The organism is Pseudomonas sp. FW305-3-2-15-C-LB1 (assembly GCF_058787615.1).
In genome coordinates this window covers 1-56,253 of record NZ_JBYSZX010000015.1, presented here as the reverse complement: position 1 = coordinate 56,253, position 56,253 = coordinate 1, and the positions used below count along the sequence as shown (strand labels likewise).

Genomic DNA, 56,253 nt, shown 5'->3' with positions numbered 1-56,253 from the left:
GTTGGCACTCTCCGGCGACCTCGAAGCCCTGTTGCGTTACCAGCCCCATGCGGGCCGCTTGCATGAGCGCGCAGCGTTTGCGCGGCATTTGCTCAGTCGAGGGTTGAGGGTGGACGCCGAGCAGGTGCTGCTGGTCAGCGGCGCCCAGCACGGCCTGGCGGTGACGATGATGGCCTTGCTCAAGCCTGGCGATGTGATCGCCGTGGATGCCTTGACCTATTCGGGGTTCAAGGTGCTGGCCGAGACCCTGCACCTGGAAATCGTCGCGATCCCGGTCACCCCGCTGGGGCCGGACCTGGATGCGCTGCACAAGCTGTGTCGCAAGCGCCCGGTGCGCGCGGTGTACAGCATGCCAACCCTGCACAATCCATTGGGCTGGGTGATGGACATGGCCCGGCGCGAACAGCTGGTGTCGATCGCCCGTCAGCACAATCTGATGATCATCGAAGACGCGGCCTACGCGTTCCTGGCCGAAGACGCGCCGCCGCCGCTGGCGACATTGGCACCCGAGCGCACGGTGTATGTGGGCGGGCTGTCGAAAAGTGTCGCGACCGGGTTACGTGTCGGGTTCGTCGCAGCGCCAATGGAATGGGTAAAACCACTGGAGCGCACCCTCATGGCCACCACCTGGAACGTGCCGGGCGTGATGAGCGCCATTGCGGTGGCCTGGCTCGAAGATGGCACGGTGGCGCAACTGGAAGCACAGAAGCGCCAGGATGCCCAGGCGCGGCAGACCTTGGCGGCGCAGGTGCTGAAGGGGCTGGCCTACGTGAGCCATCCGTCCTCGTATTTCCTATGGTTGCCCCTCGGGGAAGAGGCGCGGGCCGATCAGGTGGCCATGAGCTTGCAGCGCGAGGGCATTTCCGTGTCCACCGCCGAGCCGTTTGCCGTTTCGGCCCATGTGCCCCACGCACTGCGCCTGGCCTTGGGCTCGGTGGCGCTGCCAGCGCTGCGCGAAGCGCTGTTGACGGTGCGCAAGGGGGTGGCGTGGTGAGCCGGTTTCAGCGGCTCACCGCTGGGCATCAGTACTTGTAGGCCTGACGTCCGATCAGCAGCCATTTGCCTTTTTGCTTCTGCCAGACCTGGAAGTTGTCGATATCGGTGGGCACTTCAACGCCACTGTTCACCGCCAGGGCATGGAAGTGGTTGCGCACCAGTGCGGTGTCGCCTTGCAGGGTGATGGTCTGGTTTTGCATTTCCAGGGTCTTGAACGCGCTGGTGTGGGTTTCCAGGTCAGCAATGAATTGGTCTTTGTTCTGCACCTTGCCGCTGGAGTGGCCGTAGGTGAGCTTGTCGGAGGTCAGTGCGTGAAGCTGCTTGAGGTCCAGGTGCAGCATGGCCTGGGTCAGTTGGTCGACCGCTTGGGCCACGTCCTTTTCGGCTGGGGCAGGCGCTGCGGCGACATAGCCGCTGAACAGGCACAGAAAACCGATCAACACTTTGACGTTTTGCATGGATGTTTCCTTATTGTTGTTGGGGGCTGGCACGACGGGTTAGGTCGTCGTACAACCATGCAATATTTCAGATGGGGAAGGAAAGTGAAATTTTGAAATATCCTGAAAAGCTTCGGCTTTATGGCGTTATAAATAGATCTTGTGCTTATGTGATGTCCTAAGACATCAAGCAATGCACGCCTTGCTTCCTGCACGGGTAGCACATCGCTATGCTAGCGCCGAAACCCCACGGCGCCCGGGAGACAACATGGATTTTGACTGGCACAGCGACCCCATCACCCGCACTACCCCCGTCACCCCGCACTACAAGAACACTCAGAACGTTCGCCGCTTCATGCTTGAACACTGCGGCCCAGGGTTCAAGTTCGACCGGCCGTTCATGGCCTGGATTCGCAACGACAGGCCCAAGACCCTGGGCGACGTGGTGGATGAGTGGCAACGTCGCAACGAGGAAGCACGCCCATGACCCGCGACGAAAAATACCAGGCCGCCCAACTGCGCATCGGCTATCAGTTGAATGAGTTCAAGATCGGCGGCAACTACACGCCGCTGGTCCGCGATGGCAACCACCTGTATATCAGCGGCCAGATCCCGCGTGTCGGCGATGCCATCGTGCTGCCGGGCAAGGTCGGTGACAGCCTGACCCTGGCCCAGGCGCAAATCGCCGCTGGCATCAGCGCGTTGCGCTGCCTGGGGTTACTCCAGCAAGCCCTGGGTTCGCTGGACCAGATCAAGGCCATCCCGCGCATCACCGTGTACGTGCGCAGTGCCGAGGATTTTGATCAGCAGAGTGAAGTGGCCAACGGCGCGTCGGACCTGTTGCACGAGATTCTCGGCAGCGCCGGGGTGCATACGCGGACGTCGATCGGCGTGATGCAGCTGCCGAAGTCGGCGGCGGTGGAGATCGACATGATTGCGCTGGCGCACGGCTGAGCGAGCGATGATTACCCACGGCACGGCAATCCTGTTGATTGCCGTGCCCCTGCCTTGAGTTAGAGTGCCGGCGTACGCGGCGGCACCAGGCGCTTGCTGCCGGTCGACTCATACGCCGACGCAAACCGCAGCAACGCCGAGTCATCATAGGCGCGCCCGGCAAACGTCAGCCCCACCGGCATGCCGATATCGGCCATCACGCCCATGGGCACGGTGACGGTCGGCACGCCCAGGTGGCGGATGGCAAGGTTGCCGTTGGCCACCCACACGCCGTTGCTCCAGGCGATGTCGGCAGAGGCTTCGTTCACATCGGCGTCAGCCGGGCCTACGTCGGCCACGGTGGGGAACAGCACGGCGTCGAGGCCAAGCTTGTCCATCCAGTCTTCCAGGTCGATCCGGCGCGTCTGTTCCAGGCCGCGCAGGCCATCGGGGACGGTGCTGATCCGGTCCCACGGGGTGATGCCACGCTGGGCCATGCGCACGTACTCGTCCATGCCGGCGGCCAGGTCGTCTTCGCGGTTGGGCAGGGTGCCTGGGTCGTGGGGGAAGATCTTCGGCCCGTCCACATCCGCCAGGCGGTTGAGCGCTGGGTCGTCGTTGGCGCGCAGGAAGTCATCGAAGGCCCACGCCGAGAGCTCCCACAGTTCATCGTGCAGGAATTCCTTGGACACCAGCCCACGGGTAAACACGGTGGGCGCGCCGGGGCGGTCGCCTTCGCAGTTGGACACCAGCGGGAAATCCACGTCGATCACTTCAGCGCCGGCCGCCACCAAGGCTTGGCGGGCGTCGTTCCACAGGTCGATAACGCTGGCGCGGGTGTTGATCTTCTGCCCGGTGGGGCCGCCGATGCCGGGTTTCTCGCTGGTGCCGGCGTCGGGGTCGGCATTGATGTACATGCGCGGTACGCCAAAGCGCTTGCCTGCGAGGGAGGCCGCGCTCACGGCCAGGTCAGCGTAAGACGCCGGGCGCACCGAGGCGACGCTCGGGATCGGCACCCAGGGCTGCAGGCGCCACAGGTCGCCACGGGTGTCCGGGTCTTCGGCCACCACCACATCGAGCACTTCCAGCAGGTCGGCCATGGTGCGTGCGTAGGGCACCACCACGTCCATGGTGGGTGTGAGCGGCCAGTTGCCGCGCACCGAAATCACCCCCCTGGACGGCGTGTAGGCGCACAGGCCGTTGTTGGACGCCGGACCGCGCCCGCTGGACCAGGTTTCTTCGGCCAGGCCAAAGGCCGAGAAACTGGCTGCCGTCGCCGTGCCGGCACCGTTGGACGAGCCGGAAGCAAACGGTGCCGTCAGGTAGTTGGCGTTGTACGGGCTTTCCGCCCGACCATAGACGCCACGCTGCATGCCGCCATTGGCCATCGGCGGCATATTGGTCTTGCCCAGGCAGATAGCGCCGCCGGCGCGCAGGCGCTCGATGGTGAACGCATCGCGTTGGGCCACCAGGTCGGCAAACGCCGGGCTGCCGGAGGCCGCCGTCAGGCCCTTGACCAGGTAGCTGTCCTTGGCGGTGTAGGGAATGCCATCCAAAGGCCCCAGGGTTTCGCCTTTGGCCCGGCGCGCATCGGACGCCTCGGCTTCTTCGAGCGCCCGTGGGTTGCGCACCACCACGGCGTTCAAGGCAGTGGCGGTCTGCGGACCGTCATAGGCATCGATCCGCGCCTGGTAGGCTTCTACCAGTTCAACGGCCGTGGTCTGGCCGGATTCAAGTGCCGCGCGCAATTGGGCAATGGAAACTTCGGTAACTTGCATCAGGTTTTTTTCGCCGCCTTCAGGTGGGGGTATGGCGGCAGTCTACGTACAGATATTTCACAAAACCAGCGCGGCATAACTCGCATAGGCCGCGCGCATCACCTGCCAAGTGGCGTCGTCGGCAGGAATCAGATGTTCGATGCGCAGGGAGGAAAGAGTGATGTCCTGGGGCATGCCGAAGGTGGTGAAGGTGGAGAGAAAACTCAGTTCGCCCCGGCTTGAGCGGATGCGCGTCAGCACCAGCGGCGGCATGTCGGCGGGCAGCTCGGTGCTGGCCGGCGTCGGTAAACGCGCCAGCAGGGCGGCCAGTTCAGGATTGCCCAGCGCCTCACGGGTGGCGCGTTGCCAGGCGAGAGTGCGGACCTCGTTGGCGTTGATCAGGTGATCGCCCAGGCCGCCCGACTGCAACAGCGTGGTCAGCAGGTTAAAGTCCTCGGCTGAATCGGACGGGATGCCAGCCAGATCAAACAACACGGCGGTGCTGGCGGTCGCTGGCTTCGCTGGTGCCGTATTTTGTGCTGACGGCGGTGTTTGTGTCGGTGGGGCCGTTGCTTTATCTGGTGGTGAATGGGCTTGAACCGTTCAGCGAGAAGACCGTTTGACGCAAACTTCCTCTGTTGAGAGGGCTTGTTGTGGCAAGCCCGCTCGCCACAACAGATTCGTTCGGCTCAAGGGTTGAGGAAGGCCTGGTAGTTGTCCTTGGTGATCTGCTGATAAGGAATGGTCAGCTCAGCCGTGTACGGCTCCTTCTTAACCATTTTCACCGCCAGGTCAATCGAGCCCACGGCCTGGCCCTTGTTGTCCTGATACACCGTCACCAGCAACTGGCCTTTCTTCACTGCATCCAGCCCGGCAGCCCCGCCGTCGCTGCCCGCCACCAGGATGTCCTTGCCCGGCTGCATGCCCGCCTGGCTGATCGCCATGGCCGCGCCGATCGCCATCTCATCCGCGTTTGCCGCCACCGCATCGATTTTGCGCCCGGACACGATCCAGTTGTTCATCAGGTCAATCGCTTTGCTGCGCTGCCATTCCGCGCTCTGTTCCTCGACGATCTTGATGTCGGGATACTCCTTGAGCACGGTCTTCACCCCCAGCGTCCGATTATGCGTGGCGTTGTTGGACAGAAGCCCGAGCATGATCGCCAGGTTGCCCTTGCCACCCATTTTCTCGGCCAGGTAGCGCATCTGGATTTCACCGGCCTTGACCTCGTCCGAGCCCACATACCCCACGCCCGGTGGCAACTGCTGGGCATCCGGGCGGCGGTTGACGTACACCAGCGGCGTCTTGGCTTGCTGGGCGTTGGCGGTCATTTTTTGCGTGGCGGCAGTGTCCACCGGGTTGACGATAATCGCGTCCATGCCCTGGGCGGTGAAGTTCTGCACCTGGTTGAGCTGGCGCACCACGTCGCCCTGGGCGTCTTCGAATTGCAGGGTCACGCCGGGCAGTTGCTTGGCGTGGGCGGCCATGTAGTCACGCATCTGCGCGAGGAAGACGTCGTCGACCTGGGCGATGCTCACGCCGATGCGTATATCGGCCAGCGCCCAGGGGCTTATCGCCAGGGTCAGGAGTGCCGCAAGGAGTTGCTTCTTCATGATGGTGCTCCGTTGTTTTTGTTGTTGTTGAAACAGAGGGTTCACGCCTGGCGCTTGGTCCGCAGTTGCTCCACGGCAGCGGCAAACGCCGGGAATGGCCAGCGTTCGTCGAGGGCTTGCTGCATCAGTTGCTGCCCGGTTTGCGGGGCCAGGCCCTTCAAGGGCGGGTCGGTGTCGAGGTTGGTGGGGAAGGAATAGCCGTCGGCGGTGCAGGCGATCACCGCCGCCACGGCCTGGGCATCCAGTGCGGTGTTGTCCAGCAAGGCCGGGTACACCGCCAGCATCATGCGGTCGCGGTCGAGGGCTTCCATGGGCTTGCCGAACGCCGAGGAAATCTGCAACAGGTTGGCCATGCGTTGGCGGTCGGCTGTGCGGTTGGTGCCGGCGGCATGGAACAGCGCCGGGTTGAAGAACAGCAGGTCGCCCTTGTTCAGCGGCAGTTGCACGGCGTGCTGCTGGAAATAGTCGATAAACTCCGGACGCCGCCACGCCAGGTAACCCAGGGCGTATTGCTGGGAAAACGGCAGCAACTGGGTCGGGCCGGTTTCCAGCGGCATGTCCGAGTGCGCCACCGCGCCTTGCAACGTCAGGTACTGGGACAGCAGGTGCAGGGGCAGGGGAAAGCGCTCCACTACATCATTGGTCTGAAAGCCCAGGTGGTAATCGCGGTGCGGTTGCTGGGCCTGGCCACCGGGATGCACCACGTTGACCTGCGCCGTGACCTGATAGCTCGGCCCCAGCCACGCCTCGGCAATCAACCCCAACAGCGGGTTGGCGTAGTACTCCACAAACGACGCCGGCGACTGCAGCGCGGCTTTCTGCAATGAATTCCAGATGCGCCCGTTGCTGCCGGCCTTGGCGAAGTGATCGGCCGCCACGCCCTGCGCCGCCTCATGGGCAAAGATCGCCTCGAACACCTGGCTGTGGCGGTCGACCACTTCCAGGTCTTCATAGGCCCGGCGCACCACCATCACCCCGGGCCCCTCGCGGAACAGGTGGTGCAGTTCATTCATCACCGCCAGGCGGTCGCTGTTGCGCAGGGTGTGGGCCTGATAGATCGGCACATTGCTCTGCACTTGAGCGCAGAGAGGGTAATCCTCTCGGCTCACGCGTTGCGCACAGATGTCATTGAAATCCGCCAGGCGCACGGCCTGTTCCGTCACGAACGCCGACATCACACACCTCCCAGCGCCTGATTCGGTTGCGGGCTGCCGCCGTCGGTACAGCCGACCACGCCTTGCTCCAGGTCGATCACCGAGCCGGTCATCATTCCCGACTCGCTGGACAGCAGGAAGGCCACGCTGCGCGCCACTTCTTCAGGCTTGAGCAGGCGCCCGAACGGCTGCGCGCGCTCGGCCTTTTCCAACCAGCCATCCTGGGCACCGTGGTACTGGCGCTGGATGTCATCTTCGTGGGGCGTGTCCATCCAGCCGATGTTCAGGCCATTGACTCGGATGCGATTGCGCAGGGCACTGAACGCCACATTTTTGGTGAGGATCGCCAGCGCGCCCTTGGACGCGGCATAGGCACTCAGGAACGATTGCCCGCCGTGCCCGGTGACGCTCTGGATATTCACCACCGCGCCTTCCACGCCGTTGCTGATCATCAGCTTCAGCGCCTCCTGCATCAGGAAAAACGGCGCCCGCACATTCACCGCCATCAGCCGATCAAACAGCTCGGGCGAGGTGTCCAGGATGGTGCCGCGATCCGACATCCCGGCGCAGTTGACCAGCCCATGCAAGGTGCCGAAGTGGGCACGCGCCGCATCGATGATCGCGCGGCAATCCTCGACCTTCTCCAGGTCCGCCTCGACAAAAAACGCCGGGCAATCCAGCTGGGCCAACTGCCGCACCTGCTCTTCACCCTGGGCGCGTCGTCGCCCGCAGATGATCAGCCCGGCGGCGCCACGTTGCGCCAGGGTACGGGCGACCGCCGCGCCCAGGCCCTGGGTGCTGCCGGTGACGACAAAGTATTGGCCGCTGAACGACGTGGCGAAATCGGTGTTAGGCATGCAGTTCTCCAGGAGTTTTTGTTGTTGTGCATCGTCCGGCTCGACGCCGGACAAAACTGAGACTAGCATTGCAAAACCTCAGTAATACCCAAAAAACACCTCAAAAACACCTCATGCGAGGCTCCATGCTCGAACGCGCCAAACACTTCTCCATCAAGCAACTGGCGATGCAGGCCGGCGTCAGCAAAGCTACGGTCGACCGCGTCCTGCATCAGCGTGGCAGCGTGCATGCCCAGACCCGGCGGCGTATCGAGCAGGCGCTGGAGGAGTTGGAGTCCCAGGAAAAAAACGGCCTGGCGGTAGGGCGCACGTTCCACGTCGACGTGATCATGCACACGCCCAAGCGCTTCAGTAGCGCGGTGCAGACGGCGATTACCGCACAACTGGGCAGCCTGGCGCCGTTCCGCATTGCTCCGCGCTTTCACCTGTTCGAGGAGATCGAACCCCAGGCCATGCACGATCAACTGCTGCGCTGCCTGGATACCGGCAGCCAGGGCGTGGTGCTCAAGGCCGCCGATGAGCCGGCGGTGAACCTGGCGGTCAAGCAACTGATCGCTGCGGGGATTCCGGTGGTGACCCTGGTTACGGATTTGCCGCAAAGCGAGCGCATCGGCTATGTCGGCATGGACAACCGCACCGCCGGCCAGACCGCTGCCTACCTGATGTCGCGCTGGCTGCCGACGCAGCCCCAGGACGTGGCGGTGGTGATTGGCAGCGAACTGTTCCGTGGCGAAGAAGAGCGCGAGATGGGCTTTCGTGCCTGGCTGCGTGGGCGTGCCGCGCACCTGCGAGTGCTGGACGTGAGCGGCGGCTTTGGGGTGTACGACCGCACCTTCGAGCGGGTGACCCAGGCGCTGCAACAGCATCCCGAGCTCAAGGCGGTGTACAGCGTCGGCGGCGGCAATCGCGCGATTGTCGACGCGTTCGCGGCCCTGGATCGGCCACTGGAGGTGTTTATCGGTCACGACCTTGACGAAGAAAACCGCCAATTGCTGCGCGAAGAAAAGGTCGCGGCGATCATCGATCACAACCTGCAGATCGATGCCCGCCACGTGTTCCTGCACATCCTGCACTACCACCGGCTATGGAAGGCCGGGCCGATTGCACCGTCCCAGGTGCAGATCGTCACGCCGTTCAACCTGCCGGACTGAATCTCCCTCAATAACAACATCAGGAGTTCGACCATGCTGAGAATCGCCGTCCTGGGTGCCGGGCGCATCGCCAGGATCCACGCCGCCAATGTCGCCGCCCATCCCAATGCCACGCTGGTGCTGGTGGCCGACCCCTGGCGCGAAGGGGTCGATGCCTTGAGTACCCAACTGGGGTGTGAGGCGGCCTACGATTGCGCCGCGGTGCTTACGCGTAATGACATCGACGCCGTGGTGATCGGTACGCCCACCGACACCCATATCGACCTGTTGCTGGCGGCGGTCGCCGCAGGCAAGGCGGTGCTTTGCGAAAAACCCATCGACCTCGATATCGTCAAGGCCCGTAGCGCCGCCCAAGCCGTGGAGCGCCAGGGCGGCCGCGTGATGCTCGGCTTCAACCGGCGCTTCGACCCAGACATGCTGCGCCTGCGCGCAGCCCTCGACGCCGGGCAGATCGGCGCGGTGCGCCAAGTCATCATCACCAGCCGCGACCCCGGCCTGGCCCCGCGTGACTACCTGGCCCACTCCGGTGGCATCCTGCGCGACATGACCATCCACGACTTCGACACCGCCCGCCACCTGCTCGGCGAAGAACCGGTGGAAGTCAGCGCCATCGCCAGCCGCCTGGTCGACCCCGCTCTGGCCGAGATCGACGACTACGACAGCGTGATGGTGCTGCTGCGCACCGCCTCCGGCAAGCAATGCCACATCAACTGCTGCCGCCAGGCGGTGTACGGCTACGACCAGCGCGTCGAAGTCTCCGGCGCCACCGGCGTGCTGCTCACCGACAACCACCGCCCCAGCACCCTGCGCCACTGGAGTGCCGAACACACCGAGGCGCTGGAGCCGTTGCAGCACTTTTTCCTGGAGCGCTATGCGGATGCGTATCGCAATGAGCTGGCGCAGTTCATCGACGCATTGAACAACGGCACAGCATTGCCCACCAGCGTGCGGGATGGGTTGTATGCGTTGCATTTGGCGGAGTGTGCGTTGGAGTCGGTGAGGACTGGGCGTGGGGTGACGGTCAGTTACGACCTTTAGCCAAAGGGGCTGGCGCCCGTGCGGTCGACGAGACGAATGCTATCGCGCCCACCGCGCTTGGACTCATACAGCGTGGTATCCCCTTGCTCGATCAGCGCCGTCAAACTCGGCGGCGGCTGGTCGAACAGGTTCGCGCCAATGCTCAGCGTCACCGGCGCCGGCGTGGTGAAGTGCTGTGCGGCCAGTTGCTGGAACTGGTCGCGCAGGCTGCTGCCCAGTTCGACAATCTGTTCGGTGGACGCCGGGTTCAGCAGGATCACGAATTCATCCCCGCCCAGGCGGGCGGCCAGTGCGCCTTGGGGCACCACGCTGCGGATCATCTCGCTGAGGGCGACCAGCAGGCGGTCGCCGGCGCTGTGGCCGTGGAGGTCGTTGACCGATTTGAAGTTATCGATGTCGATCAGCAGCAGGGCACCCGGTTGGGCGGGTGAAACCTGGGCGAGCAAGCGTGGTGCGCGCAGGTCAAGGGCACGGCGGTTGTAGAGGGCGGTGAGCGGGTCGCGGGCGGCGAGGCGGGCGATCTGCTGTTCGCGGCGATAGCGTTCGGAGCCGGTCATCGACAGTGCGATGAGCATGATCGCCATGGCGCCTTCCACCAGGGAGATCTGGATGATCTCGCCCTTGAAGGCCGCGAGGTCGATCAAGGTGCCGGGTATCAGCACCGAGAGCGCCTTGGCCACATAGAACGCGCCATGGATCAGCAGCACATAGCGCAACTGCACCGCGCCGATGCTCAGGGACTTGCCGTGGGGGCGCAGCAAGAAGCTGGCGCGCAGGGTCGGCAGCACCACCAACAGGGACTGCACCGCCAGCATGGCTTTGGACCAGGATGGATCGGCCGGCAACATCAGCATGCCCAGCCAGACCAGCAGCATCAGTAGCCACACGGGCGACAGCCGTGTTTGGGTGAACCGCGCCACACCCAGTAAAAACAGGAAGTGCGCGGTCACCAGCAGGCCGTTGGCGAACCAGATGCCGATCATCAGCAAGCCATTGAGCCGCAGCAGGGCGAGGGTGGAGCCGACGGTGATCGTCGCGAAACCTGCGCTCCAGCACAGCAGCGAAGGTTCGCGCACACTGCGCCATTCAACGGCCAGGTACAGGGCGGCAGCGGCTGCCAGGGCAACGGTGAGTGCCAAAATGGTGGGAGGGTCGAGCGTCATGTCTTGCCGGGTCTGCCTGGTGTGCGTTTAGAACCGGGATTGTAAGCGCACACGCAGGTTTTTCAGAGCATTCCGTGTGATGGCACACGGCCAGGCGATGTTCGGCAGGTCAGGCGCCCTTGGTCGAGGGCAGCAAGATGGTCAGGATGCCCACCAGCGGCAGGAACGAGCACAGTTTGTAGACATACTCGATGCCGTGGGTGTCCGCCAGCAGGCCGAGCAGCGCCGCGCCAATCCCGCTGAAGCCGAACATCAGGCCGAAGAAGATCCCGGCGATCATGCCCACATTGCCGGGCACCAATTCCTGGGCATACACCACGATGGCCGAGAAGGCCGATGCGATGATGAACCCGATCACCACGCTGAGTACCGCCGTCCAGAACAGGTCGACGTAGGGCAGGGCCAGGGTGAACGGTGCCGCGCCGAGGATCGAGAACCAGATGACTTTCTTGCGGCCGATCTTGTCGCCGATCGGCCCGCCGGCGAAGGTGCCGACGGCCACGGCGCCGAGGAACAGGAACAAATACATCTGCGAGCTTGCGACCGACAGCTGGAATTTCTCGATCAGGTAGAAGGTGAAGTAGCTGGTCAGGCTGGTCATGTACCAGTACTTGGAGAACACCAGTACGGCCAGCACCACCAGGGCAAAGGTCACGCGGCCTTTGGACAGGCCATGGGTGGCTTTGCCGCCTTGCTTGAGCTTGAACAGGTTGAGGTGGTGGCGGTACCAGCGGCTCAAGCCATACAGCACCAGGATGGCGAACACCGCAAACAGCCCGAACCAGGCGATATGGCCCTGGCCGTAGGGGATGATGATCGCCGCTGCGAGCAGAGGGCCCAAGGCGCTGCCGGTGTTGCCGCCGACCTGGAAGGTCGACTGCGCCAGGCCGTAGCGCCCGCCGGAGGCCAGGCGCGCGACGCGGGAGGTTTCCGGGTGAAAGGTCGACGAGCCCACGCCCACCAGGCCCGCCGCCAGCAGGATCGCCGGGAAGCTGCCGACAAACGCCAGCATCAGGATGCCGACCAGGGTGCATACCATGCCCGCCGGCAGCAGCCAGGGTTTGGGGTGGCGGTCGGTGTGATAGCCGATCCAGGGTTGCAGCAGGGAGGCGGTCAACTGGAAGGTCAGAGTGATCAGCCCGACCTGGGTAAATGTCAGGCCGTAGTTGGCCTTGAGCATCGGGTAGATCGATGGCAGCACAGCCTGGATCAAGTCATTGATCAAGTGGGCCAGGGCGCAGGCACCGAGGATGCGCATGACCAACGGGCTGGCCTGGGGCGCAGTGGTTGCAGCGGCGGGTGACGCGGTAAGGGTCGACATGCAGGCATTCCATACAAGGCAGCTAATCAGAGGCGGCCACTTCTTAAGGTGGCCATCCATTACAAAATGATTCGGCGTTCATGCTAGATTTGTCAGTAATGCCTGTCTCGCGCAATTGGGGCGGCAACTGTCGCAAAAAGGGCGAAATGATCAAACCTCTGAACGAATTTCTCCAGGAAATCAACGAAGGCGCCTGGGCTGTCATCAGTTCCGCCACCGATTACCCGGAAAACTGGGTGATCCCCGACCACAGCCACGAGAAGCATCAACTGCTCTACGCCATCGAAGGCGTGATGGTGGTGTACTCGGCGCTGAACCAGTGGACCGTGCCGCCCAACCGTGGCATCTGGATGCCCGCCGGGCACGTGCATTCCCTGCGTTGCGTGGGCACCCTGAAAATGCGCAGCGTGTTTGTGCGCCCGGATCGCTTCCCGAACATGCCCGGCGAGCCGAAAACCGTGAGTATCTCGCCGTTGCTGAGCGAGCTGATCAAGGCGTCCGTGAGCCTGAAGCCGCCGTACGCCGAAGACTCGCGGGATGCGCGGATCATGCACCTGATCCTCGACGAACTGGCGATCCTGCCGGCGTTACCGCTGTCCTTGCCGCAGCCCGCCGACCCGCGCCTGCAACGCATCTGCCTGGCGCTGCAGGAAGAGCCGGGCGATGCCTCCACCGTCGCGGACTGGAGCGAGCGCCTGCACCTGGACCAGAAAACCATCCAGCGCCTGTTTCGCAAGGAAACCGGCATGACCTTCGGCCAATGGCGCCAGCAGGCGCGTTTGCTGCTGGCGCTGGAGCGCATTGCGGTGGGCGAGAAGGTGATCGATATCGCCATGGAGCTGGGTTATGACAGCCCGAGTGCGTTCACCAGCATGTTCAGGAAACAGTTTGGCAAGACACCGAGCCATTTTTTCCGCTAGCGCCGAGCAGCCCGTTGAACGTGTCGATATCCAGCGGCCGACTTAGGTAGTAGCCCTGGCCTTCGTCGCAGGACACCGCCCGGAGCATCTCCAGGTGCCCGGAGGTCTCGATACCCTCGGCGGTCACCGTCAATGCCAGGGCACGCCCCAGGCCGACGATGGCCTGGATGATCGCCTTGTCATCCTCACTGTCTTCCAGGCGGCTGAGGAAGCTGCGGTCGATCTTCAACCCGTCGAAGGGGAAGGCCCGCAGGTAGCTCAACGAAGAGTACCCGGTGCCGAAGTCATCCATGGCAATACGTATGCCCAGGCGTTTGAGGGTGTGCATTACCGCCAGTGCGCCCGCGGCGTCTTCGAGCATCACGCTTTCGGTGATTTCCAGTTCAACCCGCGCCGGATCGATCCCCGACGTCTTGAGGGCGTTGCGAATGCGCTCCACCAGGTCGCCACGCTTGAACTCCGTGGACGACAGGTTCACCGACACAAACAGTGCTTCGGGCCACTGGGCGGCGCAGGCGCAGGCGGTTTGCAGTACCCAGTCGCTCAGCGACAGGATCAGCCCTGACTCTTCGGCAATCGGTATGAAGGTGTCGGGTGGAATCAGCCCGCGCTGTGGGTGCTGCCAGCGCACCAGCGCCTCGGCGCCGACCATCCGCCCATCGGCAATGCGATAGCGTGGTTGGAAGTGCAGGCGCAGTTCGTTGTGCTTGATTGCAAAACGCAGGTCGCTTTCCAGGCGGCGACGCTCGATGATCCGTGCATTCATCTCCCCTGAGTAAAACCGCCAGGTGTTGCGGCCAGCAGCCTTGGCTTCGTATAGCGCGATATCGGCATAACGCAGCAGTTCGGTGGCTTCGCTGGCATCGTCGGGGGCCAGCACGATGCCGATACTCGCGCTGACGAACACTTCCTGCTCACCGATCCTGACCGCCTGTTCAACGGACTCGATCAAGCGCAGGCACAAGGACTCGACATCGTCCTGGGTCCCCGCATTCGTGAGGATCATCACAAACTCATCGCCACCCACCCGGGCTACCAGGTCGCCGTGGCGCACGCAATCGGCCAGGCGGGTCGACACTTCGTTGAGCACGTGGTCGCCCGCGGCGTGCCCGAGCAGGTCGTTGACCGGTTTGAAGCGGTCCAGGTCCAGGCTGAGCATGACCAAAGGCTGCCCCGACGCCGGCAGTGCCTTGAGCTTGTCGTCGAGGAACGCTTGCAGGCGCGTTCGGTTGGCCAGCCCGGTGAGTGCGTCGTGCTGAGACAGGAATTCAATGCGGCGCCGTGCTTCGACTTCCTCGGTCACGTCGGTGGCGGTTCCGCGGAAACCGCCACAGGGCATTTGCCTTGCCGCGAGCCGTGTGGTGCGTTCCTGGCCGTGGGCGTCGACGTAGCGGCATTGCACGCTGAGGTCCGCGGTACGGCTGGGGGTGTTCAGCCATTGCGAAAGCGCGCCGGCTTCCGTGTCCAGGAGCTCGTTGATGGCGGCGCCGATCCAGGTATGACGGGCCAGGCCGGTTACGTTCTCGAAGCGCTCCGACAAGTACGTGAAACGCCAGCCGGCGTCGATTTCCCAGACCCAATCGGAGCTGGCTTCCACCACATCGCGAAAGCGCGCTTCACTGGTAGTCAGGGCATTCTGGCTGTCTAGCAGCGACGCATGGCTGGCATCCAGGGCCAGGGCAGCGGCACTGGCGCGGCGCAGGATCACCCAGGTCATCAGGCATACCAGCAATGCGGCCAGGCCCAGCAGCGGCAAGCCAACACCCATCAACCGCACGCCTGGGCGCGCCGGCTGCCAATGCAGGCTGCCGGCTGCACCGTTTTCGCCCAGGGGGACCAGCAAGGTATTGCCGACCTCATCGGCGCTGGCGATATGCAGTTGATTCACCCCGAAATCATTGCCGATCAGGGCCAGGTGGGCGCTGTCGAGAATGTCGACAAACACCAGTACCGACGCGGGGCGCCCATCCACCTTCACCGTGGGGTCGGTGCCGGGCGTGATGGCGGCTGCGGCCACGAGTGCCGGGCTGCCGCGCACGTTGATGAAGGCGGTGACCGGCGTTTCCTGTTCGGCTCCGGCACGAGCCTGCTCGAGGACCTGCGTGATGGGCTGGGCGAGCCAGTCGCTGAGGTCAATGGGTTGCAGCTTGCCTTCGATTACGGCGTACACCGTGCTGTTGGCGTCGTTGACCACAAACAGCCCCTGGAAGCCGAAATCCTGGAACAGTGTGGCGCCGACGTTGCCGCGACCGTAGGCCCAATCGGTGTCCACCTTGAGGTGCAAGTGCTTGTAGGCGTCGCTCCAGAAGGCGTAGTCCTTGACGGTCACCCGCAGGGATTTTTCCAGGGACTGCACGGCTTTACGCGTGTAAAACGCGTTTTCCTCTTGCTCGGCGTGGTCCAGGTCATGGGCCAGGTAGATCAGCGAGTAGGCTGCTGCTGCAAATACCAGGACCAACAGGGCCGTGAAATTGAACAGTGAGGTCCGTGTCAGCGACAGGCTGGTGCGGTTGGAGAGCGTTCGGGTGATCGGGACGAGAGTGTTCGGCATTGTTTCCCGCAGGGCAGCGCTGCAAGTCAGGGGTATCCCTGGTTATCGGCGGCGCTGCTGGAAAACTGAACGCTCAGGTATCGCTGGTCGTCAGGTTGGCGAAAAAAATGCAGCCGATCAGCCGAGCAAACAGGCTGAGGGTTTCCGGCAGGTTGGGATCTTCGAACAGCATTGCCCGCGAATCCAGTGCACACAGCGCGCCGAACAGACGGCCGTCGGGCAGGAAGATCGGTGCACCGGCATAGCTCTCGATGGCGTATTGCTTGACCACCGGACGTGCGGCGAAGCGGCCGCTCTGGCTGATCTGCGGGATGAACAGGGTCTGTGGGTTGATACAGAACTCGCTGCACAACGTTGTTTCCAGCTCAAGCACGTCATCGACATGAATGCCCATGTCGACGGTGTCATGCACGGAGCAGACCACCCATTCCAGGTCGGTGAATTTGGCGATGCCGGCGAAGCGCATGCCGGTCAGGCGGGTAACCAGTTGCAGGATGCTGGTGGTGGCTTCTATTTCGGCAATGGCGGCGCGTTCATCTGCGCTGAGCAACGACTGTGGTGCGGTGACGCTTGGAACCATGGTTGAACTCTCCAGAAACATGGCGGCGGGTGGGGCCGCCATGCAGGGTCAGGCTTCAGTTGATACGCGGATGTTGCTGCACCAGGGTCTGGCGCTTGGCTTCCAATTCGGCAATCTGCGCGTCGATATCTTCGATCTTCTGCTCGATGTTGTCGTGATGTTCCTGCAACAACTCCTTGGCTTCTTCCATGTCCGACGCCGCCGGCGCTGCGCCACGCAATGGCTTGTTGGCGGTTTCCTTCATGGTCAGGCCAGTGACCAGGCCGACCACCGCAAACACCATCAGGTAGTAGGCGGGCATGTACAGGTTGTCGGTGCTTTCCACCAGCCAGGCCACGGCGGTCGGCGTGACACCGGCGATCAATACCGAGACATTGAACGCACTGGCCAATGCACTGTAGCGCAAGTGAGTGGGGAACATCGCGGGGAGTGTGGAGGCCATTACGCCGATGAAGAAGTTGAGGATCACCGCGAGGATCAGCAGGCCGGCGAAAATCAGGCCGATCTTGCCGCTGGTGATCAGCATAAACGCCGGAATGGACAGGAACAGCAGACCGATACTGCCAGCGATGATGAACGGCTTGCGGCCGATCTTGTCGCTGACAAAACCGATGAACGGCTGCACGAACAGCATGCCGACCATGATCGCGATGATGATCAGCACGCCGCTGTTTTCTTTGTAGTGCAGGTTATGGGACAGGTAGCTCGGCATGTAGGTGAGCAGCATGTAGTACGTCACGTTGGTGGCCGCGACGATGCCGATGCAGGTCAGCAGGCTGCGCCAGTGCTTGGTCGCGACCTCCTTGAACGAGACTTTGGGGCCGTGGGTCAAGCCTTCGCGGTCGCCCTGTTCCATTTTGTCCATGTGCTGCTGGAACGCCGGGGTTTCCTCCAGGGCGTGACGCAGGTACAGGCCGATGATGCCCAGGGGCAGGGCAAGGAAGAACGGCAGGCGCCAGCCCCACGACTCGAAGTCGGCTTCGCCCAGGATGCTGGAAATCAACACCACCACACCGGCACCCAGCACGAAGCCGGCGATGGAACCGAAGTCCAGCCAGCTGCCGAGGAAGCCGCGCTTGCGGTCCGGCGCATACTCCGCGACGAAGATCGACGCACCGGTGTATTCGCCACCCACCGAGAAACCCTGGGCCATTTTGCACAGCAACAGCAGGATCGGCGCCCAGATGCCAATCGAGGCGTAGGAGGGGATCAGGCCGATGGCGAAGGTGCTCAGGGACATGATCACGATGGTCGCGGCCAGGACCTTTTGCCGCCCGTATTTATCACCCAGTGCACCGAAGAACAGGCCACCCAGGGGACGGATCAGGAACGGCACGGAGAAGGTACCCAGTGCTGCGATCATTTGTACGCTGGGCGAGGCATCGGGGAAGAACACCTTACCGAGCACATAGGCGACAAACCCATAGACGCCAAAGTCGAACCATTCCATGGCGTTACCCAAGGCGGCGGCGGTGATCGCCTTGCGCACCTTGGTGTCGTCGACGATGGTGATGTCTTTCAATCCGATGGGCTTGACGCTTTTCTTACGTAATTTCATGCGGGGCACTCTAAAACAGAACATGGGAGGCGCCATCACTGCGATGGCACCGCTCTGTCACTTCAGATACAAGCGGACATGAAATAATTCACCACTCTTTGCGTTTTTTTGCAGATGGATTGAACTTTGTCCCTCCACACACGAGTTATGCGAATGCCAGCCGCCCATTCCCGCCTAGTCTACCGCCAGCCGCAGCCGGGCGACCTGCAGCGATTGTTCGCGATCTTCGGCGACCCGCAGACCAACCTGTTCAACCCATCGGGCCCCATGGCCAGCCTGGAGGCGGCGCAGCGTCTGCTGGATCACTGGCTTGAACAGTGGGCGACCCAAGGGTACGGCTGGTGGGCGATTGCACGGCGCGAGGCGCCGGACCACATCATCGGCTTCGGCGGTATCGCGCCCCTCAACTACCTGACCGAGCGGCGCATCAACCTGGGTTACCGTTTTGCGGTGCAGGCCTGGGGGCAGGGCTATGCCACCGAGTTGGGGCACGACGCGTTGGCGCTGGCATTCGACAGCCTGGGGTTGCCCGAGGTGTTCGGGCTGGTGCGACCGGATCATGGGGCCTCGATCCGGGTGCTGGAAAAGATCGGTATGCAGCCTTTTGGTGTGCTCGACGATGTACCGGGCAAAGCGCCCAGCCTGGTCATGCGTATTTGTCATCCTACAACTGTATTTGCCTGACCTTTTACAGACCCACGTAGAACCTCGATAAACGGCAATCTTTCAGATTGACAGCCGGTAGGCGGCCCGATATAAAAGTCGCAGTTGTACGACGACATATGACGTTACATATGTCCTACCTAACAAAAATAAAAAGTGATGCCATGAACTTGAACGAGCCCATCCACGCTCACCGCGTTGGCCAAGCGGTAGGCAACTATCGCTGGACCATCTGCGCGATGCTGTTCTTCGCGACTACCGTCAACTACCTCGACCGCCAGGTGCTCAGCCTGTTGGCACCGCAGTTGTCCACGCAATTTGGCTGGAGCAACACCGACTACGCGAACATCGCGGCGGTGTTCCAGTTTGTCTACGCGATCTCCATGCTGTTCGCCGGGCGCTTCGTCGACAAGATCGGCACCAAGGCGGCCTATGTGGTGGCGATTGGCATCTGGTCCACGGGCGCGATCATGCATGCCTTCTCGGTGCCGATGGGCGAGGGCATCGCGGTCATCAGCGGCGCGATCGGCCTGGCGGTGATCCCGGTGTCGATTGCCGGCTTCATGTTGTCCCGTGCGGTGCTGGCGATTGGCGAGGCGGGCAACTTCCCGATTGCGATCAAGGCCACCGCCGAATATTTCCCCAAGAAAGAACGCTCGCTGGCCACCGGTATCTTCAACTCCGGCGCCAACGTGGGCGCGATCCTGGCGCCGATCTGCGTGCCATTGATTGCCGGTCTGTGGGGCTGGGAAGCGGCGTTTATCGTGATCGGCGGGCTCGGCTTCGTGTGGGTCGCGGTGTGGATCGCGCTCTACCGCAAGCCGGAGGAGCAAAAACGCCTGTCGGCCGCAGAACTGGCCTATATCCGCAGTGACCAGACCGTGCAGCCGTTCACCCCGTCACCGGCCGGCGCCGTGGAGAAAAAAGTCTCCTGGTTCAAGTTGCTCACCTATCGCCAGACCTGGGCCTTTGCCTTCGGCAAGTTCATGACCGATGGCGTGTGGTGGTTCTTCCTGTTCTGGCTGCCCACTTACCTGTCGGCGCAATACGGTATGAAAGGCGCCGATATCGTCATGCCGCTGGCGGTGCTGTACAGCATGACCATGGTCGGCAGCATTGGTGGCGGCTGGTTCCCCAGCTACTTCATGGCGCGCGGCGATGCACCGTACGACGGGCGCATGAAAGCCATGCTGGTGATCGCATTGTTCCCGCTGGTGGTGTTGCTGGCGCAGCCGTTGGGCTATATCGGCTTCTGGGTGCCGGTACTGCTGATCGGTGTGGGCGCCTCGGCGCACCAGGCGTGGTCGTGCAACATCTTCACCACCGTCTCGGACATGTTCCCGCAGAAAACCGTGGCCTCGGTGGTCGGTATCGGCGGCATGGCCGGCGGCCTGGGCGGCGTGGTCATGACCAAGATCGGCGGCTGGGTGTTCGACTACTACAAGTCCATCAACGACATCCATACCGGCTACATGATCATGTTCGCGATCTGTGCGCTGGCCTACCTGGTGGCCTGGAGCGTGATGAAGACGTTGGTGCCGCGCCACAAGGAAATCACTGACCTGTAAGGCTCCACGTCCCGCGCCGCCATGGCGCGGGGCTGTTTCACAGCGGGCGAGCCCAGGTCTGGCTGACCAGGGCTTTGCCGAAGCTGACCATCGGCTCTTCCTCCACCAGCTCGAACCCGGCTTTCTGATACAGCTTGCGCGCGTCGGTCAGAATATCCACGGTCCACAGCAGCATGCGTGTGTAGCCCACCTGGCGGGCAAAGCGTACGCACTCATCCACCAGGCGCTGGCCGATACCCATGCCCCGTGCGCTGGCATCCACGTAGAGCATGCGCAGCTTGGCCGTGGTCTGGTCATGGCGGATCACGAACACCGAGCCCACCACCTCGCCGTCCTTTTCCGCGATCCAGCAGCGCTCGCACGTGGGGTCATATTCGCGCAGATACTTGGCGACGATCTCCGCCACCAGCGCTTCGAATTCCCAATTCCAGCCGTATTCACGGGCATAGATCGCGGTTTGCTGCTGCACCACGCGGCCCATGTCGCCGGGTTGCGGGTCACGCAGCAGATAGCTGGGCGCGGTGCCTTGCAGCAGGGCCTGGATGCGCTTCATCGCTTCGGTGAGTTGTTGCTGTTGCGGTTCGGGCAGGCTCTCGAGCAGGGCGATGACTTCGCGCTGGGTTTGCTGCTCCAGCGGCGCCAGCACGGCGCGGCCGTGGTCGGTGAGGTGCAATTGCACGGCGCGGGCGTCGGTGGCGCAGCGGACTTTCTGGATCAGGCCGCGCTTTTCAAAGCCACTGGTCAACCGGCTCAGGTAACCCGCGTCGAGGCCGAGCATCTGGCACAGGTCGGCGCTGGTGAGGTCACCCCGGGAAGACAATTCGTACATCACGCGGATTTCAGTGAGGGAGTAGTCGCTTTGCAGCAAGTGTTCCTGCAACACGCCGATCTGGTGGGTGTAGAAGCGGTTGAAGCCGCGCACGATGCCGGCGCGTTCGACAAGCAAGGGGGTGGACATGCTGAAATGCTCGAATGGTTGCCTGAGGCAACAATATTGTTGCTTCAGGCAACCATGTCAAACATTTTGTTTAGCGGTTCCGCGTCACGCGCCAAACGGTATTGGCCAGGTCATCGGCAATGATCAGCGCACCTTTCGGGTCCACCGTCACACCCACCGGGCGCCCACGGGTCTTGCCGTCGTCGCCGCGAAAGCCGGTGGCGAAGTCGATGGGCTCACCGGACGGCTTGCCATTGCTGAACGGCACGAAGATCACCTTGTAGCCCACCGGGTTGTCGCGGTTCCAACTGCCGTGCTCGCCGACGAACACACCATCGGCAAACTGCTCGCCCATCTGCGGGATGGAAAAGTCCACGCCAAGGGCGGCCACGTGGGAGCCCAGGCTGTAATCCGGCTTGATCGCGGCGGCCACCTTGGCTGGGTTCTGCGGTTGAGCGCGTGGGTCGACGTTCTGGCCCCAGTAGCTGTACGGCCAGCCGTAGAACGCGCCTTCACGCACCGAGGTCAGGTAGTCCGGCACCAGGTCCGGGCCCAGTTCGTCGCGCTCGTTGACCACCGTCCACAGGTGCCCGGTGTCCGGCTGGATGGTCAGTGCCGTGGGGTTGCGCAAGCCAGTGGCGTAGGGCTTGTGCGCCCCGGTGGCGGCATCGATCTGCCAGACCATCGCACGGTCGATCTCCACTTCCATGCCGCGTTCGGTGACGTTGCTGTTGGAGCCGATGCCCACATAAAGCTGGCTGCCATCGGCGCTCACGGCCAGGGACTTGGTCCAGTGATGGTTGATCTGCGCCGGCAGGTCGGTGACGGTGCTCGGCGGGCCGCTGGCTTTGGTCTGGCCGTCGGCGTAGTCGAAGCTCACCAGTGCGTCCTGGTTGGCCACGTAGAGTTTGCCGTTGGCAAACGCCAGGCCATAGGGCGCATTGAGGTTGTCGGCGAATACGGTCTTGAGTTCGTAGGTGCCGTCACCATCGGCGTCGCGCAGCAGGGTCAGGCGGTTGCCGCTCTTGACCTTGGTGTTGCCCTCGGCCTTGATCAGGCTGGCGATCACATCCTTGGGCTTGAGCTTGGCCGCACTGCCGCCACGGCCTTCGGCAACCAGGATATCGCCGTTGGGCAGCACCAGGGTCTGGCGCGGGATCGCCAGGTCGGTGGCAATCGCGGTGATGCTGTAGCCGTCCGGCACCTTGGGTTTCTGTTCGCCCCAGGGCGCAGGTTCGGCGATTTTCATGCTCGGCAACAGGCTGCTTTGCTGTTCCGGCAGCTTGGGATCGGGGCCACGGGCCTGGGTCTTGTCGCCTTCGCCACCGCAGGCACTCAGCAACAGCGCGGCGCTCAATAGGGTCAGGGTGCTGGACGTTTTCATTTGACACCTCCCGAACGCAGGCCGGTCCATGTGGCCGCCAACGTCAGCAGCAAGACAATGGCCGACAGGATCAGGCCGCCGGGCATCGAGGCGTAGGCGTCCTTGGCATGCTGGAAGGCATTGACCAGGCCCAGTACCCAAGTGGCCAACAGCAACAGCACATAGCGAGTGGGTTGACCGGCCTTGTGCTCGGCGCGCAGCAGGTTGACCAGCGCGAACAGAAACGCGAAACCTGCGAACACCAACGCGCCGGCAATCAGCCAGGAGGCGAAGTTGGCCCATTGGATCTGGTAGGTCTGGGTGTAGGCAATGTCGCTGAGCAAGGCACCAAGAAACAACGGCACGGTGCCGGCGAGCAAGGTCGCATGCAGCGGCCCTGGGGCATATCGGTAAACGGGGAGGGTAGTCATACGGGGGCGGCTCCTTGTTGTACAACGCCCCTGGACGGGGCAGCGCATAAGAAGTGAACGCAGCGCCGGTGAGAAAGTTCAGCGTGAAACGTTTCGAAATAGTGGGAACCCGCCTGGGTCGACCCCGGACTAACCCCGTATCATTCGCTCCTTTTTCCTACGCCAGGCGCCTCCATGACTCACTCACGCATTGGCTTCGCGTGCCAATACAAACATCCCGAACGGCTACTGTCGGCCAGCGCCCAAAAGCTGATCGAAGGTCCGTTCAACCCGCGCACCACCACGTTGCGTTGGATGGACAGCGTTACACCGCAGGTGGCCCGGGACAAACTGGTGGAAGTGGTCACGCACAACCTGGCCGCTCAATTGCGCCTGCTGGCGTATGTCGCTGAATTGCCTTCGACCCTGCGCATGCTGCGCTTGAGCAGCGACCTGTTGCCGTTCTACAGCCATCCCAAAGTGGCCAGCGTCTACAAGGACCCGGCTATCGAGCGTCAATTGGTTGAGGGTTTTGCCGCCATCGGTGAGCTGGCCCGCGCCTCGGATATCCGCCTGTCATTCCACCCGGGCCAATACTGTGTACTCGGCTCGGAAAACCCCGGCGTGGTGGAAAACAGCCTCGCCGAATTCGAATACCACGCCGACATGATCCGCATGATGGGTTATGGCCGGCGCTTCCAGGACCTCAAGTGCAACGTGCATATCGCCGGCCGCCTCGGCGTGGAAGGCACCCGCGCCGTGTGGTCGCGCCTGTCGGAGGTGGCGCGCAACTGCATCACGTTCGAGAACGACGAAAAGACCTATGGCCTGGACCATTGCCTGCAAGTCGCCGACCTGGCACCGGTGGTCCTGGACATCCACCACTGCTGGATCAACGAAAACGACTACATCGACCCCCACTCGGAGCGGGTCGCCCGGGTAATTGAAAGCTGGCGCGGCGTGCGACCGACCATGCATTACTCCCAGCCCCCTGAGAGCCTGCAAGAGCTGGGCTTTGATGCCGAACACAAGCTGGAAATGGACGCGCTGTTGCAGGTGGTGTCCAAGCGCGACCTCTACGCCCACAGCGCACAGATGTGGAACCGCTGGACCAACGATTATGCGCTGCAGTTTCTCGACCGCTTCGACATCATGCTCGAAGCCAAGGACAAGAATGTCGCGGCCCTGGCGTTCCACGAGCATTGGAAACGGGGCGTTGTGTGATCAATCCATGGCGGTCATGCTGGCGGGACTGACATAAGGAACCGCCCCATGCCAACCCTGCATTTGCTCTGCGGCAAGATCGCCTCCGGCAAGTCCACACTCGCCAAGACCCTCGCCACTGAGCACGCTGCCATTGTACTCAGCGAAGACCACTGGCTCGCCACGCTTTACCCCGGTGAAATCCACGCCATTGCGGATTACATCAAATGCGCCCAGCGTATTCGCGGCGTACTGGGCCCCTTGGTGATCAATGTGCTGCAGTCGGGCCTCGACGTGGTGCTGGATTTCCCTGCCAATACAGTGGCCAGTCGCGAATGGCTGCTGGGGTTGGCACACGCCGCCAAGGCCCGGCACTGCCTGCACTACCTGGAGCTGGATGACGCCACCTGTCGGGCCAGGCTGCATGCGCGCAACGCCCAGGGTGAGCATGACTTTGCCGCCACTGATGCTGAGTTTGATCTGATTACCCGCCATTTCAGTGTACCGAGCGAGGCTGAGGGCCTGGTGATCGAGAGGCATCATCCATGAGCCCGGCGCAATCCACGGGGGTGGACGCTGAGGGCTTTATCCTTACGGTTCCCCACGTCCCCGTGCAGCGTGAGTTTCAGCCACTGCTCGAGGCTGTCTGCAACGTGCTCTCGCAGCCTGACTTGGGAGTGGACGGCCTTTATCTTTATGGCAGCGTCGCGCGTGGCGATGCGCTGCCGGGCGTTTCCGATCTTGATCTGACGGTGGTGCTATGTGAGCCGCCGACCTCTGCAGTTTTGGAGCGGTTGGAACGGGTGCGATGCGACCTGGCCGTGCGGTACCCGCAAGTCACCAAGGTGGATTTCGATATTGGCAGCCGCGCACAGGTCCTGGCCATCGAAAACAGCAACAGCTGGGGATTCTGGCTCAAGCACCACTGCCGGTGCGTGTGGGGCAATGATCTGTCGGCGCAGTTCGAGCGGTTTCGGCCATCACTGGATATTGCCCTGGCCGTGAACGGTGACTTTGAAGCGGTGCTCACCGCTTACCTTGGCCGCATCGCACATGCCGCCAACGAGCAGGAGCGACTCCGCCTGCAGCGCGAAGCGTCACGCAAGCTGCTCAGAGCCACCCAGATACTCTGCGGTGAGCAGGCATCGTGGCCGCATACGCTGGAAATGCATGTGGCGCTGTTCGTGAAGGAGTACCCATCCAAGATGACTCAGGTGGCCTTCTTTTTGTTCGAGGCCCGGAACCCGAGTGCCGACCGTGAAACATTCACGGCTCGACTTCAGGCGTTCCACGCCTGGATGGTTGCGCAATCGCGCATTTGAGCGTTTGCCATATGGCGCCAGAGCACTGACTTCCTCAGGACTTGAAGCGCCCCACCAATCCATTCAATTCATCCGACAGAGTGGACAAGCGCCCCGAGTCGTCCTGCGCCGAGTTGGCCAGGCTCTCCACCAGGCGTGCCTCGTCGTAGATCTGCTGGATGTGCCGGTTGATCTCTTCGGCCACGCTGTGTTGTTCCTCGGCGGCGGCGGAAATCTGCAGGTTCTGGTCGCGGATCTCGTTCACCGACGTCTGGATACCTTCGAAGCTGTCCCGCGCACTTTCGATGGATGACACACTGGCCCGCGACAAGTCCAGGCAACTGCCCATCTTCTGGGTGACTTCCTGGGTCTTGTTTTCCAGGGTGCCGAGCAGTTGCTCGATCTCGCCGGTGGAGTCGGACGTGCGCTTGGCCAGGGCACGCACTTCATCGGCCACCACCGCGAAGCCACGGCCCTGGTCACCGGCCCGGGCGGCCTCGATGGCGGCGTTGAGGGCCAGCAGGTTGGTCTGTTCGGCAATCGCGCGGATGGTGCCGAGGATCTGGTTGATGCTGCGGCTGCCAGCTTCCAGTTCGACCATGGCCTGGGACGACTCGGTGAGACGGCGCCCCAGGCGATTGACGTTGTCGGTGGTGACTTCGATCTGCTGCTTGCCCTCGGCCACGCGCCGGTGGCCGTTTTCGGCGGACTCCGCGGCGCCGCTGCAGGAACGGGCGACTTCGTTGGCGGTGGCGACCATTTCATTGAATGCGGTCGACACCAATTCAACGGCCTCGCGCTGGCGTCCGGCCGCCTCGTTCATATTGTGCGCCACCTCGCTGTTGACCTTGGAAGCGTTCTGCAAATTGGCCGACGCCGCGCCGATGTGCTGGATCAGTTGGCGGATCGCCGCGAGGAACTTGTTGAACCAGCCGGCCAGCTCGGCGGTTTCATCCTTGCCCTGTACCTGCAGTTCGTGGCGCAAGTCGCCTTCGCCCTGGGCGATGGACTGCAAGCCGGTGCTGACCTGGCCGATGGGCTTGACGATGACCTTGGAGAACGCCGCCGCGATCAGCCCGAAGATCAGCACCAGCACGCCGACGATGATGGCCGTGAGGTAGGTCATGCGCGTGGCTTCGGCCATGACTTCACGGTGTTCGATCAGGCCGATGTAGCGCCAGCCAAGGCCGGGGGAGGTCCACACGTTGGCCATGTAGCGCACGCCATCGATCACCACCTCGGTGGATCCCTGAGGCGTGTCGGCCAACTGCGCGTAGGGCGCGCCCAGGTCCTTGAGCGGCTTGAAGCTGTGGGCGGCGTCACGCGGGTCCACCAGCACCACGCCGTCTTCGATCAGCATCACGTAGCCGCTTTCGCCCAGCTTGATGCTCTTGACCAGCTCGGTGAGGTTTTTCAGGGAGACGCTGACCACGAACACGCCCTTGGCCTTGCCGTTTTCCAGCATCGCCCGGGCGGTGCCCACCAATGCTACATCGTCCTTGTCGTAGTAATACGCGGGGGTGCGCACGGTTTTGCCGGGGCTGGCCATGGCCGCCTTGTACCAGGGGCGGGTGCGCGGGTCGTATTTGGCCAGTTGGGGGTCATCCGGCCATTTGGCGTAGGTGCCGTCTTCCAGGCCGATGGACAGGATCGCTGCCGCCGGGTGGGTGGCGCCAAAGCGTGCGAAGCGCTCGATCACGGCTTGCGCCTCGGCCGGCAGCGGTTGGCTGGCGGCATCGGCGGCCTGGTAGTTCTTCAGCGTGCCGACAGAAGTGTATACAGGATCAGTGGCCATCTGATCGACGTTTTGCAACGTGCCATCGAAGAACTGGCGAATGTTACCGTCGATCTGGCGAATCTCCCGGGTGCTGCCATCGATGAACTGATCCACCGCCTGGGTCCGCGTGTTCATGACCGAAATCACGGCCACCAGGCTGACCGGAATAAATGCAACAGAGACAAATGCCAGGACCAGCTTATTTTTTATTTTCATCGAGACGACCATCAGCGTGAAGGGCGGCCAAATCGCTGCATTCCTCGATCAGGAGTCAGGCGATTTGCTATCACTGCTGTTTCGGCCTGGCACCGATAAATCTTTAGGGTTTTTTGTACACAATACAAAGTGCATATTGTTCTGTATCCAATCAGTACACATCACGCAGATAACGCTTCTGTTCGCTCATCTGCCGCCAGTACTCTACGGCGCCCTCCACGCCAAGCCCGCCGTGGGTTTGCGCGACCAGGCGCAAGGCCTGGTCGACGTCCTTGGCCATGTGGCTGGCATCGCCGCAGACGTAAAGCCTGGCGCCGTCCTGTAGCCAGCGCCAAAGCTCGGCGCCCTGATCGCGGATGCGGTCCTGCACATACACCTTTTGCGCCTGGTCGCGAGAGAACGCCAGGCTCAGGTGGGTGAGCAGGCCATCGCGCTGCATACCTTGCAACTCGTCCTGGTAGTAGAAGTCGCTGGCGGCGTGCTGCTCGCCGAAGAACAGCCAGTTGCGTCCCTGATGACCCAGCGCCCGGCGCTCCTGCAAGAACCCACGGAACGGCGCGATGCCGGTGCCGGGGCCGATCATGATCATCGGCACCTCTGCGTCGCTGGGCGTGCGGAAGTGTTTCGACGGTTGCACGAACAGCGGCACTTCCCCGTCACCGACGCGGTCGGCGAGGAAGGTCGACGACACGCCTTTGCGCTTGCCATAACGCACAGCGGCCACGGTGAGGTGCACCTCGTGCGGGTACGCCTTGGCGCTGGAGGCAATCGAATACAAGCGCGGTTGCAGACGCTTGAGGGTGCCCAGCAGCTCGTCCGCCGAACAGTCGATGGGGTATTCCTGCAACACATCCGCCAGTTGCCGGCCCCACAGCCAGTCATTGAGTTCGGCCTTGTGCTCGGGGTTGAGCAAGTGCTTGAGACCCGGGTTGGCGCTGCGCTCGGCGATGAAGGCCAGGGTGTCGCTGCTGGGCCGGGCGATTTCGAAGTGCTGGGTGAGGGCCTGTTGCAACGGCACATCGCCGAAGGTGTCGATGTTCACGCAAGTACTGGCATTCAGGCGGGTGAGGTCGAGCAGTTCGCTGACCAGTTCGGGGCAGTTGCGTGGTCGTATGCCCAGGGCATCCCCGGCTTCATAGGTCAGCCCGGAGTCGGCCAGGTCCAGGGCGAACTGGCGGGTTTCCTTGTGCGCGCTGTGCGGGTTGAGATGGCGGTTGAGCAGCAGGCGCGAGCCGTACAGCTTGGTTTTACCGGTGGGAGTCGCCGGTGCCACCGGTTTTGCCGGGTTGAGTGCCTGCTGGAACCGCGCCAGCCAGGCATCCGCGGCGGCTTCGAATTCAGTGTCGCAGTCCACCCGTTCCAGCAGGCGCGTTGCCCCCAGTTCCAGCAGGCGCCGGTCCAGTTGCTTGCCGTGGTTGCAGAACTGCTCGTAGTTGGCGTCGCCCAAGGCCAATACCGCAAAGCGCAACGACTCCAGGCGAGTCTCGGCGGTGCGCAGGCTGTGCCAGAAACCTTCGCCGTTGTCGGGCGGGTCGCCGTCGCCAAAGGTGCTGCTGATCAGCGCCAGGGTGTGGGTGCTTGCCAGTTTACTCGCGGGGAAATCCGCCATCGCGCTCAGTTCCACGCTGATGCCTGTTTCGCGCAGGCGCTTGGCAAAGCGTTCGGCCAGGGCTTCGGCATTGCCGGTCTGCGAGGCCCACAGCAGGGTGACGGCCGGGGAGGGCGCGGCGAGGGGTTCTGTAGGACTGAACAAGCCGGCGAGCAAGCCGTTCAGCCATAAGCGTGACGCCTCGGTCAGCGGCGCAGTCGCCGGCAGGGTCGGTACGCCGAAACCCTGGCGCGCGGCGCTGGTGTGCAAGCCGCTGAGGAAGCCGGCGAGGTAGGTGCGTTCGCTGTCGTTCAGGGGCGGTGGCGATAGGTGGCGGATGCCGGTGATGTCGGCGAAGGCGTCGAGGCGCGACATGGCGGTGTCCTCTGCTACGGGGGAAGGGAGGTCGAGGAACTGGTGGTCGATCAGCTCGACACGGCTGAGGGCGACGGCGCAGCACTTGAACTCCGGCTGCAGGGAAATCGGGTCCACCGCATCATGGGTCACTGCGTTGATCGCCAGGTGTTCGCCGAACACATCGTTCCAGTGAAACGGCGCAAAGCAGTTGCCCGGCTGCACGCGGTCGGTGACCACGGCGGGCAGCACGGCGTGACCGCGCCGGGAGCGTATTTCGACCCGGTCCTTGTCCTTGATGCCCAGGCGGGCGGCGTCTTCGGGGTGCAGTTCGACGAAGGGGCCGGGGTTGAGTCTGTTCAGGGTGGCGATCTTGCCGGTCTTGGTCAGGGTGTGCCACTGGTGCTGCACACGACCGGTGTTGAGCACGAAGGGAAACCCGTCGTCGGGCATCTCGGCGGGCGGCATATGCGCGCGAGCGAAGAACCGCGCCTTGCCGCTTTCGGTGGCGAAGGTGAGGGTGCCGCCATGACGGTAGCGGATCGGGTTGCGGTGCGCTGCCTCAACCGATGCGCAGGGCCATTGCACAGGGTTTTCACGCAGGCGCGGGTAGCTGGCGCCACGGATGTCGTAGCCGGTCTTGGGGTTCCAGGCCTGTTTGATTTCTTCAAAGACCTCGGCGGCGGATGCGTAGGTGAAGGCCTCGGCAAAGCCCATCTCACAGGCGACCCGGGCGATGATCTGCCAGTCGGGCAGGGTCTCGCCGGGCGCGTCCACGGCCTTTTGCATCAGGGTCAGGTTGCGCTCGGAGTTGATCATCACGCCCTCGGCCTCGGCCCACAGTGCGCCGGGCAGCAGGATGTCGGCGTAGCGGTTGGTCTCGGTGTCGAGGAAGGCGTCCTGGCTGATCACCAGCTCGGCGGTGTGCAGGCCGTTGATCACGGTTTGCCGGTTGGGCACGCTGGCCACCGGGTTGGTGCAGATGATCCAGCAGGCCTTGATCCGGCCGGCGGCCATCTGCTCGAACATCGCCACGGTGCCACTGCCGGCCTGGCGCGGCAGGCTGTCGTGGGGGATCTGCCACAGGTTTTCGATGAAGGCGCGGTCCGCGTCCACCAACACTGAGCGCTGCCCCGGCAGGCCCGGGCCCATGTAGCCCATCTCGCGGCCGCCCATGGCATTGGGTTGGCCGGTGAGGGAAAACGGCCCGCTGCCTGTGCGGCAAATGGCGCCGGTGGCCAGGTGCAGGTTGCACAGCGCGTTGGTGTTCCAGGTGCCGTGGGTGCTCTGGTTGAGGCCCATGGTCCAGCAGCTCATCCACTCGGTGGCCTGGCCGATCCAGTCGGCGGCTTGGCGGATATCCGCTTCGGCGAGGCCGGTGATGGCGGCGACGTGCTCGGGGTAATAGTCCTCCAGAAATGGCGGCATCGCCTCCCAGCCTTCGGTGAAGTTCGCGATGAAGGCAGGATCGGTATGGCCGTTTTTCAGCAGCAGGTGCAACAGGCCATTGAGCAGGGCCAGGTCGGTGCCGGGGTTGATCGGCAGGAACAGGTCGGCCTTGTCTGCCGTGGCGCTGCGCCGGGGGTCGACCACGATCAGCTTCGCCCCGGCCTTGACCCGGTCCATCATGCGCAGGAACAGGATAGGGTGACAGTCGGCCATGTTCGCGCCGATCACGAAGAACAGGTCGGCGCGGTCGAAGTCTTCATAGGAGCCCGGTGGGCCGTCGGAACCGAGGGACAGTTTGTAGCCACTGCCGGCGCTGGCCATGCACAGGCGCGAGTTGGACTCGATGTTGGCGGTGCGCACAAAGCCCTTGGCCAATTTGTTGATCAGGTACTGGGACTCCAGCGACATCTGACCTGATACGTAGAAGGCCAGCGCGTCCGGGCCGTGTGTGTCGAGGGTCTGGCGCAGGCGCCGGGCGGTTTCGCTGATGGCCTTGTCCATGCCGAGGCGTACGGGGTCATGGTCGCGGGCCTGGCGCACATAGGCGTTCTCCATGCGGCCGGACTCGGCGATGGCCTGGCCGCAGGTAGTGCCCTTGGTGCACAGGCGCCCGAAGTTGGTGGGGTGGGCCTTGTCGCCGATCACCTTGACCACTTTATTGTGCTCGACCTGCAGGATGATGCCGCAGCCCACGCCACAATAGGGACACACACTGCGTATGTTTTGGTTGGCCATCTGAAACCCGTATAAACAAAAAAGGCGCCTTGTAACCCTCCGTTCAGAACGGGAGTTACACGGCGCCTTTGTCGTGAGAGGGCAGTCTGCGTTGACTGCCTGGTTGGAGTGTTCCTAGCAAGTCACGCGCCAGGTTTTTTTGTGGCGAGCGGGCTTGCCCCGCGTAGGGCTGCGAAGCCGCCCTACGCGGGGCAAGCCCGCTCGCCACAGAAGGGGTTTGTGCACTTTTATGACGCGAGGCGCACCAGTTGGAGGCGATTACGCGCAGTTTCATCGCCTTTGTTTTGCGTGTGATGCCTTGAGTGCGGGCTTTGTCTTCGCTTGGCACAGACCCTGCAAGCTTCCCATCAACCCACCTCGGTCAACGACGATCGACAACCAGGGCAATAGCGGTGAATCCGGCGCAGTCGCCTGGTCCGAACCCGCACAAGAACAGGCAAAGACGCCTGGAACCGCAAGGTTTCAGGCGTTTTTTTTTGCTTTTAAAACCGTGATGAGCGTTGTCAGGTGCTTACTATGAACCCTCTCAAAACCTTGATCGTCGTCGGCAATGGCATGGTCGGCCACCACTGTGTGGCGCAACTGATCGAACGCGGCGCGTTGGCTCACTACCGTTTGCACGTGTTCAGCGAGGAGCCGATGCGCGCCTATGACCGGGTGCATCTGTCCGAGTATTTCACCGGGCGCGATGCCGAGTCGCTGGCGCTGTCCGACGCTGCGCTGTACCAGACGCCGGGGGTGACCCTGCACCTGGGCGTGCCGGTGCTGGAGATCGACCGCGCCCGCTGTGAAGTGATCACCGCCGACGGCTGTGTCGCCTACGACAAGCTGGTACTGGCCACCGGTTCCTATCCGTTCGTGCCGCCGATCGAAGGCGCCGAGGGCGACTCACGCCTGGTGTATCGCACCCTTGAAGACCTGGATGCGATCCGCAAGGCCGCCGCCAATGCCCGACGCGGCGTGGTGGTGGGCGGTGGCCTGCTAGGCCTGGAAGCCGCCAATGCGCTGAAAAGCCTGGGCCTTGAAGCCCATGTGGTGGAGTTCGCGCCGCGCCTGATGCCGGTGCAACTGGATGACTTCGGCGGCCTGGCGCTCAAGGCGCAGATCGAGCGGCTGGGCGTGGGCGTGCATTTGTCCCGTGCGACCCAGTCGATCAGCGCCGGCGAGCAGTACCGCTACCGCATGAACTTTGCCAATGACGAATTCCTCGAAACCGACCTGATCGTGTTCTCCGCCGGCATCCGCGCCCAGGACGCACTGGCCCGCAAGGCCGGCCTGGACATCGGCCCGCGTGGCGGTGTGGTGATCAACGATGAATGCCTGAGCTGCGACCCGAATATCTACGCGATTGGCGAGTGCGCTTGCTGGAACGGCAGCCTGTTCGGCCTGGTCGCGCCGGGCTACCAGATGGCGCGAGGCGTCGCCGCGCTGCTCTGCGCGCAAACCGCCGAGCCGTTTGTGGGCGCCGACATGTCGACCAAGCTCAAGCTGCTCGGCGTGGACGTGGGTTCCATCGGCGACGCCCATGCCCACACGCCCGGGGCGCGCAGCTACCAATTCATCGACGAGGCCAGTGCCAGCTATCGGCGCCTGGTGGTGGATGCTTCGGGCAAGCAGGTGATCGGTGCCGTATTGGTCGGCGATAACAGCTACTACGACACCTTGCTGCAGTACATGCAGAACGGCATCGCGTTGCCGTCCGAACCGGCCAGCCTGATCCTGCCGTCTTCCAGCGGCGCACCCACCCTCGGTCCCGGCGCGCTGCCGGAATCGGCTACCGTGTGCTCTTGCCATAACGTGACCAAAGGCGCGATCTGCTCTGCCATCGACGGCGGTTGCAGCGAGCTCGGCCTGCTCAAGTCGCAGACCAAGGCCTGCACCGGTTGCGGCGGCTGCGCCGGGTTGCTCAAGCAGGTGTTCGAGCATGAGCTGATCGCCCGTGGCGTGAGTGTCGATAAGAGCCTGTGCGAACACTTTGCCCATACCCGCCAGGAGCTGTACGCGCTGGTGCGCGTGGAAGGCATCGTCACCTTCGACGAACTGCTGGCCAAACATGGCCGTGGTCACACTGGTTGCGACGTGTGCAAGCCGGCGGTGGGCTCGATCCTGGCGTCGTGCTGGAACCAGCCGATCATGGACCCGTCCCTAGTGCCGTTGCAGGACACCAACGATACGTTCATGGCCAACATGCAGAAGAACGGCACCTATTCGGTGGTGCCGCGTATTCCGGGTGGCGAGATCACTGCGGACAAACTCATTGTGATCGGTGAAGTGGCGAAGAAATATGACCTCTACACCAAGATCACCGGCGGCCAGCGCATCGACCTGTTTGGCGCACAGCTGCACGAGTTGCCGGATATCTGGGGCGAATTGATCGCGGCCGGTTTCGAGACCGGCCATGCGTACGGCAAGTCCACGCGTACGGTGAAGTCCTGCGTGGGCAGCACCTGGTGCCGCTACGGCGTGCAAGACAGCGTGAAAATGGCGCTGCTGATCGAAGACCGCTACAAGGGCCTGCGTTCGCCGCACAAGCTCAAGTTCGCGGTGTCCGGTTGCACCCGCGAGTGCGCCGAAGCCCAGAGCAAGGACGTGGGCGTGATCGCCACCGAGAAAGGCTGGAACCTCTACATCGCCGGCAACGGCGGCATGCGCCCGCGCCATGCGGAGCTGTTCGCCACCGACCTGGATGACGCCACGCTGATCCGCTACATCGACCGCTTCCTGATGTTCTACATCCGCACCGCCGACAAGTTGCAGCGCACCTCGGTGTGGCGCGAGAGCCTGGAAGGCGGCCTGGATTTTCTCAAGGACGTGATCCTGCACGACAGCCTGGGCCTGGGCGCCGAACTCGAAGCGCAGATGCAACAGGTGGTCGACCGCTACGAATGCGAGTGGGCCAACGCCCTCAAGGACCCGGAAAAACTCAAGCGCTTCCGCACCTTCGTCAACGACAAACGCCCCGACCCGGACATCCACTTCGTCCAGGAACGCGGCCAGCGCCGGCCAATCATGGCCGCCGAACTCAACCTGATTGCCGTCACCGAGGAGATTGCCTGATGAGCCAAGCCACTACCCAACGCAACCTGGCCACCTGGACGCAGGTGTGCCGCGAGCAAGACCTGGTGAGCAACTCCGGCGTGGTGGTGTGGCTGGACGGCGCGCAAGTCGCACTGTTCTACCTGCCGGGCGCGCAGGCGCAGACGCTGTATGCCATCGACAATCACGACCCGCAGTCGGGGGCGAATGTGATCGGTCGCGGTTTGATCGGCAGCATCAAGGGTGAACTGGTGGTGGCAGCGCCGATTTACAAACAGCATTACCGCCTGGCAGACGGGCAGTGCCTGGAGGCGCCGGAGCAGCGCTTGCGGGTATGGCCGGTGCGGTTGAACGGTGGGGTGGTGGAGTTGGCGTTGGATTGATGCCGTGCGCGGGCTTGCTGAGGTGAACGGGCTTGCTGAGGTGAATGGCCTTGCTGAGGTGAATGGGCTTGTTGTGGCGAGCGGGCTTGCCCCGCGTTGGGCTGCGCAGCAGCCCCAATCCCAGCACCTCGGTCTACCTGAAGCAGCGATGTGGCCCTGAGAGAGGGGGGCGCTTCGCGCCCCAACGCGGGGCAAGCCCGCTCGCCACAACAAGCCCGCTCGCCACAGCAAACCTGCAAATGGATGGCTTCAGGAAATACCCTTCGTCGCACGCACGGAATCCTCCTTGATGTCCTCGGCAAACTTGCGCATCAGTCGCACCAGGTTGTCGAAATCGCCTTCCTCCCAGGTGGAGAAGATCGACATACCGATCCTTTCCCGCGCGTCATCGACGCGGTCGGTCATGGCCTTGCCTTTCTCGGTGATCACCGACTCGCGCACTCGGCGGTCGAGTGCGCTTGCCTGTCGCGTAACCAACCCCTGGCTTTCCAGCTTCGCCACCTGCCGGCTCACCGTGGTGTAGTCACGGCCCACGCGGTCGGCGAGTTCGACCACGCCAATCGGCCCCAGGCGCTCGACCAGCACCAGCAACGGAAACAGGGCGCGGTCCAGGGAAATCCCGGCTTCGCGCACCATCGCCTCGTCGCGTTGCGGGCGATTCATCACCCCTACGATCTCGACCAATGAGCCATGCAGGTCACGCAGCTGGGCGGATATATGTGCCTTTTGCACACTTTTAATTGACACGGTGTTGGCCTCTCTTAATATGTGCGTATTGCACATATAGGTGATCCATATGAAAGCGCAATTGGCTGTCGATGTACTGATTTGCGGTGCCGGTGCCGCCGGCCTGACCCTGGCGATCGACCTGGCGAGAAGGGGCATCAGCTTCCGCCTGATCGAAAAAAACCACCAGCCATTCCAGGGCTCACGTGGCAAGGGTATCCAGCCCAGGTCCCAGGAAGTCTTCGAGGACCTGGGGATTCTCGACCGTTTGATGGCGGTGGGTGGAGTCTATCCGACTGACCGGCGCTACCGCGACGATGGCAGCTACAGCGATGCCGAATTCACTGCATCCAAGGCGCCGACACCGGCCGAGCCCTACCGGCAACCCTTGATGGTGCCGCAGTTTCTGACGGAACAGGTGATGCGCGAGCGCCTGCTTGAACTGGGCCACTGGCCTGAGTTCGGTTGTGAACTGGTCGGCTTCGAACAGGATGCCGATGGCGTCACCGCCAGGCTGGCCGGCCAGGGCGGCGAAGAAAGCCTGCGTGCCCGCTGGCTGGTGGGGGCCGATGGTGGTCGCAGCTTTGTCCGGCATGCGCTGGCTATCGGCTTCCCCGGCAAGACCCTGGGCGTGCGCGCCCTGGTGGCGGATGGGGTGCTTACCGGCCTGACGCGTGAGGCCTGGCATCGCTTTGGCGAAGGGGATATGCAACGCCAGATTGCGATCTGCCCGCTGGCCGGCACCGACCTGTTCCAGCTTCAGGGGCCGATCCCGGCCGATGGCGACATCGACTTCAGCGCCGAAGGGCTCACCGCACTGATCGCCCAACGCACTGGTCGCGCCGATGTCCAGGTGCACAGCGTGAGCTGGTCATCGGCCTACACCATGAATGCACGCCTGGCCGATCACTACCGCCTGCGCCGGGTGCTGCTGGTGGGTGACGCCGCGCATATCCACCCGCCCACCGGTGGCCAGGGCCTCAACACCAGTGTGCAGGACGCCTACAACCTCGGCTGGAAGCTGGCAGCGGTGGTGCAGGGCGCCCCTGAGGCTTTACTCGATACCTATGAAGAAGAGCGCCGGCCGGTGGCTGCCTCCGTGCTCGGTTTGTCCACCAGACTGCTGGGAGAAATGCAGCATGGCGAACTGCGCCGGGGCAGGGAAGTGCATCAACTGGACATCGGCTACCCCGAGTCCTCACTGGCGTTGAAGAGCCCCGTGCGTAAAGGCGTTGCAGCGGGCGACCGGGCGCCGGACGCGCCGGTCCGAGGTGCCGCCGGGCAGGCGCTGCGGCTGTTCCATCTGTTCCAGGGCACGCACTGGACACTGCTGGGGTATGGCGTCACGCGTGATTCAGTGCCCGCTTGGCCGGGCGTGCAGGTCCATATCGTTGGGCCTGAGGGAGATGTGATTGACGAGCAAGGTGAGTTTCAACGTGCCTACCAACTGGCGATTGGCGAGTGGGTGCTGGTGCGGCCTGATGGGTATATCGGCGCGATTGTAACGTCCGGGCAACGAGAGGAACTGGAGGCCTATCTGTTGGTTTACGCCGGGATAAGCCCGGCGGCCTGATAACTCTGGATCAGTTCGTCATATAAACTGATATCGAGGCGCGTGCGGGCCGTTTTATGACTGGACGCATGCGCTGCCACATGCCGAAAGCGAGCATGGAGACCTGCGCAAGGCGATTCGCTTGCCGGTCTGATGCGTCATGCTCACAACCTATCCAGGATTTCAGTGGTCTCTACAACCTTGGCATAGTCCATCGCCAGATTGCTCAGCGACAGCGCATGCACATCCTCGGCCGGCCACAGGCGCCCGGACAAATCGGTCTGGTCGAAGGTGTAGCAGGCGTCGGCAACCACCGTCACCTCAAAACCCAGGTTGCCGCCCGAACGTGCCGTGGACTCGACCGAGTTGTTGGTGATCACGCCGACGATCACCAGTTGCCGGACCCCACGCACATGCAGCCAGCGCTCCAGCCCCGTGGCCGTGAAAGCATCCGGGACGTTCTTTTCCACCACGTGCTCATGCGCCAGCGGTTGCAGGGTCGGCTGGAACTCGCAACCCGGTTGGCCCGGCCAGAACACCGAGTCGGGCGAGCGGGATATGTGGCGGATGTGCACCACCGTGCGGTTGGACTGCCGCCACGCCTGCAGCAGGCGCTGTATCTGCGCTTCGGCGCCGGGGTTGTTGCGTCGTCCCAGCTTCGGCTGGTTCATGCCTTGCTGCATGTCGATGATCAGCAGTGCGGCATTGCTGGTTAACGGTGGCATAGCGCTTACCTTTGCTCGTGAGGCTCGCAACATATCAGCCAACCTGGGCGCCCAGACAGAGATTTGTTCGAAGCCGGATAGCCCCGTCGCCATCCGGCGAATATAAACGGTCATGAGGCGTGGTTTTACTGGAAGGCCATTGCTCGAAAAAGGAATACCGGCATGATCCGCAAGGCATTACCCGACGACGCAAGGGCCATTGCCCAGGTGCATATCAGCAGTTGGCAGGACGCCTACCGTGACCTGATGCCGGCCGAGTATTTGAGCGGGTTGCAAGCCACCCTGGCGCAGCGTGAATCCTTTTGGATGCGCTCGATTGAAGCGGACGAGCCCAAGGTTTGGGTCGCGGAAGTGGACGGACAGGTGGTCGGTTGGATATCGGTCGGTGCCAGCCGTGACGAGGAGGCTGCGGGTAAAAACACTGGTGAGGTCATGGCCATCTATGTGTTGGCCGGGTACTGGCAAACGGGCGTGGGGCTGGCGTTGTGGAAAGCGGGCTTGCAGAACTTGATGGTGCAGGGGTACCAGGATTTGACGCTTTGGGTCTTGAGCCGGAATGACCGAGCTATCCGGTTTTATCGCAGGGCGGGCTGTGTCGAGGACACAGGCAGCGAGCGTACGCTCCAGAGGGGCGGTGTCACACTGGAAGAAGTGCGGTATCGGTTGGCTTTTTAGCGCGGGTGTCGGAGAAACTGTCAGTGAAATTTCCAATTGTTGCCTGAAACCGCGATCCTGCTGGTCTCCGGGTATGCCGAGCGTGAGGGGCTGGACCCGGATCTTCCGCGGCTTACCAAGCCGTTTCGCCAAAGCGAACTTGCAACAAGCTTTGCCGCGCTTCACGGAGGGTTGAGCGCCTTTACATAGGCGCGAAACATATCAGCCATTCCCTCGGCATACACAGCAATTTTTTCCGTCGTGCGCGGGCTGCACGAGAACTCCTTGCCCACTGAGCTGAGCGTGGTAAGCATCAGGTCGCAGGCCAATGTGCGTGTGTTCTCGGCCACCTCGGGCAGCAGCTCCAGCATGAACGCTTCGAAAGTCTCCCGGCCCGCCGCCCGGACTTCCAGCGCTTCCGGTGCATCGCGATAGAGCGGCGCCGCATCGCTCAATGCCCCGCGCATCTGCGCTTCCTCGCATTCCGACTGGATAAAGGCATGCACCAACGTGCGCAGGCGATCCAGCGGCGCTTCATCGTGTTTCTCCAGGATGTTGCGCAGCATCCGGGTGGTCTGTTGCCACTCATCACTTTGCAAACGGAACAGAATCGCCGCTTTGTTGGGGAAGTATTGGTACACCGACCCTACGCTCACGCCGGCCTTTTCAGCGACCCGAGCGGTGGTGAAACGGGTGGCGCCTTCCTTGGCCAAAACCTGAACAGCCGCTTCGAGAATCGCCGCCACCAGCTCGGTGGAACGCGCCTGTTGTGGCTGTTTGCGCGTGGAAATACACGGGGGCTGGCGGCGGGTCATACGGGGCTCCGTAAGCAGGGCGAATGCGAATAGCGAAGGATGGGAATCACTCGCATACTTTTAATGCGACGAATGAGTCGCATCTTAGCCCCAACCCTACGGAAATCCATTATGTCTAGCCTGACCACTGCGCCTTTGGCGCCCCTGATCGAACGTCTTTATACCCAGGCCAGCGCCGCTACCAGCCCCTTGGTGAACTCGCTATCCAAGGAGGAACGCGATCGGCTGATGCGCAGCAAGACCGAATACGTGGCGCTGTATTCGCTGCTCAAGGACCTGTGGCTGCCGGTCTCGCGGGACACCGGCAAGCTGCTCTACCTGTTGGCGCGCAGCAGCAAGGCGCGGGCGATTGTGGAGTTTGGCACGTCGTTCGGCCTGTCCACCTTGCACCTGGCCGCTGCGCTGCGTGACAACGGCGGCGGTGTGCTGATCGGCAGCGAATTCGAAGCCTCGAAGATTGCCCTGGCGCGTGAGCACTTCATCGAAGGCGGGGTGAGTGACTTGATCCATATCCGCGAAGGCGACGCACTGGTCACCCTGGCCAGCGACCTGCCGGACAGCGTGGACTTGCTGCTGCTGGACGGCGCCAAGACGCTGTATGGCGATGTGTTGGGCCTGGTGGAAAAGCACCTGCGCCCCGGCGCGCTGGTGGTGGCGGACAACACCGATTACTGCCCTGAATACCTGGCCCACGTACGCGCACCGGAGAACGGCTACGTGTCTGTACCGTTTGCCGATGACATCGAACTGTCCATACGGCTCAGCGCCTGCTGAATGCCAACCGCGCTGCAAACACTATGAAGATCATTCCAGTGGTGCGGTCCATCCACTGGATGACCTTTTCCCGGCGCAGGAAACCGGACAGCGGCTGCGTGGCACCCATCAACACCAGTGACCACGCCAGGCCGAGCAGCACATGGATGCCCACCAGGCCGAACGTCCACAGGATCAACGGCTGGCCCTGGGGGATGAACTGCGGCAGGAACGACACATAGAAAATCCCCACCTTGGGGTTGAGCACATTGCCCAGCATGCCCTTGATAAACCAGTTGCCGGCCGGCTTGCCCTGCACCTCGGCGCCGGCCAGTGAGCGGCGCGGACGCAACAGCATGTTCAACCCCAGCCAGGCCAGGTACGCCGCGCCGCAGTACTTGAGCAGGTTGAAGGCGACTTCCGACACAGCGATCAGTGCGCCCAGACCGAAGGCAACCGCTGCGCCCCACAGCAGGCAGCCGGCGTTGATGCCCAGCGTAGCTTGCAGTGCCTGGCGCTTGCCTTCCACCGCCGCGGTCCTGAGCACCAGGGCTGTATCGAGGCCGGGTGTGAGCGTCAGCAGGGTGGCGGCGAAGGTGAAGGCGAGGAGGTTATCCGTGATGGACATGGGCGGGCTTCGTGATTGGGTGGAGGTGAACCCAAGCATACTATGTTGTAGTGAAGGAAATTGTTGTGGCGAGCGGGCTTGTTGTGGCGAGCGGGCTTGCCCCGCGTTGGGCTGCGTAGCAGCCCCAAAACCAGACACTGAGGAATACCTGACACATCGCAGCTCTCATTGATGGGGCTGCTATGCAGCCCAACGCGGGGCAAGCCCGCTCGCCACAGGTCACCGGTTAGCTACAGGACACCGGCTAGCCACAACAAACCGGCTAGCCAGGCGTTCAGCGAAGGCTCAGCGGTTGAACCGCTCCACCAACGCATACTGGGTGGACGCAGTGTTCGTCAGTTCCTTGCTTAGGTCCGTGGATTGACGGGCCTGGGTCGACGTCTGGTCGGCCAGTTCGGCGATGGTGGTGATGTTGCGGCTGATCTCTTCGGCTACCGCGCTCTGTTCCTCGGTGGCGGCAGCGATCTGGGTAGTCATGTCGGTGATATGCGACACCGCCTCGCTGATACCCACCAGGGCCTGGTCGGCTTCGAGTACCCAGGCCACGCCTTCCTGGGCCTGGCGTTGACCGTTCTCCATGCTTTGCACGGCGTTGTTGGACGACGCCTGCAATTGGGTAATCAGCCCGTGGATCTGGGTGGTGGACTGGGACGTGCGCTGTGCCAGTTGGCGCACTTCATCGGCGACCACGGCAAAGCCACGGCCTTGCTCACCGGCCCGCGCTGCTTCGATGGCGGCGTTGAGGGCCAGCAGATTGGTCTGGTCGGCAATGGCCTTGATCACGTCCACCACGCTGCCGATTTCGTCGCTGTCCCGCGCCAGTTGCGCTACGGTCGCGCCGGTTTCGCTGACCACGCTGGACAAACGTTCGATGGCCTCACGGGTGTCCCGTGCCACTTCACGGCCGCGCCCGGTCAGCACATTGGCTTGCTGGGTGGCATCCGCCGTGCGCTGGACGTGGCTGGCGACTTCCTGGGTAGTGGCGGCCATTTGGTTGACGGCGGCCGAGACCTGTTCGGTTTCGACGCGCTGGCGGTCCAGGCCCTTGGAGCTGGCGGTGGCCAACTGATCGGATTGCCCGGCCAGGGCGCTCAATTGTTCGGCACTGTCCTGCAGGCGCGTGAGGCAGGTTTTCAGGCGCGCGGCCTGGCTTTGGAACGCAGTTTCCAGGCGTGCCTGTGGCCCGCTGGCGTCGCTGTACATCTGGGCGATCAAGGCGTCCGAAGTCGAAGGTTCTACGCCCTGCAGCAGGCGCAGTGTGCTGCCTTGGCGCCAGCGTGAGCAGAGCACGCCCACCGGCACCGCGACGGCGACGGCCACGGCAATTGCGAGCGGCGCGTCGAGGAACAGACCGGCGAGGCTGCCGGCCACTGCGGTGGCCACGTAAGGCACGCAACCGAGTGCGGCCGGCAGCCAGGCGTCCTGGCGCGGGACGGCCGGTTTGCCTTGGCTGATCCGTTGATACAGGGCCTGGGCCCGGCGGATTTCATCGGCCGTGGGCTTGACCCGCACCGACTCGAAACCGACGACCTGGCTGCCATCGAAGATCGGCGTGACGTAGGCGTTGACCCAATAGTGATCGCCGTTTTTCGAGCGGTTCTTGACGATGCCCATCCACGGCAGGCCTTGCTTGAGTGCACCCCACATGTGCGCAAACACGGCGGGTGGCACATCCGGATGGCGCACGATGTTCTGCGGCGCGCCGATCAGGTCGGCGCGTTCAAAGCCGCTGATGTCGACAAAGGCGTCGTTGCAGTAAGTGATGACCCCTCGGACATCCGTAGCGGAGATGAGTTTTTGCGAAGGCGCGAGGGAAATCTCACGCTGTGTTACGGGCTGGTTATTGCGCATTCCGACTACTCCCTGGTTGCCCTCAGTCCATCGGCGCCAAACGCAAAAAGGTTAATCCACATTGGCCAATTCGCCAGCCATTGCTCAAAAGCCTGAAACTTCGCGGTGAAACCCCTCATAATGGCGGCCATTTTTGTTTAGCCGTTATTCTGGTGTGCCCCCCATGGAAATCAAGGTCAACTTTCTCGACAACCTCCGGCTTGAAGCCAAGTTCGATGACTTCACGGTGATTGCCGACCAGCCCATTCGCTACAAAGGCGATGGCTCGGCACCGGGGCCGTTCGATTACTTCCTGGCGTCGTCAGCGCTGTGCGCGGCGTACTTCGTGAAGTTGTATTGCCAGACGCGCAATATCCCCACCGACAATATTCGCCTGTCGCAGAACAACATCGTCGACCCGGAAAACCGCTACAACCAGATCTTCAAGATCCAGGTCGAGTTGCCGGCGGATATCTCCGAGAAGGACCGCCAGGGCATTTTGCGTTCCATCGACCGCTGCACCGTCAAGAAAGTGGTACAGGCCGGGCCTGAGTTTGTCATCGAAGAAGTCGAGAACCTCGACGCCGATGCCCAGGCGTTGCTGATGCCGAATTCGACTTCCGAGGGCGGCACCTACATCGCCGGCAAAGACCTGCCGCTGGAACAGACCATCGCCAACATGTCCGGCATCCTCGCAGGCCTTGGCATGAAGATCGAGATCGCGTCGTGGCGCAATATCGTGCCTAACGTCTGGTCGTTGCACATCCGCGATGCGCATTCGCCGATGTGCTTCACCAACGGCAAGGGTGCGACGAAGGAGGGCGCCCTGGCGTCGGCCTTGGGCGAGTTCATCGAGCGGCTCAACTGCAATTTCTTCTACAACGATCAGTTCTGGGGCGAGGAACTGGCCAACGCACCGTTCGTGCATTACCCGGATGAGCGCTGGTTCCAGCCTGGCCCCAACGACGAGCTGCCGAGCGAGATCCTCGATGCCTACTGCCTGAAAATCTACAACCGCGACGGCGAACTGCGCGGTTCGCACCTGTTCGATACCAACTCCGGCAATGAACAACGCGGCATCGTTTCGCTGCCGTTCGTGCGCCAGTCGGATGGCGAAGTGGTGTACTTCCCGTCCAACCTGATCGAGAACCTCTACCTCAGCAACGGCATGAGCGCCGGCAACACCCTGGCCGAAGCCCAGGTGCAGTGCCTGTCGGAGATCTTCGAGCGTGCCGTGAAGCGTGAAATCATCGAAGGCGAGTTCGCCTTGCCGGACGTACCGGCGCAGGTGCTGGCCAAGTACCCCGGCATCCTCGCCGGCATCCAGGGTCTCGAAGCCCAGGGCTTCCCGGTGTTGGTCAAGGACGCCTCCCTGGGCGGCGAATTCCCGGTGATGTGCGTGACCCTGATGAACCCGCGCACCGGCGGCGTGTTTGCGTCCTTCGGCGCCCACCCAAGCCTGGAAGTGGCCCTGGAGCGCAGCCTTACCGAACTGCTGCAAGGCCGCAGCTTCGAAGGCCTGAACGACTTGCCGGCGCCGACCTTCGAAGGCCAGGCGGTGACCGAACCCAACAACTTTGTCGAGCACTTCATCGACTCCAGCGGCGTGGTGTCGTGGCGCTTCTTCAGTGCCCAGTCGGATTACGAATTCGTCGAGTGGGACTTCACCGGCGAAGGCGCAGACTCGAATGCCCAGGAAGCCGCGACCCTGTTCGGCATTCTCGAAGGCATGGGCAAAGAGTCCTACATGGCCGTGTACGAACACCTCGGCGCCACCGCCTGCCGCATCCTGGTGCCGGACTACTCGGAAATCTACCCGGTGGATGACCTGATCTGGGACAACACCAACAAGGCGCTGTTTTTCCGCGAGGACATCCTCAACCTGCACCGCCTCGACGAGGAAGAATTGCAGGCGTTGGTCGAGCGCCTGATCGAAAGCGAGCTGGACGACTACACGGATATCACCACCCTGATCGGCATCGAATTCGACGACAACACCGCCTGGGGCCAACTGACCATCCTGGAACTGAAACTGCTGATCTTCCTGGCCTTGCAACAATATGAAGAGGCCAAGGAGTGCGTGGAGATGTTCCTGCAATACAACGACAACACCGTCGAGCGCGGCCTGTTCTACCAGGCGATGAATGCGGTGCTGGAGATGGAACTGGACGACGACCTGGAACTGGCCGACTACGAAGCCAACTTCCGCCGCATGTTTGGCGATGAGCGGATGGATGCGGTGATTGGCTCGGTGAAGGGCGATGTGCGCTTTTATGGCCTGACGCCGACCAGCATGAAGCTGGAAGGGTTGGACCGGCATCTGCGCTTGATCGACAGCTACAAGAAGCTGCATGCGGCGCGGGCCAACATCACCTCCGCCTGACGCCTATCTGGCTTGCTGTGCTGAGCAGGTGTGCTGTGGTGAGCAGGCTTGTTGTGGCGAGCGGGCCTGTTGTGGTGAGCGGGCTTGCCCCGCGTTGGGCTGCGAAGCAGCCCTAAAACCAGACGCCGCATTCTGCCTGAAAGAATGCGGCGTTTTTATTGGGGCGGCTTCGCCACCCAACGCGGGGCAAGCCCGCTCGCCACAACTAGCCCGCCCATCACATAGACCGAGCCAACCTATTCAGATATGTGCCAGTGCTTGAGCCAAATCGGCACGCAGATCCTCCACATCCTCAACCCCCACCGACAACCGCACCAACCCATCGCCAATCCCCAGCTGCGCCCGCGTCGCCGCCGGGATGCTGGCGTGGGTCATGATCGCCGGGTGTTCGATCAGGCTTTCCACACCACCCAGGCTTTCGGCCAGGGCGAAGATCCTGACGTTTTCCAGGAAGCGCCTGGCGCCGGCCAGGTCGCTGTTCAGGTCGATTGAAATCATCCCGCCAAACCCCCGCATCTGTTTGCGCGCCAGTTCATGCTGCGGGTGGGACGCGAGGCCCGGGTAGTAAACCCGCGCCACTTGCGGCTGTTGGTCCAGCCAGGTGGCCAGGTCGAGGGCGTTGCTGCAATGGCGCTCCATGCGCAGGGCCAGGGTTTTCACGCCACGCAGGGTGAGGAAGGCGTCGAAGGGCCCGGCGATGGCGCCGACCGAGTTCTGCAAAAAGCCCAGGCGTTCGGCCAGTTCGGGGTTGTCGCCGACGATGGCAATGCCGCCGATCACATCGGAATGGCCGTTGAGGTATTTGGTGGTGGAGTGCACCACCACATCAAAGCCCAGCTCCAGCGGGCGCTGGATCCACGGGCTGGCGAAGGTGTTGTCGGCCACGCAGATGATCCCGCGAGCGCGGCAGATGCGTGCGATGGCGCTGAGGTCGGTGAGGCTCAGCAGCGGGTTGCTCGGGGTTTCGACCCAGACCATGCGCGTGTCGTCCTGCAGACTCGCTTCAAAGGCCGACAGGTCACTCAGGTCGACAAAGCTGAAGCGGTGCCCGGCGCTGCGTTGGCGCACCTTGTCGAACAGGCGGAAGGTGCCGCCGTACAAATCATTGCCGGACACGACATGGGCGCCGGCGTCCAACAACTCCAACACCGTCGAAATCGCCGCCAGCCCGGAGGCAAAGGCAAACGCCTGGCTGCCGCCTTCCAGGTCGGCCACGCAGCGTTCCAGGGCAAACCGCGTAGGGTTGTGGGAGCGACCATAGTCAAAGCCCTTGTGCACGCCGGGGCTGTCTTGCAGGTAGGTGGAGTTGGCATAGATCGGCGGCATCAGCGCGCCGGTGGTTGGGTCGGGAGATTGCCCGGCATGGATCACGCGGGTGGCAAACGCACTTTTATCGGACTGACTCATGCAAGGGATCTCCGTAGATGGTTGAGCAGGTCGACGCGGGTGATCAGGCCATGGAAGCCCGACGCGTCGGCAATGATGGCGACCAGGCCGCGATCCAGCTCCGCTTGCAATTGCGCGAGGCTGGCGCTGGGGGCCAGGGTTTGCAGGGACGTGGTCATGGCGCTGGCGACGTTCAGGGTGAAGTGGCTGGCGTCCTGGTGCAGGCCGAGCAGGATATCGGATTCGTCGATCACACCGACTAGTTGCTGGCCGTCCACCAGTACCGGGAGTTGCGAGACATCCGCCAGGCGCATGCGCTGGAACGCGGTGAGCAGGGTGTCGTCGGGGCTCACGCTGATCACGCGGCCGTCCTCGAAGCGCCGCGCAATCAGGTCGCGCAGGTCGTCGTAGTGTTTGTACTGCAACAGGCCGGCGTCGGTCATCCATTGGTCGTTGTAGACCTTCGACAGGTAGCGCGTGCCGGTGTCGCAGACAAAGGTGACCACACGCTTGGGCGTGGTCTGTTCGCGGCAATAACGCAGGGCGGCGGCGAGCAGGGTGCCGGTGGAGGAACCGCCGAGAATGCCCTCGGCCTTGAGCAACTGCCGGGCGTGATCGAAGCTTTCCTCATCGCTGATGGAATAGGCGTGGCGCACGCTGGTCAGGTCGGCAATCGACGGGATGAAGTCTTCGCCGATGCCTTCTACCGCCCAGGAGCCTGGCGTTTCCAGCTTGCCGCTGCGGCTGTACTCGGCCATCACCGAACCCACCGGGTCGGCAAGCACCATTTGCAGTGCCGGTTGCACGCGCTTGAAGAAGCGCGTCAGGCCGGTGAGGGTGCCGGCCGAGCCGACGCCCACCACGATCGCATCCACATCGTGCTGGGTTTGTGCCCAGATCTCCGGCGCGGTGCTGGTTTCGTGGGCCAGGGGGTTGGCGGGGTTGTTGAACTGGTCGGCGAAGAACGAATCCGGAATATCCCTGGCCAGGCGTGCGGCCACGTCCTGGTAATACTCGGGGTGGCCCTTGCCCACATCGGAGCGGGTGATATGCACCTCCGCGCCCATGGCCTTGAGGTGCAGTACTTTTTCCGTGGACATCTTGTCGGGCACCACCAGTACCACCCGATAGCCCTTGGCCCGGCCGACCAGCGCCAGGCCCAGGCCGGTGTTGCCGGCGGTGGCTTCGATGATGGTGCCACCGGGGCGCAGGCGGCCATCGCGTTCGGCGGCGTCGATCATGGCCAGGCCGATGCGGTCCTTGATGGAGCCACCGGGGTTCTGGGATTCGAGTTTGAGAAACAGCGTGCAAGGGCCGGTATCGAACCGGCTGACCCGAACCAGCGGCGTGTTGCCGATCAGTTCGAGCACGGCGGGGCGGGGCAGCGTGGGCATGTCGTCACCTGAATACGGATGGGTTGGACAGCAAAAGGCAAAGCCTGGGTTCGACGATAGGCCGGGATCGGTCCGGTCGCAACCGGACGGTCCGCTCGTTGTCTGTTTTTGGCGCATTAGCCGAGCAGGTTCTGCACCTGCTGCAAACGGGCGACAACTGCCACGCTGGCTGCCTGCATCGGTGCGCGCAACTCGCTGCCGATCAAGCCTTGCAGGGCCATGGCGGCTTTCACCGGTGCCGGGTTGGGCTCCATGAACAGCGTGTTGATCAGCGGCACCAACTGCATGAACGTTGCCCGCGCGTCGGCCAACTGGTTGTCGCGGACTTGCTGGCACAGCGCGACGAACTGTTCCGTATTGACGTGCGCCGAGGCTGCAATCGCGCCCGTCGCGCCCAGGCACAGCGCGTTGAAGATCTGCAGGTCTTCGCCACACAGCACATCCACTTCACCGCTGGCCAGCAGCGCGAGGGTATTGTCCAGGTTGCCGCCACAGTCCTTGATCGCCACGATGCGTTCGTGGGCGACGATGTTGAGCAAGGTGGCCTGCTCGAACGTGGCGCCGGTGCGGTAGGGAATGTCGTACAGAATGATCGGCACGCTGGAGGCATCGGCCACGGTGCGGAAGAACGCTTCCAGGCCGGCCTGGGACGGGCGGATGTAACTCGGCGCCGGCACCAAAAGCCCAGCCACCGGGCGTTGCAGGATTTCACGCTGAAAGTGCAGCAGCTCAATCTGGTTATAGCCCGCCAGGCCCATCACCACGCGGTGCGCCGGCACCCATTGCAACACCGCATCGAGCACCGCCAATTGTTCCTGCCGACTCAGCGACGCCGCTTCGCCGGTGGTGGTGCACACCATGATCCCGGCCACGTGTTTTTCCAGCAGGTGGTTGACCAGGCGGTGCAGGCCAATGAAATCAATGGCGCCGTCATGGAACGGCGTGACCACGGGAACCCAGATACCTTGAAACGATGACATGCACTTTCTCCTGATGATTGACCGCTTGAGTCACCGTCAGAAGGGCAGGGGCAATTGTGCAAGGGAGAGTAGACCGTCGCGCTCAATGTCCTGTCAGCTCATCTGACGGGACAGCGCGCCCCGGTCACATGAGCGACTGTTTCTTCGATTTGAGGGCGTGCGCAACGCAACCTTGCGCCTTGGCAATCAAGCCAATGACGGAACGGTTAACGGAAGGCATTGCGGACATAAGCTGACACACCCTGAACAAGGCCTCCATCTTCATGGAATATTGCAGAGTGTGTCAACGGGGCTTATTCGAATTTATCGATACGCGAGTCAGAGTAGAAAAACTCGTTCTTGTCGGTGCTCGATTCAAAGAAGTAGGCGTAGTCGGTCAGGAAGTACAGGTGGTTGACGCGCTTGTACTTGTCGTCGTCGGTTCGGCAGGACAACGCCTTGGCGCTGCCCGCCAGTTTCGCGTTGAGTGCGCTGGCCGGCAGTTCACGCTCGACCTGGCAACGGTTGGTCTGCGTGTTGGTGCTGCTGCCGATCAGGCTGTTGAGGCTGGAGCGTACGGTGGTGTAGGTGACGGTCTCGCCCACGGGCAGGGCCTTCCAGTTACCGGTGAAGCTCAGTTGGGTCAGGGTCGAGCTTTCCGCCATGCCCGAACCGCCGTAGGTGGCTTTGGACACCAGGTGGAACAGGTTGCGCCAGCTCACGGCCTGGCTCTCATAACCGTCGCCACGGGTGGCCAGGGCCAACTGGCCGCTTGGTGCGTCCTGGCTGATGAACTGCGTGCTTTGGTTATCGCTGGTCTTGCCACGGTAGTTGCTGGTGCCCACGAACTGGACGTATTTGAACGAGCGGGTGGGCTTGTCCAGGTTCAACTGGGTGATGGCCGCCAGCACCGCCGGTTGCACCGAGGTCAGGGCAATGGTGGCCGGCGCTTTCATGCGCGGTTTGAACGCGGGCAGTGCGGCGATCTTTTCCGGGCTGACGCAGACTTTGTTGAACAGCAATTCGTAGTCGGCATTGCTGCCAGCGATGTTCTGCGGCGTAGGGAAACTGTCGACCCGGCCGTCGCTGACGCGGTTGTCGGCATCCATGTCGTAGCCGGCCAACTGCTTGTAGGTGCCGCCTTTGCACGACACCGCAAAGTGCTCGCGTTTTTGCGCGTACGGGGCGTTGTAGGGCAGGTCGTTGAGCACCGTCGGGTTGTCGAAGGCGGCCCAGAAGCGCGTTTCGCCGTTGGCGTTCTTGATACTGTTGGCGTCGATCAGCACCTGGTTGTCGCGCTCGTTGGTCTGTACCAGGCGCCAGTCGGGCTTCGGTGTTTCCGCGCAGGCACGGACGAAGGTCTGGTTGGCGGCCAGGGTTGCACGCAACTGCGGCGACAAGCTGCGGGGCGAACTGTAGCGGCCGGCACTGGCGGGGTAGACCCGTTGCGAACCGTCCAGGTACAGCAGGTGCAGTTGCGGCGAGGAACAGGCGGCCTCGACTTGCAACGTGCGGCGCAGGGCGCCCGGATCGCCAGGCATCAACAGCTCGAAGCTGAGCACGTCGCCTTCGCGCACGATGCTGTTTTCCACCAGGGGCTGGGCGAGGGCGCCGGCGAGCATGGTTTCGACCTGGGTTTTCTGGGTGGCACAACCGGCCAGGGTGGCGATGCCACCGATCAGCAAAAGCGGAGTGATAAAACGCACGAGAGCCTCGTTGAGTCCATTCGGGGATGTCAGGGTGACGGCGGGTGACGCGGAAACTTTAACGGGATGTTGCAGGCGCCAAGCCTAACCAGCCGGGTGGTTGCTGTACAGCCGTGATGTGGCCGCCGCTGGATATGTGCGCGTCGCAATCGTTCCTGTGTGGTTGCCGCCAACCGGTAGTCTGTGCAGACATTCCGGGAGAAACGCAATGATCCGACGTGCGTGTTTGGCCGCTCTGCTGACTCTGTCCGCCTCGACCGCCTTTGGCGCCTCGACCTACGATCACCTGTATGCCTTCGGTGACAGCTATTCCGACAACGGCGCGGGCGAAGCGCTCACCACACAGCTCGCCGCACAGCACATCAAGGACGCCCAGGCGTTGCCTGGGCCGCTGTACTGGAAGGGGCGCTGGAGCAACGGCCCGACCGCCGTCGAGGGCCTGGCCCAGGCTCTGCACACACCGCTGACCGACTACGCGGTGGGCGGCGCCAAAAGTGGCCACGGCAATTACTACGCCTGGATGATGCCTTCCCAGGATACCGGCGTATTGGGGCAGGTCGCCGAGCACTTGCAGGCTGCCAAGTCCCACAAGGCCGACCCCAAGGCGCTGTACTTCATCTTCACCTCGGCCAATGACTTTTTCGAGTGGGCCGACTTCTCCCACTCGCAAACCCTTGAGGCACTGAGCGAATCGAGCCTGGCGAATATCCGCAAAGCCACTGAGCAACTGGTGGCAGCGGGTGCCCGGCATGTGATGGTGGTGGGCACCACAGACCTCAGCCATGTGCCTGCGGTGGTGCAGGGCAACCAGGTCGACAATGCGAAAAAATACCAGCAGTTGCTCGCGCAGAAACTCCCGGCCGTGCTGGCGCAGATCGGTACGGCGAAGGTCAGCTACTTCGACCACCTGGCTTTCAGCGACGCACTGCGCGCCAACCCGACAGCCCATGGTTTCACCGACCTCGATACGCCGTGCCAGGCCACTTATCCGGAGGCTGAACCGGTGTGTGCCAACCCCGACGCGCATTATTACTGGGACGAATGGCACCCCACCCGCAAGGTCCATGCCCTGGCGGCCAACGCCATGCTGGATGCCCTGCCTTAGCCCGCCGCTATCGCCGCCTCAATCGTCGCGATGTCGATCTTTCTCATGGTCATCATCGCGTCAAAGGCGCGCTTTGCCGTCGCCGGGTCGGAGTGGGTCACCGCATCGGTCAGCACGCGTGGGGTGATCTGCCACGACAGCCCCCACTTGTCCTTGCACCAGCCGCAGGCGCTTTCCTGGCCGCCGTTGCCGACGATGGCGTTCCAGTAACGGTCGGTTTCGGCCTGGTCATCGGTGGCCACCTGGAACGAAAAGGCCTCGGTATGCGGGAAGATCGGCCCGCCGTTGAGGCCGATGCAGGGGATGCCCAAGACGGTGAAGTCCACGGTCAATACATCGCCCTGTTTGCCGGACGGATAATCGCCGGGCGCCAGGTGCACGGCATTCACCCGGCTGTCCGGAAAGGTCAGGGCATAGAAGGTCGCGGCCTCAAGGGCGGTGCCGTTGTACCAGAGGCAGAGCGTGTTTTTGTGGGTCATGATCGGTCTCCACGTGAGAAAGGCGCTGTGGAGTTTAGCCGCCCAGTTGCTGCGCGATGGCCGCTTTGTCGATCACCGACCAGACGTGGGCGAATGTGCCGTCGACCACCTCATAGAACACATTTTCGTCGAACGTCACCTGGCGTCCATTGATCGGCAACCCGAAGAACTCGCCCCTGGGCGTGACCTTGAAGTTCAGGCGACTGGCCACGGTCGGCGGGTCGGCCACCAGCAGCTGGATGCGGAACACCAGGTCCGGTATCTCGCGAAAATCCCGCTCCAGCATGGCGCGGTAGCCGGCGAGGCCGACGACTTCGCCGTTGTAGGTCACGTCCGGATGCACGAAGTCACCCAAGTGCTCCCAATCCTGACGGTTCAGGCAGTCGATATAGCCTTGGTAAAAGGCAGCGAGTTCGTCGCGAGTCATGGTTCAGGCCCTGCGCGCCATCAACAACACCGACGCCGCCGCCGACAACAACCCGGCGCAGCAGCGATTGAAGATCCGCTTGCCCCGAGGCTCGGCAAACCAGCGCCGCATATGCAGGCCCATATAGGCGTACGCACTGATGGCGATCCACTCCAGTCCCAGGAACAGCGCGCCCAGCAGCGCGAACTGCGGCGTGATCGGCTCGCCGGGCACCACGAATTGCGGCAGGAAGGCGGTGAAGATCAGGATCGCCTTCGGATTGCCCGCCGCCACTAAAAATTCCTGCCGTGCCAATGCCCACAAACCGACCTTGGCCGTACCCGCCTGCGCCTCGGCCTCGGGATTCGCGCGCCACAACTGCAACGCCAGGTAAAAAAGATACGCCGCTCCCAGAATCTTGATCCCGTAGAACAACAGCTCCGACGTCTGCAGCACCACCGCCAAGCCTGCAGAGGCGAGGGCGATCATGCCGGCGAAGGCCAGCAGGCGACCGATACCGGCAAGGCATGAGGTGCCATAGCCATAGCGAGTGGCATTGCTCACGGACAGCAGGTTGTTCGGGCCCGGCGCCATGTTCAGGGCGAAGCAGGCGGGGAGGAAAAGGGCGAGGGTGGCGAGGTCCATGGCGGCTCCGGGGTCGCGGGGGCGGGTAGGGGTGAGGATAAGGGGAGCGGGGCGGTTGGACAATGCGCGCGTTGGTTCTAAGACGACACCAACGCGCGCGGCTCAGCTTAGCTCTGGCTTGCAGTTGCTTCTTCGGGGGTTGAAACCTCGGAGCGCAGCCGTTGACCGATGATGTCCATCAGGTCGCAGCCGTCACGCAAAGGGATTGCCAGCAATTGTGCAAAGTCAGAAAGCACTACGGAATCGGTTTCCGACTCGCTGCGAAAGGCAATGTTTTCCAGTACTTGAGTCACGGTGCGGATGCGGTAATCCGCCATCGCTTGCAGCACATCCAGCGGCGCTTCCGAGTCAATGAGCAAAGAGGCCGGAACCAGATCGATTCCAGTCAGAGGGATGTATCGTTCCGTCTTGAAAACTCCGATAAGTGCAGTAGTTGACCGCCACTCAGTCGTCGCCAAACGATAGGGTGACAGCTGTACGCAGGTTGGCGAACCGGTATCGGAAAACCCGGCAGACCCGAAGGTCTCCCGCGCACAGCCGCCATTGAGACAACTTTGCAGGTGTGCAACAGCATCTACAAAAGAGCGCAGTGCTTTTGCATCCGATAGTCAGGTCGCCAAACCTGATCGCCATGTGGGCGACGGGGCGGACTATAAGCGGCATTGGCTTTTGGGGGCAACTGGAAGGTTGTAAGAGTATGGTGGCGCACAAAGCCGCACATAGGGTCATATTGTCCAGGACTGCTTAGTCTAGAGCCGTATTTCCAGATCAAGCACAAGCTCAAGCAGCACGGCATTGTCCCGTTCTCCTCCAACTATGCGCTGTACGGCGACATGAGCGAGCGCGTGATGAGCCTGATCGAGGCGATGGTGCCGGCGGTTGAGGTGTACAGATTGACGAGGTGTTCGCCGACCTGACTGGTATCGGTGAGTTGGATGCCTTAGGCCGGCAGATTCGTGCCCAGGTGCTACGCAATACGGACGTGGCGGAAGTGTGGGGTGTCGGTCGAAAGATGAAACTCCATCTTGATGCCATGGGTATCAAGTCGGCTATGGACCTGGCTAAGGCCGATCCGTGGACGCTCCGTAAGAAGTTCAGCATTGTGATCGAGAAGACTGCCAGGGAGTTGGGCGGCACGCCTTGCCTGGAACTGGATGAGCCGGATCCTCCAAAGCAGGAGATCTGCTGCAGCCGCATGTTCGGCATGAGGCTGACAGAGCTGCCGCCAATAAGAGAGGCGGTGGCCACCTACATGATGCGTGCCTCTGAGAAGCTCCGCGCTCAGAAATCGCTGTGTAAGAAGGTACGCGTGTGCATCCGAACTGGCATGTTCAATCCGGAGGAGGCGAAGTATGCCAATGGGGTGGTGGTGGATATGCCATATCCCACTGATGACGTGCGGCTGCTTACTCAAGCGGCGCTGGGTGCGCTTGATCGGATATTTCGACTAGGTTTAAGTACAGCAAGGTTGAGGTGATGTTGCTGAACCTCTGCCAGCCTGGAGAGTACACCGATGATTTGTTTGCTCTATCACAGCCGGCGGAGGCGACTGGGGTGATGACGGTCATGGACCAGATCAATTAGCGATGGGGTAGGGGAGCGTTGCGCTCGGCTTGTGTGCCGGCAGATTCTGATTGGGGCATGCGCCGCGATTTGATGAGCCAAAGTTATACGACGAAGCTCGATCAGCTTTGGTCCGTCGCCTGTAGGTAGCGACAGGTTTCGGCCAGAAGCCGTCCTTCGCGCGCCATCGTTTTGGACTCAAATTAACTTTCTGAGGTAAACATGAGCTATCACGTCACACACAGGTACGGCGCCATGAGCTCCAACCCTGGCATACACACGTTCCCTGAGCTTCTTGCCGAACTGAAAACTGGCCCGGAAGATGAGGAACACGGTGATGTTTCGGTGACTGACGAGGCTGACTGGTGCATTTCGGTGAACCTGTCACGAACTGTCACTTTTGAAAACCTAGAGTCCGGAGAGCCTCGCCACATGAAGGGCGTTCCAGAGACAAAGATCTTGGAATTGTGGCGTCTATTGGCCATTGGAGACGTTGCAGCAATCGAGCAGGAGCCGTGGTTGCCTGGTTACCTCTAGGTTGCCGCCGAAGGGCAGCAGTCGGCCGATTCTGTTGAAAAAGTAGCTCCCCCGTCTGGCCTGCGGCAAAATTCTAGCATCGGCCAGCAGGGAAGCACGCAGCATGATGGGACAGTTATCGAGTGGGCAGGAGCGACTGTTTTACTCGTTCAACCTTGAAGATCACATCCCCGCCAATCACCTTCTGCGCAGCATTGATCAGTGTCTCGATCTGAGCGACCTGCGCCATCACCTCGCCGATTTTTACAGCCCAATTGGGCGTCCTTCGATTGACCCAGAGTTGATGATCCGCATGCTGATCGTGGGCTATTGCTACGGTATTCGCTCCGAGCGGCGGCTGTGCGAAGAGGCTCATTTGAACCTGGCGTATCGCTGGTTCTGCCGGTTAAGTCTTGAAGATGAAGTCCCCAATCACTCGACCTTTTCCAAAAATAGACACGGCCGTTTTCGGGACAGCGATCTGTTTCGCTGGCTGTTCAATGAAGTGCTGCGTCGTTGCATGGACGCCGGCCTGGTCAAAGGCGAAGGCTTTGCCGTGGACGCCAGCATCATCAAGGCGGATGCGAGTCGGCAGCGCGACGTACCGGGTGATGAACAGGTCAACTGGAGCGATCCGGCCCTGAGCACCCGTGCCGTACGTGAGTACCTTGAAGCCCTCGATGAAGAGGTTCTGGCCGAAACGCTACCGAAGCGCCTATCGCTGACTGATCCTCAAGCCCGCTGGACCGCAGCTCCAGGTGGCCCAGCGTTCTACGCTTACTCCACGAATTATCTGATCGATACCGAGCACGGCGTGATCATGGATGTGGAACCCACACCTGCTCATCGCACGGCCGAAGTCGAGAGCACCAAGACGATGATCGACCGGGTCGAAGCGCAGTTCGACATCAAGCCGGAACGCCTCATTGGCGACACCGCTTACGGTACCGCGTCGATGCTGGCCTGGATGTTGGAGGAAAAGGACATCGAGCCACATGTGCCGGTGTGGGACAAAA

General features: G+C 62.5%; 48 protein-coding genes and 5 pseudogenes (1 of these 53 only partly in view). 22 read left to right on the top strand and 31 right to left on the bottom strand.

Annotation, left to right across the window (positions count from 1 at the left end; translation table 11 throughout):
- On the top strand, window positions 1–994 hold the 3' portion of the coding sequence (locus AC3WP7_RS24090; RefSeq protein WP_102592583.1) for an aminotransferase-like domain-containing protein. Its footprint begins 332 nt before the window's first position; only the last 994 of its 1,326 coding nucleotides appear in the window; its start codon lies beyond the left edge, outside the window; the stop codon is at window positions 992–994.
- A gap of 28 nt (window positions 995–1,022) precedes the next feature.
- Here the strand turns inward: AC3WP7_RS24090 and AC3WP7_RS24085 are convergent, their stop codons facing one another.
- The gene (locus tag AC3WP7_RS24085; RefSeq protein WP_058424070.1) at window positions 1,023–1,454 is read right to left on the bottom strand and encodes a nuclear transport factor 2 family protein; all 432 of its coding nucleotides are present in this window, start codon (window positions 1,452–1,454) and stop codon (window positions 1,023–1,025) included.
- Between the two features lie 247 nt (window positions 1,455–1,701).
- Between AC3WP7_RS24085 and AC3WP7_RS24080 the strand changes: the two genes are divergently transcribed.
- The gene (locus AC3WP7_RS24080) at window positions 1,702–1,920 is read left to right on the top strand and encodes a DUF6434 domain-containing protein (RefSeq protein ID WP_092244071.1); all 219 of its coding nucleotides are present in this window, start codon (window positions 1,702–1,704) and stop codon (window positions 1,918–1,920) included.
- The gene (locus tag AC3WP7_RS24075) at window positions 1,917–2,387 is read left to right on the top strand and encodes a RidA family protein (RefSeq protein WP_092244069.1); all 471 of its coding nucleotides are present in this window, start codon (window positions 1,917–1,919) and stop codon (window positions 2,385–2,387) included. Before AC3WP7_RS24080 ends, AC3WP7_RS24075 begins: the two co-directional genes overlap by 4 nt.
- Before the next feature lie 59 nt (window positions 2,388–2,446).
- On the opposite strand, the gene AC3WP7_RS24070 is transcribed toward AC3WP7_RS24075, so the two are convergent.
- Together AC3WP7_RS24070 and AC3WP7_RS24065 are read right to left on the bottom strand one after the other, a co-directional pair.
- On the bottom strand, window positions 2,447–4,147 hold the full coding sequence (locus tag AC3WP7_RS24070) for an amidase (protein WP_172963356.1): 1,701 nt from the start codon (window positions 4,145–4,147) through the stop codon (window positions 2,447–2,449).
- A 54-nt stretch (window positions 4,148–4,201) separates the two neighbouring features.
- Window positions 4,202–4,663 (bottom strand): annotated as a pseudogene (locus AC3WP7_RS24065) (helix-turn-helix domain-containing protein); the annotation flags it as partial.
- On the opposite strand from AC3WP7_RS24065, the pseudogene AC3WP7_RS24060 reads away from it, so the two are divergent.
- A pseudogene (locus tag AC3WP7_RS24060) lies at window positions 4,630–4,746 on the top strand (DUF2834 domain-containing protein); the annotation flags it as partial. The pseudogenes AC3WP7_RS24065 and AC3WP7_RS24060 overlap by 34 nt on opposite strands.
- Before the next feature lie 66 nt (window positions 4,747–4,812).
- Here AC3WP7_RS24060 and AC3WP7_RS24055 read toward each other — a convergent pair.
- The 3 genes from AC3WP7_RS24055 to AC3WP7_RS24045 are packed head-to-tail and all read right to left on the bottom strand — an operon-like array spanning window position 4,813 to window position 7,747.
- Window positions 4,813–5,736 carry a sugar ABC transporter substrate-binding protein gene (locus tag AC3WP7_RS24055; RefSeq protein WP_058424063.1) on the bottom strand — a complete coding sequence of 308 codons (924 nt, stop codon included), beginning with the start codon at window positions 5,734–5,736 and terminating at the stop codon, window positions 4,813–4,815.
- 41 nt (window positions 5,737–5,777) lie between these two features.
- Window positions 5,778–6,911 (bottom strand): phytanoyl-CoA dioxygenase family protein, encoded by a 1,134-nt coding sequence (locus tag AC3WP7_RS24050; RefSeq protein ID WP_102592581.1) that lies wholly within the window; start codon window positions 6,909–6,911, stop codon window positions 5,778–5,780.
- Window positions 6,911–7,747, bottom strand: coding sequence for an SDR family oxidoreductase (locus tag AC3WP7_RS24045; protein WP_102592580.1), 837 nt, complete (start codon window positions 7,745–7,747; stop codon window positions 6,911–6,913). Before AC3WP7_RS24045 ends, AC3WP7_RS24050 begins: the two co-directional genes overlap by 1 nt.
- 125 nt (window positions 7,748–7,872) lie before the next feature.
- Here AC3WP7_RS24045 and AC3WP7_RS24040 point away from each other — a divergent pair, with 125 nt between their 5' ends.
- Both AC3WP7_RS24040 and iolG read left to right on the top strand, forming a co-directional pair.
- Entirely contained in the window at window positions 7,873–8,898 is a 1,026-nt protein-coding gene (locus AC3WP7_RS24040) for a LacI family DNA-binding transcriptional regulator (protein ID WP_092244048.1), read from the top strand.
- Between the two features lie 33 nt (window positions 8,899–8,931).
- On the top strand, window positions 8,932–9,936 hold the full coding sequence (gene iolG, locus AC3WP7_RS24035) for an inositol 2-dehydrogenase (protein ID WP_102592579.1): 1,005 nt from the start codon (window positions 8,932–8,934) through the stop codon (window positions 9,934–9,936).
- On the opposite strand, the gene AC3WP7_RS24030 is transcribed toward iolG, so the two are convergent.
- Both AC3WP7_RS24030 and AC3WP7_RS24025 read right to left on the bottom strand, forming a co-directional pair.
- Window positions 9,933–11,099, bottom strand: coding sequence for a GGDEF domain-containing protein (locus AC3WP7_RS24030; protein WP_102592578.1), 1,167 nt, complete (start codon window positions 11,097–11,099; stop codon window positions 9,933–9,935). The two genes, iolG and AC3WP7_RS24030, sit on opposite strands and share 4 nt — an antisense overlap.
- 109 nt (window positions 11,100–11,208) lie before the next feature.
- Window positions 11,209–12,420 carry an MFS transporter gene (locus AC3WP7_RS24025; protein WP_092244039.1) on the bottom strand — a complete coding sequence of 404 codons (1,212 nt, stop codon included), beginning with the start codon at window positions 12,418–12,420 and terminating at the stop codon, window positions 11,209–11,211.
- A gap of 98 nt (window positions 12,421–12,518) precedes the next feature.
- Here AC3WP7_RS24025 and AC3WP7_RS24020 point away from each other — a divergent pair, with 98 nt between their 5' ends.
- Window positions 12,519–13,340 carry an AraC family transcriptional regulator gene (locus AC3WP7_RS24020; protein WP_092244036.1) on the top strand — a complete coding sequence of 274 codons (822 nt, stop codon included), beginning with the start codon at window positions 12,519–12,521 and terminating at the stop codon, window positions 13,338–13,340.
- Here AC3WP7_RS24020 and AC3WP7_RS24015 read toward each other — a convergent pair.
- The 3 genes from AC3WP7_RS24015 to proP all read right to left on the bottom strand — a co-directional run bounded on the left by AC3WP7_RS24015 (window position 13,297) and on the right by proP (window position 18,029).
- Window positions 13,297–15,891 (bottom strand): bifunctional diguanylate cyclase/phosphodiesterase, encoded by a 2,595-nt coding sequence (locus AC3WP7_RS24015; RefSeq protein WP_092244033.1) that lies wholly within the window; start codon window positions 15,889–15,891, stop codon window positions 13,297–13,299. The two genes, AC3WP7_RS24020 and AC3WP7_RS24015, sit on opposite strands and share 44 nt — an antisense overlap.
- 73 nt (window positions 15,892–15,964) lie before the next feature.
- Window positions 15,965–16,471, bottom strand: a complete 507-nt coding sequence (locus AC3WP7_RS24010; protein WP_058424054.1) for a GAF domain-containing protein — start codon at window positions 16,469–16,471, stop codon at window positions 15,965–15,967.
- 55 nt (window positions 16,472–16,526) lie between these two features.
- Window positions 16,527–18,029, bottom strand: a complete 1,503-nt coding sequence (gene proP / locus AC3WP7_RS24005) for a glycine betaine/L-proline transporter ProP (protein WP_058424053.1) — start codon at window positions 18,027–18,029, stop codon at window positions 16,527–16,529.
- A 153-nt stretch (window positions 18,030–18,182) separates the two neighbouring features.
- Here proP and AC3WP7_RS24000 point away from each other — a divergent pair, with 153 nt between their 5' ends.
- Together AC3WP7_RS24000 and AC3WP7_RS23995 are read left to right on the top strand one after the other, a co-directional pair.
- A complete protein-coding gene (locus AC3WP7_RS24000; protein ID WP_093529949.1) occupies window positions 18,183–18,713 on the top strand; it encodes a GNAT family N-acetyltransferase in 531 nt (176 codons plus the stop codon).
- Between the two features lie 143 nt (window positions 18,714–18,856).
- Window positions 18,857–20,260, top strand: coding sequence for an MFS transporter (locus AC3WP7_RS23995; protein ID WP_092244027.1), 1,404 nt, complete (start codon window positions 18,857–18,859; stop codon window positions 20,258–20,260).
- A gap of 37 nt (window positions 20,261–20,297) precedes the next feature.
- On the opposite strand, the gene AC3WP7_RS23990 is transcribed toward AC3WP7_RS23995, so the two are convergent.
- From AC3WP7_RS23990 to AC3WP7_RS23980, 3 genes are all read right to left on the bottom strand, one after another.
- A complete protein-coding gene (locus tag AC3WP7_RS23990; protein ID WP_071487889.1) occupies window positions 20,298–21,218 on the bottom strand; it encodes a bifunctional helix-turn-helix transcriptional regulator/GNAT family N-acetyltransferase in 921 nt (306 codons plus the stop codon).
- Window positions 21,219–21,288: 70 nt separating this feature from the next.
- Window positions 21,289–22,581: a PQQ-dependent sugar dehydrogenase gene (locus AC3WP7_RS23985; RefSeq protein ID WP_093121172.1), complete on the bottom strand. Its 1,293-nt coding sequence runs from the start codon at window positions 22,579–22,581 to the stop codon at window positions 21,289–21,291.
- Complete coding sequence (locus tag AC3WP7_RS23980; protein WP_071487887.1) at window positions 22,578–22,991, bottom strand: DUF2231 domain-containing protein; 414 nt, start codon at window positions 22,989–22,991, stop codon at window positions 22,578–22,580. The genes AC3WP7_RS23985 and AC3WP7_RS23980 overlap by 4 nt, the downstream gene beginning before the upstream one ends.
- Window positions 22,992–23,165: 174 nt before the next feature.
- On the opposite strand from AC3WP7_RS23980, the gene AC3WP7_RS23975 reads away from it, so the two are divergent.
- Genes AC3WP7_RS23975 through AC3WP7_RS23965 form a run of 3 tightly spaced genes read left to right on the top strand, consistent with a single transcriptional unit; the run spans window position 23,166 to window position 25,495 of the window.
- Window positions 23,166–24,194, top strand: a complete 1,029-nt coding sequence (locus AC3WP7_RS23975; protein WP_102592577.1) for an apurinic/apyrimidinic endonuclease family protein — start codon at window positions 23,166–23,168, stop codon at window positions 24,192–24,194.
- A 48-nt stretch (window positions 24,195–24,242) separates the two neighbouring features.
- On the top strand, window positions 24,243–24,722 hold the full coding sequence (locus AC3WP7_RS23970; RefSeq protein ID WP_071487885.1) for a P-loop nucleotide/nucleoside kinase family protein: 480 nt from the start codon (window positions 24,243–24,245) through the stop codon (window positions 24,720–24,722).
- Window positions 24,719–25,495 carry a nucleotidyltransferase domain-containing protein gene (locus AC3WP7_RS23965; protein WP_102592576.1) on the top strand — a complete coding sequence of 259 codons (777 nt, stop codon included), beginning with the start codon at window positions 24,719–24,721 and terminating at the stop codon, window positions 25,493–25,495. Before AC3WP7_RS23970 ends, AC3WP7_RS23965 begins: the two co-directional genes overlap by 4 nt.
- Before the next feature lie 34 nt (window positions 25,496–25,529).
- Here AC3WP7_RS23965 and AC3WP7_RS23960 read toward each other — a convergent pair whose 3' ends face one another.
- From AC3WP7_RS23960 to AC3WP7_RS23950, 3 genes and pseudogenes are all read right to left on the bottom strand, one after another.
- Complete coding sequence (locus AC3WP7_RS23960) at window positions 25,530–26,234, bottom strand: methyl-accepting chemotaxis protein (RefSeq protein WP_428842195.1); 705 nt, start codon at window positions 26,232–26,234, stop codon at window positions 25,530–25,532.
- A gap of 198 nt (window positions 26,235–26,432) precedes the next feature.
- Window positions 26,433–27,386 (bottom strand): annotated as a pseudogene (locus tag AC3WP7_RS23955) (cache domain-containing protein); the annotation flags it as partial.
- Window positions 27,387–27,618: 232 nt separating this feature from the next.
- On the bottom strand, window positions 27,619–31,593 hold the full coding sequence (locus tag AC3WP7_RS23950; RefSeq protein WP_102592575.1) for a bifunctional nitrate reductase/sulfite reductase flavoprotein subunit alpha: 3,975 nt from the start codon (window positions 31,591–31,593) through the stop codon (window positions 27,619–27,621).
- Window positions 31,594–32,109: 516 nt separating this feature from the next.
- On the opposite strand from AC3WP7_RS23950, the gene nirB reads away from it, so the two are divergent.
- Window positions 32,110–34,650 (top strand): nitrite reductase large subunit NirB, encoded by a 2,541-nt coding sequence (gene nirB / locus AC3WP7_RS23945; RefSeq protein ID WP_102593180.1) that lies wholly within the window; start codon window positions 32,110–32,112, stop codon window positions 34,648–34,650.
- Entirely contained in the window at window positions 34,650–35,012 is a 363-nt protein-coding gene (gene nirD, locus AC3WP7_RS23940) for a nitrite reductase small subunit NirD (protein ID WP_093121166.1), read from the top strand. Before nirB ends, nirD begins: the two co-directional genes overlap by 1 nt.
- A 249-nt stretch (window positions 35,013–35,261) precedes the next feature.
- Here the strand turns inward: nirD and AC3WP7_RS23935 are convergent, their stop codons facing one another.
- A complete protein-coding gene (locus AC3WP7_RS23935) occupies window positions 35,262–35,759 on the bottom strand; it encodes a MarR family winged helix-turn-helix transcriptional regulator (protein ID WP_231999501.1) in 498 nt (165 codons plus the stop codon).
- Window positions 35,760–35,808: 49 nt separating this feature from the next.
- Here AC3WP7_RS23935 and AC3WP7_RS23930 point away from each other — a divergent pair, with 49 nt between their 5' ends.
- Window positions 35,809–37,311, top strand: coding sequence for an FAD-dependent oxidoreductase (locus tag AC3WP7_RS23930; protein ID WP_093513347.1), 1,503 nt, complete (start codon window positions 35,809–35,811; stop codon window positions 37,309–37,311).
- A gap of 143 nt (window positions 37,312–37,454) precedes the next feature.
- Here AC3WP7_RS23930 and AC3WP7_RS23925 read toward each other — a convergent pair whose 3' ends face one another.
- Window positions 37,455–38,015: a cysteine hydrolase family protein gene (locus AC3WP7_RS23925; protein WP_093121163.1), complete on the bottom strand. Its 561-nt coding sequence runs from the start codon at window positions 38,013–38,015 to the stop codon at window positions 37,455–37,457.
- Window positions 38,016–38,177: 162 nt separating this feature from the next.
- On the opposite strand from AC3WP7_RS23925, the gene AC3WP7_RS23920 reads away from it, so the two are divergent.
- Window positions 38,178–38,690: a GNAT family N-acetyltransferase gene (locus AC3WP7_RS23920; protein ID WP_102593181.1), complete on the top strand. Its 513-nt coding sequence runs from the start codon at window positions 38,178–38,180 to the stop codon at window positions 38,688–38,690.
- A 161-nt stretch (window positions 38,691–38,851) separates the two neighbouring features.
- Here the strand turns inward: AC3WP7_RS23920 and AC3WP7_RS23915 are convergent, their stop codons facing one another.
- Window positions 38,852–39,484: a TetR/AcrR family transcriptional regulator gene (locus tag AC3WP7_RS23915; protein WP_093513344.1), complete on the bottom strand. Its 633-nt coding sequence runs from the start codon at window positions 39,482–39,484 to the stop codon at window positions 38,852–38,854.
- A gap of 111 nt (window positions 39,485–39,595) precedes the next feature.
- Between AC3WP7_RS23915 and AC3WP7_RS23910 the strand changes: the two genes are divergently transcribed.
- Window positions 39,596–40,258 (top strand): O-methyltransferase, encoded by a 663-nt coding sequence (locus tag AC3WP7_RS23910; RefSeq protein WP_102593182.1) that lies wholly within the window; start codon window positions 39,596–39,598, stop codon window positions 40,256–40,258.
- Here the strand turns inward: AC3WP7_RS23910 and AC3WP7_RS23905 are convergent.
- The 3 genes and pseudogenes from AC3WP7_RS23905 to AC3WP7_RS23895 form a co-directional block, all read right to left on the bottom strand.
- Window positions 40,245–40,865 (bottom strand): LysE family translocator, encoded by a 621-nt coding sequence (locus tag AC3WP7_RS23905; protein WP_102593183.1) that lies wholly within the window; start codon window positions 40,863–40,865, stop codon window positions 40,245–40,247. The genes AC3WP7_RS23910 and AC3WP7_RS23905 overlap by 14 nt on opposite strands.
- 285 nt (window positions 40,866–41,150) lie before the next feature.
- Window positions 41,151–42,185: a methyl-accepting chemotaxis protein gene (locus AC3WP7_RS23900; protein ID WP_439653465.1), complete on the bottom strand. Its 1,035-nt coding sequence runs from the start codon at window positions 42,183–42,185 to the stop codon at window positions 41,151–41,153.
- A gap of 258 nt (window positions 42,186–42,443) precedes the next feature.
- Window positions 42,444–42,716, bottom strand: a pseudogene (locus AC3WP7_RS23895) (PAS domain-containing protein); the annotation flags it as partial.
- A gap of 163 nt (window positions 42,717–42,879) precedes the next feature.
- Here AC3WP7_RS23895 and AC3WP7_RS23890 point away from each other — a divergent pair.
- Complete coding sequence (locus tag AC3WP7_RS23890) at window positions 42,880–45,078, top strand: OsmC domain/YcaO domain-containing protein (RefSeq protein WP_092243988.1); 2,199 nt, start codon at window positions 42,880–42,882, stop codon at window positions 45,076–45,078.
- A 240-nt stretch (window positions 45,079–45,318) separates the two neighbouring features.
- On the opposite strand, the gene AC3WP7_RS23885 is transcribed toward AC3WP7_RS23890, so the two are convergent.
- The 4 genes from AC3WP7_RS23885 to AC3WP7_RS23870 all read right to left on the bottom strand — a co-directional run bounded on the left by AC3WP7_RS23885 (window position 45,319) and on the right by AC3WP7_RS23870 (window position 50,523).
- The gene (locus AC3WP7_RS23885; protein WP_093121159.1) at window positions 45,319–46,485 is read right to left on the bottom strand and encodes a cystathionine gamma-synthase; all 1,167 of its coding nucleotides are present in this window, start codon (window positions 46,483–46,485) and stop codon (window positions 45,319–45,321) included.
- The gene (locus tag AC3WP7_RS23880) at window positions 46,482–47,858 is read right to left on the bottom strand and encodes a pyridoxal-phosphate dependent enzyme (RefSeq protein WP_102593184.1); all 1,377 of its coding nucleotides are present in this window, start codon (window positions 47,856–47,858) and stop codon (window positions 46,482–46,484) included. The genes AC3WP7_RS23885 and AC3WP7_RS23880 overlap by 4 nt, the downstream gene beginning before the upstream one ends.
- A 116-nt stretch (window positions 47,859–47,974) precedes the next feature.
- Window positions 47,975–48,838 (bottom strand): 4-hydroxy-tetrahydrodipicolinate synthase, encoded by an 864-nt coding sequence (gene dapA / locus AC3WP7_RS23875; protein ID WP_102593185.1) that lies wholly within the window; start codon window positions 48,836–48,838, stop codon window positions 47,975–47,977.
- Between the two features lie 293 nt (window positions 48,839–49,131).
- On the bottom strand, window positions 49,132–50,523 hold the full coding sequence (locus tag AC3WP7_RS23870) for a hypothetical protein (RefSeq protein ID WP_102593186.1): 1,392 nt from the start codon (window positions 50,521–50,523) through the stop codon (window positions 49,132–49,134).
- A gap of 208 nt (window positions 50,524–50,731) precedes the next feature.
- Between AC3WP7_RS23870 and AC3WP7_RS23865 the strand changes: the two genes are divergently transcribed.
- The gene (locus AC3WP7_RS23865; RefSeq protein ID WP_093121156.1) at window positions 50,732–51,628 is read left to right on the top strand and encodes an SGNH/GDSL hydrolase family protein; all 897 of its coding nucleotides are present in this window, start codon (window positions 50,732–50,734) and stop codon (window positions 51,626–51,628) included.
- Here the strand turns inward: AC3WP7_RS23865 and AC3WP7_RS23860 are convergent.
- The 4 genes from AC3WP7_RS23860 to AC3WP7_RS23845 form a co-directional block, all read right to left on the bottom strand.
- Window positions 51,625–52,107 (bottom strand): VOC family protein, encoded by a 483-nt coding sequence (locus AC3WP7_RS23860; RefSeq protein WP_093121155.1) that lies wholly within the window; start codon window positions 52,105–52,107, stop codon window positions 51,625–51,627. The genes AC3WP7_RS23865 and AC3WP7_RS23860 overlap by 4 nt on opposite strands.
- A gap of 34 nt (window positions 52,108–52,141) precedes the next feature.
- Window positions 52,142–52,534: an ester cyclase gene (locus AC3WP7_RS23855; RefSeq protein ID WP_102593187.1), complete on the bottom strand. Its 393-nt coding sequence runs from the start codon at window positions 52,532–52,534 to the stop codon at window positions 52,142–52,144.
- A gap of 3 nt (window positions 52,535–52,537) precedes the next feature.
- Window positions 52,538–53,158: a LysE family translocator gene (locus tag AC3WP7_RS23850; protein ID WP_102593188.1), complete on the bottom strand. Its 621-nt coding sequence runs from the start codon at window positions 53,156–53,158 to the stop codon at window positions 52,538–52,540.
- 107 nt (window positions 53,159–53,265) lie between these two features.
- The gene (locus AC3WP7_RS23845; RefSeq protein WP_256579991.1) at window positions 53,266–53,517 is read right to left on the bottom strand and encodes a hypothetical protein; all 252 of its coding nucleotides are present in this window, start codon (window positions 53,515–53,517) and stop codon (window positions 53,266–53,268) included.
- Window positions 53,518–53,910: 393 nt separating this feature from the next.
- Here AC3WP7_RS23845 and AC3WP7_RS23840 point away from each other — a divergent pair.
- The 3 genes and pseudogenes from AC3WP7_RS23840 to AC3WP7_RS23830 all read left to right on the top strand — a co-directional run.
- A pseudogene (locus tag AC3WP7_RS23840) lies at window positions 53,911–54,871 on the top strand (DinB/UmuC family translesion DNA polymerase); the annotation flags it as partial.
- A gap of 105 nt (window positions 54,872–54,976) precedes the next feature.
- Window positions 54,977–55,258 carry a hypothetical protein gene (locus tag AC3WP7_RS23835; protein WP_139216852.1) on the top strand — a complete coding sequence of 94 codons (282 nt, stop codon included), beginning with the start codon at window positions 54,977–54,979 and terminating at the stop codon, window positions 55,256–55,258.
- Between the two features lie 103 nt (window positions 55,259–55,361).
- Window positions 55,362–56,253 (top strand): transposase (locus tag AC3WP7_RS23830; RefSeq protein ID WP_146014483.1); only part of this gene is annotated, 892 nt, incomplete at its 3' end.

Coding starts and splice junctions, on each gene's coding strand:
- AC3WP7_RS23855 (WP_102593187.1), bottom strand. CDS start 52,534: ATGACTCGCGACGAACTCGCTGCCTTTTACCAAGGCTATATCGACTGC.
- AC3WP7_RS23930 (WP_093513347.1), top strand. CDS start 35,809: ATGAAAGCGCAATTGGCTGTCGATGTACTGATTTGCGGTGCCGGTGCC.
- AC3WP7_RS23985 (WP_093121172.1), bottom strand. CDS start 22,581: ATGAAAACGTCCAGCACCCTGACCCTATTGAGCGCCGCGCTGTTGCTG.
- AC3WP7_RS23920 (WP_102593181.1), top strand. CDS start 38,178: ATGATCCGCAAGGCATTACCCGACGACGCAAGGGCCATTGCCCAGGTG.
- AC3WP7_RS24040 (WP_092244048.1), top strand. CDS start 7,873: ATGCTCGAACGCGCCAAACACTTCTCCATCAAGCAACTGGCGATGCAG.
- AC3WP7_RS23990 (WP_071487889.1), bottom strand. CDS start 21,218: ATGTCCACCCCCTTGCTTGTCGAACGCGCCGGCATCGTGCGCGGCTTC.
- AC3WP7_RS23865 (WP_093121156.1), top strand. CDS start 50,732: ATGATCCGACGTGCGTGTTTGGCCGCTCTGCTGACTCTGTCCGCCTCG.
- AC3WP7_RS23910 (WP_102593182.1), top strand. CDS start 39,596: ATGTCTAGCCTGACCACTGCGCCTTTGGCGCCCCTGATCGAACGTCTT.
- AC3WP7_RS24050 (WP_102592581.1), bottom strand. CDS start 6,911: ATGTCGGCGTTCGTGACGGAACAGGCCGTGCGCCTGGCGGATTTCAAT.
- AC3WP7_RS24010 (WP_058424054.1), bottom strand. CDS start 16,471: ATGGTTCCAAGCGTCACCGCACCACAGTCGTTGCTCAGCGCAGATGAA.
- AC3WP7_RS23970 (WP_071487885.1), top strand. CDS start 24,243: ATGCCAACCCTGCATTTGCTCTGCGGCAAGATCGCCTCCGGCAAGTCC.
- AC3WP7_RS23860 (WP_093121155.1), bottom strand. CDS start 52,107: ATGACCCACAAAAACACGCTCTGCCTCTGGTACAACGGCACCGCCCTT.
- AC3WP7_RS23915 (WP_093513344.1), bottom strand. CDS start 39,484: ATGACCCGCCGCCAGCCCCCGTGTATTTCCACGCGCAAACAGCCACAA.
- AC3WP7_RS24000 (WP_093529949.1), top strand. CDS start 18,183: ATGCCAGCCGCCCATTCCCGCCTAGTCTACCGCCAGCCGCAGCCGGGC.
- AC3WP7_RS24080 (WP_092244071.1), top strand. CDS start 1,702: ATGGATTTTGACTGGCACAGCGACCCCATCACCCGCACTACCCCCGTC.
- iolG (WP_102592579.1), top strand. CDS start 8,932: ATGCTGAGAATCGCCGTCCTGGGTGCCGGGCGCATCGCCAGGATCCAC.
- AC3WP7_RS23905 (WP_102593183.1), bottom strand. CDS start 40,865: ATGTCCATCACGGATAACCTCCTCGCCTTCACCTTCGCCGCCACCCTG.
- nirB (WP_102593180.1), top strand. CDS start 32,110: ATGAACCCTCTCAAAACCTTGATCGTCGTCGGCAATGGCATGGTCGGC.
- AC3WP7_RS23880 (WP_102593184.1), bottom strand. CDS start 47,858: ATGCCCACGCTGCCCCGCCCCGCCGTGCTCGAACTGATCGGCAACACG.
- AC3WP7_RS23850 (WP_102593188.1), bottom strand. CDS start 53,158: ATGGACCTCGCCACCCTCGCCCTTTTCCTCCCCGCCTGCTTCGCCCTG.
- AC3WP7_RS23965 (WP_102592576.1), top strand. CDS start 24,719: ATGAGCCCGGCGCAATCCACGGGGGTGGACGCTGAGGGCTTTATCCTT.
- AC3WP7_RS24025 (WP_092244039.1), bottom strand. CDS start 12,420: ATGTCGACCCTTACCGCGTCACCCGCCGCTGCAACCACTGCGCCCCAG.
- AC3WP7_RS23890 (WP_092243988.1), top strand. CDS start 42,880: ATGGAAATCAAGGTCAACTTTCTCGACAACCTCCGGCTTGAAGCCAAG.
- AC3WP7_RS23885 (WP_093121159.1), bottom strand. CDS start 46,485: ATGAGTCAGTCCGATAAAAGTGCGTTTGCCACCCGCGTGATCCATGCC.
- AC3WP7_RS23980 (WP_071487887.1), bottom strand. CDS start 22,991: ATGACTACCCTCCCCGTTTACCGATATGCCCCAGGGCCGCTGCATGCG.
- AC3WP7_RS23950 (WP_102592575.1), bottom strand. CDS start 31,593: ATGGCCAACCAAAACATACGCAGTGTGTGTCCCTATTGTGGCGTGGGC.
- AC3WP7_RS24075 (WP_092244069.1), top strand. CDS start 1,917: ATGACCCGCGACGAAAAATACCAGGCCGCCCAACTGCGCATCGGCTAT.
- AC3WP7_RS23975 (WP_102592577.1), top strand. CDS start 23,166: ATGACTCACTCACGCATTGGCTTCGCGTGCCAATACAAACATCCCGAA.
- AC3WP7_RS23925 (WP_093121163.1), bottom strand. CDS start 38,015: ATGCCACCGTTAACCAGCAATGCCGCACTGCTGATCATCGACATGCAG.
- proP (WP_058424053.1), bottom strand. CDS start 18,029: ATGAAATTACGTAAGAAAAGCGTCAAGCCCATCGGATTGAAAGACATC.
- AC3WP7_RS23835 (WP_139216852.1), top strand. CDS start 54,977: ATGAGCTCCAACCCTGGCATACACACGTTCCCTGAGCTTCTTGCCGAA.
- AC3WP7_RS23995 (WP_092244027.1), top strand. CDS start 18,857: ATGAACTTGAACGAGCCCATCCACGCTCACCGCGTTGGCCAAGCGGTA.
- AC3WP7_RS24030 (WP_102592578.1), bottom strand. CDS start 11,099: ATGACGCTCGACCCTCCCACCATTTTGGCACTCACCGTTGCCCTGGCA.
- AC3WP7_RS23960 (WP_428842195.1), bottom strand. CDS start 26,234: ATGGTCGCCACCGCCAACGAAGTCGCCCGTTCCTGCAGCGGCGCCGCG.
- AC3WP7_RS24045 (WP_102592580.1), bottom strand. CDS start 7,747: ATGCCTAACACCGATTTCGCCACGTCGTTCAGCGGCCAATACTTTGTC.
- nirD (WP_093121166.1), top strand. CDS start 34,650: ATGAGCCAAGCCACTACCCAACGCAACCTGGCCACCTGGACGCAGGTG.
- AC3WP7_RS24015 (WP_092244033.1), bottom strand. CDS start 15,891: ATGCCGAACACTCTCGTCCCGATCACCCGAACGCTCTCCAACCGCACC.
- AC3WP7_RS24055 (WP_058424063.1), bottom strand. CDS start 5,736: ATGAAGAAGCAACTCCTTGCGGCACTCCTGACCCTGGCGATAAGCCCC.
- AC3WP7_RS24020 (WP_092244036.1), top strand. CDS start 12,519: ATGCCTGTCTCGCGCAATTGGGGCGGCAACTGTCGCAAAAAGGGCGAA.
- dapA (WP_102593185.1), bottom strand. CDS start 48,838: ATGTCATCGTTTCAAGGTATCTGGGTTCCCGTGGTCACGCCGTTCCAT.
- AC3WP7_RS24085 (WP_058424070.1), bottom strand. CDS start 1,454: ATGCAAAACGTCAAAGTGTTGATCGGTTTTCTGTGCCTGTTCAGCGGC.